Annotated in this window: 55 protein-coding genes and 3 pseudogenes (1 of these 58 cut by a window edge); 27 read left to right on the top strand and 31 right to left on the bottom strand. The window is 72.8% G+C overall.

What is annotated here, in order from left to right; genetic code table 11:
- Positions 1-39 precede the first annotated feature (39 nt).
- The 6 genes and pseudogenes from WA788_RS24300 to WA788_RS24275 all read left to right on the top strand — a co-directional run bounded on the left by WA788_RS24300 (position 40) and on the right by WA788_RS24275 (position 4,224).
- Positions 40-960 carry a type II secretion system F family protein gene (locus WA788_RS24300; RefSeq protein WP_435125554.1) on the top strand — a complete coding sequence of 307 codons (921 nt, stop codon included), beginning with the start codon at positions 40-42 and terminating at the stop codon, positions 958-960.
- A gap of 13 nt (positions 961-973) precedes the next feature.
- Positions 974-1,873, top strand: a complete 900-nt coding sequence (locus WA788_RS24295; RefSeq protein WP_335980766.1) for a DUF5936 domain-containing protein — start codon at positions 974-976, stop codon at positions 1,871-1,873.
- Between the two features lie 186 nt (positions 1,874-2,059).
- The gene (locus WA788_RS24290; protein WP_335980765.1) at positions 2,060-2,317 is read left to right on the top strand and encodes a hypothetical protein; all 258 of its coding nucleotides are present in this window, start codon (positions 2,060-2,062) and stop codon (positions 2,315-2,317) included.
- Positions 2,318-2,349: 32 nt separating this feature from the next.
- Positions 2,350-2,922: pseudogene (locus WA788_RS24285) on the top strand (pilus assembly protein TadG-related protein); the annotation flags it as partial.
- 200 nt (positions 2,923-3,122) lie between these two features.
- Positions 3,123-3,518 (top strand): hypothetical protein, encoded by a 396-nt coding sequence (locus WA788_RS24280; protein ID WP_335980764.1) that lies wholly within the window; start codon positions 3,123-3,125, stop codon positions 3,516-3,518.
- A gap of 7 nt (positions 3,519-3,525) precedes the next feature.
- Entirely contained in the window at positions 3,526-4,224 is a 699-nt protein-coding gene (locus WA788_RS24275) for an OmpA family protein (protein WP_443034089.1), read from the top strand.
- A gap of 132 nt (positions 4,225-4,356) precedes the next feature.
- Here WA788_RS24275 and WA788_RS24270 read toward each other — a convergent pair whose 3' ends face one another.
- Positions 4,357-4,707, bottom strand: coding sequence for a DUF192 domain-containing protein (locus tag WA788_RS24270; RefSeq protein WP_335980763.1), 351 nt, complete (start codon positions 4,705-4,707; stop codon positions 4,357-4,359).
- A gap of 47 nt (positions 4,708-4,754) precedes the next feature.
- Here WA788_RS24270 and WA788_RS24265 point away from each other — a divergent pair, with 47 nt between their 5' ends.
- A complete protein-coding gene (locus WA788_RS24265) occupies positions 4,755-5,477 on the top strand; it encodes a prepilin peptidase (RefSeq protein ID WP_335980762.1) in 723 nt (240 codons plus the stop codon).
- Positions 5,478-5,569: 92 nt separating this feature from the next.
- Here WA788_RS24265 and mgrA read toward each other — a convergent pair whose 3' ends face one another.
- The gene (gene mgrA / locus WA788_RS24260; protein WP_335980761.1) at positions 5,570-6,613 is read right to left on the bottom strand and encodes an L-glyceraldehyde 3-phosphate reductase; all 1,044 of its coding nucleotides are present in this window, start codon (positions 6,611-6,613) and stop codon (positions 5,570-5,572) included.
- Positions 6,614-6,771: 158 nt separating this feature from the next.
- Between mgrA and WA788_RS24255 the strand changes: the two genes are divergently transcribed.
- The 4 genes from WA788_RS24255 to WA788_RS24240 all read left to right on the top strand — a co-directional run bounded on the left by WA788_RS24255 (position 6,772) and on the right by WA788_RS24240 (position 11,852).
- Positions 6,772-7,533 carry an isoprenyl transferase gene (locus tag WA788_RS24255; protein ID WP_335980760.1) on the top strand — a complete coding sequence of 254 codons (762 nt, stop codon included), beginning with the start codon at positions 6,772-6,774 and terminating at the stop codon, positions 7,531-7,533.
- A 172-nt stretch (positions 7,534-7,705) separates the two neighbouring features.
- Positions 7,706-9,025 (top strand): PhoH family protein, encoded by a 1,320-nt coding sequence (locus tag WA788_RS24250; protein WP_335980758.1) that lies wholly within the window; start codon positions 7,706-7,708, stop codon positions 9,023-9,025.
- Positions 9,026-9,446: 421 nt separating this feature from the next.
- Positions 9,447-10,130, top strand: coding sequence for a transglycosylase SLT domain-containing protein (locus WA788_RS24245; RefSeq protein ID WP_435124700.1), 684 nt, complete (start codon positions 9,447-9,449; stop codon positions 10,128-10,130).
- Positions 10,131-10,268: 138 nt separating this feature from the next.
- Positions 10,269-11,852 (top strand): AI-2E family transporter, encoded by a 1,584-nt coding sequence (locus tag WA788_RS24240; RefSeq protein ID WP_335980756.1) that lies wholly within the window; start codon positions 10,269-10,271, stop codon positions 11,850-11,852.
- 89 nt (positions 11,853-11,941) lie between these two features.
- On the opposite strand, the gene WA788_RS24235 is transcribed toward WA788_RS24240, so the two are convergent.
- The 9 genes from WA788_RS24235 to WA788_RS24195 all read right to left on the bottom strand — a co-directional run bounded on the left by WA788_RS24235 (position 11,942) and on the right by WA788_RS24195 (position 24,276).
- Entirely contained in the window at positions 11,942-14,419 is a 2,478-nt protein-coding gene (locus WA788_RS24235) for an ABC transporter permease (RefSeq protein WP_335980755.1), read from the bottom strand.
- Complete coding sequence (locus WA788_RS24230) at positions 14,416-15,084, bottom strand: ABC transporter ATP-binding protein (RefSeq protein WP_335980794.1); 669 nt, start codon at positions 15,082-15,084, stop codon at positions 14,416-14,418. The genes WA788_RS24235 and WA788_RS24230 overlap by 4 nt, the downstream gene beginning before the upstream one ends.
- A gap of 80 nt (positions 15,085-15,164) precedes the next feature.
- The gene (locus WA788_RS24225; RefSeq protein WP_335980754.1) at positions 15,165-15,689 is read right to left on the bottom strand and encodes a PadR family transcriptional regulator; all 525 of its coding nucleotides are present in this window, start codon (positions 15,687-15,689) and stop codon (positions 15,165-15,167) included.
- Between the two features lie 191 nt (positions 15,690-15,880).
- Positions 15,881-17,338 carry a catalase gene (locus WA788_RS24220; RefSeq protein ID WP_335980753.1) on the bottom strand — a complete coding sequence of 486 codons (1,458 nt, stop codon included), beginning with the start codon at positions 17,336-17,338 and terminating at the stop codon, positions 15,881-15,883.
- A 166-nt stretch (positions 17,339-17,504) separates the two neighbouring features.
- A complete protein-coding gene (locus WA788_RS24215) occupies positions 17,505-19,721 on the bottom strand; it encodes an ATP-binding SpoIIE family protein phosphatase (protein ID WP_335980751.1) in 2,217 nt (738 codons plus the stop codon).
- 67 nt (positions 19,722-19,788) lie between these two features.
- Positions 19,789-20,487 (bottom strand): class I SAM-dependent DNA methyltransferase, encoded by a 699-nt coding sequence (locus tag WA788_RS24210; protein WP_435124686.1) that lies wholly within the window; start codon positions 20,485-20,487, stop codon positions 19,789-19,791.
- Between the two features lie 393 nt (positions 20,488-20,880).
- Positions 20,881-21,567, bottom strand: a complete 687-nt coding sequence (gene fomD / locus WA788_RS24205) for a cytidylyl-2-hydroxypropylphosphonate hydrolase (protein WP_335980750.1) — start codon at positions 21,565-21,567, stop codon at positions 20,881-20,883.
- A 66-nt stretch (positions 21,568-21,633) separates the two neighbouring features.
- Positions 21,634-23,019 (bottom strand): class II fumarate hydratase, encoded by a 1,386-nt coding sequence (locus tag WA788_RS24200; RefSeq protein WP_335980790.1) that lies wholly within the window; start codon positions 23,017-23,019, stop codon positions 21,634-21,636.
- A gap of 186 nt (positions 23,020-23,205) precedes the next feature.
- Complete coding sequence (locus WA788_RS24195; protein WP_335980748.1) at positions 23,206-24,276, bottom strand: NAD(P)-dependent alcohol dehydrogenase; 1,071 nt, start codon at positions 24,274-24,276, stop codon at positions 23,206-23,208.
- A 109-nt stretch (positions 24,277-24,385) separates the two neighbouring features.
- Here WA788_RS24195 and WA788_RS24190 point away from each other — a divergent pair, with 109 nt between their 5' ends.
- Positions 24,386-24,982 carry a TetR family transcriptional regulator gene (locus tag WA788_RS24190; protein ID WP_435124677.1) on the top strand — a complete coding sequence of 199 codons (597 nt, stop codon included), beginning with the start codon at positions 24,386-24,388 and terminating at the stop codon, positions 24,980-24,982.
- 12 nt (positions 24,983-24,994) lie between these two features.
- On the opposite strand, the gene WA788_RS24185 is transcribed toward WA788_RS24190, so the two are convergent.
- The 8 genes and pseudogenes from WA788_RS24185 to WA788_RS24150 all read right to left on the bottom strand — a co-directional run bounded on the left by WA788_RS24185 (position 24,995) and on the right by WA788_RS24150 (position 30,061).
- On the bottom strand, positions 24,995-26,062 hold the full coding sequence (locus tag WA788_RS24185) for a protein-L-isoaspartate(D-aspartate) O-methyltransferase (RefSeq protein WP_335980747.1): 1,068 nt from the start codon (positions 26,060-26,062) through the stop codon (positions 24,995-24,997).
- A gap of 206 nt (positions 26,063-26,268) precedes the next feature.
- Positions 26,269-26,742, bottom strand: a pseudogene (locus WA788_RS24180) (DUF5753 domain-containing protein); the annotation flags it as partial.
- A 62-nt stretch (positions 26,743-26,804) separates the two neighbouring features.
- Positions 26,805-26,942, bottom strand: a pseudogene (locus WA788_RS24175) (helix-turn-helix domain-containing protein); the annotation flags it as partial.
- On the bottom strand, positions 26,915-27,439 hold the full coding sequence (locus tag WA788_RS24170) for a DUF6879 family protein (RefSeq protein WP_335980746.1): 525 nt from the start codon (positions 27,437-27,439) through the stop codon (positions 26,915-26,917). The pseudogene WA788_RS24175 and the gene WA788_RS24170, both read right to left, overlap by 28 nt.
- Positions 27,426-27,617: a hypothetical protein gene (locus tag WA788_RS24165; RefSeq protein WP_335980745.1), complete on the bottom strand. Its 192-nt coding sequence runs from the start codon at positions 27,615-27,617 to the stop codon at positions 27,426-27,428. Before WA788_RS24165 ends, WA788_RS24170 begins: the two co-directional genes overlap by 14 nt.
- Before the next feature lie 100 nt (positions 27,618-27,717).
- The gene (locus tag WA788_RS24160; protein ID WP_335980743.1) at positions 27,718-28,086 is read right to left on the bottom strand and encodes a hypothetical protein; all 369 of its coding nucleotides are present in this window, start codon (positions 28,084-28,086) and stop codon (positions 27,718-27,720) included.
- A gap of 26 nt (positions 28,087-28,112) precedes the next feature.
- Complete coding sequence (locus WA788_RS24155; protein WP_335980741.1) at positions 28,113-28,334, bottom strand: DUF397 domain-containing protein; 222 nt, start codon at positions 28,332-28,334, stop codon at positions 28,113-28,115.
- 71 nt (positions 28,335-28,405) lie between these two features.
- Positions 28,406-30,061 (bottom strand): fumarate hydratase, encoded by a 1,656-nt coding sequence (locus WA788_RS24150; protein WP_335980738.1) that lies wholly within the window; start codon positions 30,059-30,061, stop codon positions 28,406-28,408.
- Between the two features lie 156 nt (positions 30,062-30,217).
- On the opposite strand from WA788_RS24150, the gene WA788_RS24145 reads away from it, so the two are divergent.
- Positions 30,218-31,027, top strand: coding sequence for a DUF1707 SHOCT-like domain-containing protein (locus WA788_RS24145; RefSeq protein WP_443034088.1), 810 nt, complete (start codon positions 30,218-30,220; stop codon positions 31,025-31,027).
- A gap of 257 nt (positions 31,028-31,284) precedes the next feature.
- The gene (locus WA788_RS24140; RefSeq protein WP_435124665.1) at positions 31,285-31,638 is read left to right on the top strand and encodes a WhiB family transcriptional regulator; all 354 of its coding nucleotides are present in this window, start codon (positions 31,285-31,287) and stop codon (positions 31,636-31,638) included.
- 83 nt (positions 31,639-31,721) lie between these two features.
- Here WA788_RS24140 and WA788_RS24135 read toward each other — a convergent pair whose 3' ends face one another.
- Together WA788_RS24135 and glpX are read right to left on the bottom strand one after the other, a co-directional pair.
- Positions 31,722-33,107, bottom strand: coding sequence for a hypothetical protein (locus WA788_RS24135; protein WP_335980735.1), 1,386 nt, complete (start codon positions 33,105-33,107; stop codon positions 31,722-31,724).
- 303 nt (positions 33,108-33,410) lie between these two features.
- On the bottom strand, positions 33,411-34,442 hold the full coding sequence (gene glpX, locus WA788_RS24130; protein ID WP_335980733.1) for a class II fructose-bisphosphatase: 1,032 nt from the start codon (positions 34,440-34,442) through the stop codon (positions 33,411-33,413).
- Between the two features lie 160 nt (positions 34,443-34,602).
- On the opposite strand from glpX, the gene WA788_RS24125 reads away from it, so the two are divergent.
- Positions 34,603-35,139: a DUF4245 domain-containing protein gene (locus tag WA788_RS24125; protein ID WP_335980731.1), complete on the top strand. Its 537-nt coding sequence runs from the start codon at positions 34,603-34,605 to the stop codon at positions 35,137-35,139.
- A 35-nt stretch (positions 35,140-35,174) separates the two neighbouring features.
- On the opposite strand, the gene WA788_RS24120 is transcribed toward WA788_RS24125, so the two are convergent.
- Genes WA788_RS24120 through xseA form a run of 3 tightly spaced genes read right to left on the bottom strand, consistent with a single transcriptional unit; the run spans position 35,175 to position 37,039 of the window.
- Positions 35,175-35,414: an exodeoxyribonuclease VII small subunit gene (locus WA788_RS24120; RefSeq protein WP_335980729.1), complete on the bottom strand. Its 240-nt coding sequence runs from the start codon at positions 35,412-35,414 to the stop codon at positions 35,175-35,177.
- Between the two features lie 36 nt (positions 35,415-35,450).
- Positions 35,451-35,792, bottom strand: coding sequence for a cupin domain-containing protein (locus WA788_RS24115; protein WP_335980727.1), 342 nt, complete (start codon positions 35,790-35,792; stop codon positions 35,451-35,453).
- Positions 35,789-37,039 (bottom strand): exodeoxyribonuclease VII large subunit, encoded by a 1,251-nt coding sequence (xseA, locus tag WA788_RS24110; protein ID WP_335980725.1) that lies wholly within the window; start codon positions 37,037-37,039, stop codon positions 35,789-35,791. Before xseA ends, WA788_RS24115 begins: the two co-directional genes overlap by 4 nt.
- A gap of 59 nt (positions 37,040-37,098) precedes the next feature.
- Between xseA and WA788_RS24105 the strand changes: the two genes are divergently transcribed.
- Positions 37,099-38,094, top strand: coding sequence for a 4-hydroxy-3-methylbut-2-enyl diphosphate reductase (locus tag WA788_RS24105; RefSeq protein WP_335980723.1), 996 nt, complete (start codon positions 37,099-37,101; stop codon positions 38,092-38,094).
- A 30-nt stretch (positions 38,095-38,124) separates the two neighbouring features.
- On the top strand, positions 38,125-38,862 hold the full coding sequence (ppgK, locus tag WA788_RS24100; protein WP_335980722.1) for a polyphosphate--glucose phosphotransferase: 738 nt from the start codon (positions 38,125-38,127) through the stop codon (positions 38,860-38,862).
- On the opposite strand, the gene WA788_RS24095 is transcribed toward ppgK, so the two are convergent.
- Positions 38,783-39,442 (bottom strand): DUF6542 domain-containing protein, encoded by a 660-nt coding sequence (locus WA788_RS24095; protein WP_335980720.1) that lies wholly within the window; start codon positions 39,440-39,442, stop codon positions 38,783-38,785. The genes ppgK and WA788_RS24095 overlap by 80 nt on opposite strands.
- Positions 39,443-39,713: 271 nt before the next feature.
- Here WA788_RS24095 and ychF point away from each other — a divergent pair, with 271 nt between their 5' ends.
- On the top strand, positions 39,714-40,802 hold the full coding sequence (gene ychF, locus WA788_RS24090) for a redox-regulated ATPase YchF (protein WP_335980717.1): 1,089 nt from the start codon (positions 39,714-39,716) through the stop codon (positions 40,800-40,802).
- Positions 40,803-40,827: 25 nt separating this feature from the next.
- On the opposite strand, the gene WA788_RS24085 is transcribed toward ychF, so the two are convergent.
- Both WA788_RS24085 and WA788_RS24080 read right to left on the bottom strand, forming a co-directional pair.
- Positions 40,828-41,475 (bottom strand): dienelactone hydrolase family protein, encoded by a 648-nt coding sequence (locus WA788_RS24085; protein ID WP_335980714.1) that lies wholly within the window; start codon positions 41,473-41,475, stop codon positions 40,828-40,830.
- A 55-nt stretch (positions 41,476-41,530) separates the two neighbouring features.
- Positions 41,531-42,892: a cyclopropane-fatty-acyl-phospholipid synthase family protein gene (locus WA788_RS24080; protein WP_335980711.1), complete on the bottom strand. Its 1,362-nt coding sequence runs from the start codon at positions 42,890-42,892 to the stop codon at positions 41,531-41,533.
- A gap of 345 nt (positions 42,893-43,237) precedes the next feature.
- On the opposite strand from WA788_RS24080, the gene WA788_RS24075 reads away from it, so the two are divergent.
- From WA788_RS24075 to WA788_RS24050, 6 genes are all read left to right on the top strand, one after another.
- On the top strand, positions 43,238-44,899 hold the full coding sequence (locus tag WA788_RS24075; protein ID WP_443034087.1) for a molybdopterin-dependent oxidoreductase: 1,662 nt from the start codon (positions 43,238-43,240) through the stop codon (positions 44,897-44,899).
- 127 nt (positions 44,900-45,026) lie between these two features.
- The gene (locus tag WA788_RS24070) at positions 45,027-45,689 is read left to right on the top strand and encodes a fasciclin domain-containing protein (RefSeq protein ID WP_335980709.1); all 663 of its coding nucleotides are present in this window, start codon (positions 45,027-45,029) and stop codon (positions 45,687-45,689) included.
- A gap of 121 nt (positions 45,690-45,810) precedes the next feature.
- Positions 45,811-47,142: an NAD(P)/FAD-dependent oxidoreductase gene (locus WA788_RS24065; protein ID WP_443034086.1), complete on the top strand. Its 1,332-nt coding sequence runs from the start codon at positions 45,811-45,813 to the stop codon at positions 47,140-47,142.
- Positions 47,139-47,870 carry a DUF1365 domain-containing protein gene (locus tag WA788_RS24060; protein WP_335980704.1) on the top strand — a complete coding sequence of 244 codons (732 nt, stop codon included), beginning with the start codon at positions 47,139-47,141 and terminating at the stop codon, positions 47,868-47,870. Before WA788_RS24065 ends, WA788_RS24060 begins: the two co-directional genes overlap by 4 nt.
- Positions 47,867-49,120, top strand: a complete 1,254-nt coding sequence (locus WA788_RS24055; protein ID WP_335980702.1) for a class I SAM-dependent methyltransferase — start codon at positions 47,867-47,869, stop codon at positions 49,118-49,120. The genes WA788_RS24060 and WA788_RS24055 overlap by 4 nt, the downstream gene beginning before the upstream one ends.
- Before the next feature lie 43 nt (positions 49,121-49,163).
- Complete coding sequence (locus WA788_RS24050) at positions 49,164-50,018, top strand: DUF1295 domain-containing protein (protein WP_335980786.1); 855 nt, start codon at positions 49,164-49,166, stop codon at positions 50,016-50,018.
- Positions 50,019-50,112: 94 nt separating this feature from the next.
- Here WA788_RS24050 and WA788_RS24045 read toward each other — a convergent pair whose 3' ends face one another.
- From WA788_RS24045 to WA788_RS24035, 3 genes are all read right to left on the bottom strand, one after another.
- A complete protein-coding gene (locus WA788_RS24045) occupies positions 50,113-50,841 on the bottom strand; it encodes an anti-sigma factor (protein WP_335980785.1) in 729 nt (242 codons plus the stop codon).
- 23 nt (positions 50,842-50,864) lie between these two features.
- A complete protein-coding gene (gene sigK, locus WA788_RS24040; RefSeq protein WP_335980700.1) occupies positions 50,865-51,449 on the bottom strand; it encodes an ECF RNA polymerase sigma factor SigK in 585 nt (194 codons plus the stop codon).
- A gap of 112 nt (positions 51,450-51,561) precedes the next feature.
- Positions 51,562-52,221 carry a nucleotidyltransferase domain-containing protein gene (locus WA788_RS24035; RefSeq protein ID WP_335980698.1) on the bottom strand — a complete coding sequence of 220 codons (660 nt, stop codon included), beginning with the start codon at positions 52,219-52,221 and terminating at the stop codon, positions 51,562-51,564.
- A gap of 51 nt (positions 52,222-52,272) precedes the next feature.
- On the opposite strand from WA788_RS24035, the gene WA788_RS24030 reads away from it, so the two are divergent.
- From WA788_RS24030 to WA788_RS24020, 3 genes are all read left to right on the top strand, one after another.
- Positions 52,273-52,482, top strand: coding sequence for a DUF6892 domain-containing protein (locus tag WA788_RS24030; RefSeq protein ID WP_335980696.1), 210 nt, complete (start codon positions 52,273-52,275; stop codon positions 52,480-52,482).
- Between the two features lie 549 nt (positions 52,483-53,031).
- On the top strand, positions 53,032-54,822 hold the full coding sequence (locus tag WA788_RS24025; RefSeq protein ID WP_335980693.1) for a hypothetical protein: 1,791 nt from the start codon (positions 53,032-53,034) through the stop codon (positions 54,820-54,822).
- Entirely contained in the window at positions 54,819-55,226 is a 408-nt protein-coding gene (locus WA788_RS24020) for a hypothetical protein (protein ID WP_335980691.1), read from the top strand. Before WA788_RS24025 ends, WA788_RS24020 begins: the two co-directional genes overlap by 4 nt.
- 72 nt (positions 55,227-55,298) lie before the next feature.
- On the opposite strand, the gene WA788_RS24015 is transcribed toward WA788_RS24020, so the two are convergent.
- Positions 55,299-56,058, bottom strand: the end of a protein-coding gene (locus WA788_RS24015) for an AAA family ATPase (RefSeq protein WP_335980689.1). The gene runs 806 nt beyond the window's last position; the window shows 760 of its 1,566 coding nt (coding positions 807-1,566); its start codon lies beyond the right edge, outside the window; it ends in the stop codon at positions 55,299-55,301.

Here is a 56,058-nt window from a genome sequence, read left to right as displayed (position 1 = left end):
CTCCTCGCCGGCACCCAGTTCGCCTCCGGGCCCTACCCGCTGGCCGTGCTCGGCGCCGCCACCCTCGCACTCGCGCTCGGCGTGTGGGGCGTGCACGCCTGGTGGGGCGGCCGCGCCGACCGCGCCGCGCTGGTCGAGCGCCTCGCCGGGGAAGAGGGCGACGCCCCCGCCCGGCGGCCCGCGTTCGCCGCGCTCGACCGCCGGGTGCGCCGCTACGCCTGGGGCCGCCGGCTGGCCGGACGGCTCGCCGCCACCGGCACCAACCTCACCCCCGGCCAGTTCACCGCCGCCGTCGCCGGTGTCGTCGTCGCCGCCTGGGTGGTCGCCGCGACGCTCCTCGCACCGTTCTTCGGGCCGATCGCCGCGCTGCTGGCCGGCTGGGCCGGCGTCTCCTTCCTGTCCTGGCGGCGCCGGGTGCGCAACGAGCGCTTCATCGCCCAACTCCCCGAACTCGCCCGGGTCCTGGCCAACGCCACCCAGGCCGGCCTGGCCCTGCGCACCGCGGTCTCCATGGCCGCGGAGGAGCTGGAGGCCCCCGCGGGCGAGGAGTTGAAGCAGGTCGCCGACGCCATGGCGCTCGGCCACTCCGTGGAGGACGCGCTCGGCGAGCTCCAGCAGCGGCTGCCCAGCCGCGAGTTGGTGGTGCTGGTCTCCACGCTGGTGCTCTCCAGCCGGGCTGGCGGCTCCCTGGTGGAGTCCCTGCGCAACCTCACCGTCACCCTGGAGGAGCGCAAGGAGACCCGCCGCGAGATCCGCACCCAGATGTCCCAGGTCACCGTCACCGCCTACGCGGTCCCGGTGATCGGCGTCGGCTCGCTGCTGCTGCTCAACCGGATCATGCCCGGCTCGCTGGCCGCGATGACCGGCTCGGGCATCGGCCGGATCTGCGTACTGGTCGCCCTGGCGCTGTACGTGGTCGGGTTCGCGCTCATCCGCCGGATGTCCCGGATCGACGTGTGAGGAGCCTGCCGCGATGACCCTGACCGGACTCGGCCTCGCCGTCCTCCTCGCCGCCGCCGTCGCCGGTGTCGTCCACGGCATCGGCCTGCTGCGCGCGGACGCCAAGCTCCCCGACGACCTCGCGCTCGCCCTGGAGGTCGGCCGCACCCGGACCACCCGCACCGGCAACGCCATCGACCGGGTCGGCATGCGCTGGGCGCCGATGGTGCTGCGCATGATGGGCCCGGCCCGGATCGCGAAGATGCGCGCCCGGATCGACCACGCCGGCCACCCCTACGGCCTCACCGTGGAGCGCTACGCCGCCCGCCGCGCGGTCTACGGCTTCCTCGGCGGCGTCGCCGCGCTGGCGCTGCTCACCCGCGGCAACTGGTTCCTCGCACTGCTGCTGCTCGCGTACGCCTGGTGGTGGGCGGACCTGGGGATCTGGCTGGCGGTGCGGCGGCGCCGCGACGACATCGAGCGCACCCTGCCGGACTTCCTCGACGTGCTCGCGGTCGTGGTCAGCGCCGGGCTCGGCTTCCGCCAAGCCCTGGAGCGGGTCAACTCCGTGTACCAGGGCCCCTGGTCGGACGAGATCCGGGTGGCGCTGCGGCAGATGGACGTCGGGGTCAGCCGCCGGGACGCCTTCGACCAGCTGCGCAAGCGCAACCGCAGCGACCAGGTGGGGCAGTTCGTCACGGCGCTCCAGCAGGGGGAGGAGCTGGGCGCGCCGATCGCGCGCACGCTGCTCCAGATCGCCACCGACATGCGCCGCACCGAGGCGCAGAACGCCCGCCGCCGCGCGGCGCGGATGGTGCCGCGTGCGACCGGGGTCATCACGATCCTGCTCGTCCCGGCCACCATGATCCTGCTCATCTCGGGCACGATCATCGGTTCGCAGATTCACTTCGGTGACCTCTTCGGGGGTGGGTGAGCCGGTTGTTTTGCGTGAACGGGGTACGACACAGCGTGAGTTCGCGTCATGCTGGCTCTGCGGGCGCGGACGCGCCCGCTTCGAGCGGCAGGAGCAGCGAAGGGCGGTGCGCCGTGCCCGACGAAACCGGCCGGCCGGAACCGGCCGCCGTGACCAGGAGCCAGGTGATCAGGAATGGGGCGAGCAATGAACAGGTGGGTTCTCCAGCACTACACGGACGCCGAGGTATGGCTCCGCACCCGCACGGACCGGCTGACCACCCGCCTGGCCACCCGCACGGCGACCCGCTCGGACCGCGGCCAGACCTCCTTCGAATACCTCGGCATCGCGGTGGTGATCGCCGTGATCATCGGAGTCCTGGCGGGAACGACGGACATCGGCAACACCATCAAGACCGCGATCACCAACACCATCAACAAGATCACCAGCGGCAGCGGCAAGTAAGGCGGCTCGGCGGCGACAGCGGCCAGACGGTCGGCCTCTACATCGTCGCCATCGGCGCGCTCTTCTTCCTGGCCTTCGCCTACTTCGCCGTCGGCCAGGCGGCGGTGACCCGCAACAGCGCCCAGACGGCGGCGGACTCGGCGGCGTTGGCGGCGGCCCGCGAGAACCGCGACGACGTCCAGGCAGCGTTTCTCGCCGCTTTGCAGGGCGACGACGTCGCGGCGCTCGCCCGCCTGCTCGAAAGCGCCAGCCTGGACGACGCGAAAGCCTGCGGCGCCGCCTCGGACTACGCGAACGCCAACGACGCTACGGTGGCCACGTGCGACTCGCTGGCCGACAAGCCCGGCTACACCGTCACCGTCATCACGAAGAGCACCGTGGGCAGTTCGGTGATCGACGGCACCGAGGACACCCATGCGAAGGCGACCGCGACCGCCGTGGTCGAACCCAGGTGCAGCTTCGGCAGCAAGGACGGCAGCGTCCTGCGGTTCACCTGTGACGGTAGTCCGCTCGCGATCGACCCGAAGGCGGGCGACTTCACACTGGACCTGTCGGACTTCTACTCCGTCCACCTGGCCAAGTCGCCACAGGACGATGAGCAGTGAGGGAATGGGGAGCGATGAGGTACGGGCGCAGGGCGACGACCGCGGTGGCATGCGCGGCCCTCGCCGTCGTGTCACTGGCCGGCTGCGGCGGAGGAGGCGGGAGCAAGGACGACGGCAAATCCTCTGCGTCGCCGAGTGCGTCCGTCCAGGCCACGAAGAGCGCAGGCGGCACGGACTCGCCGTCCCCGTCTGCGACTCAGGTGCTGGCCCAGATCAAGGGTGAGAGCGACATGCTCGTCACCATCAACTCCGCTGTGCGCGACTCCGGAGGGTTCGTCACGGTGGAGGGCACCGTGACCAACAACGGGCAGACCGCCTTCAGCGCCGACCTGTGGGTCGGGGAGGAGACCGCGCTCAGCCACTCGGGTGCGTCCGTCGCCGGGGCCGTGTTGGTGGATGAGGCGGGGAAGAAGCGGTACTACGTCCTGCGGGACACCGACGGGCGGTGCCTGTGCACCATGGGCCTGGTGGGCATCCAGCCCCAGGAGACCCGCCCCTTCTTCGCCCAGTTCCCCTCCCCCCCGGAGTCGACCACCTCCGTCGAGTTCGAACTGCCCACCATGCCCCCCGCCAAGATCTCCATCTCCGAGGGGTGACCCCGCCGTGACCCGCACACCCCACCCCCAGCCCCACCCCCACCCCGGGCCGCGGCACCGCCGGGCCGCCGCCGTGATCGGCGCCTCCGCGGCCGCCCTGATCCTCGTGTGCGCCGCCCCCGCCACCCCCGCGGCCGCGGACTCCACCCCGCCGCCCACCGCGGGCGACACCACCGCCACTCCGCCCGTGCAGGTCGACCCGAAGTCACCTGACCTGAAACTCCAGGCGGGCGCAACCCTCGCCCCGCCGAAGGTCCTCGACATCGTCTCGGTCACCGACCAGGGCTCGGTCTCCGCCAGCCAGCCCGAGGAGCGGCAGGAGACGTCGAACACGACGGTGACGTACGCCCTGCAGTCCGAGGTGCTGTTCACCAAGGACAGCGCGAAGCTCTCGGCGACCGCGACGTCCCGCATCCAGGCGATCGCCGGCGACATCAACGCGCAGCACGTCACCTCGGCCATCCGGGTCTTCGGCTTCACCGACAACCTGGGCAGCAGCACGCACGGCGACGTGCTGTCCAAGCAGCGGGCCACCGCCGTGTACAACGTGCTCGCCGCGCAGCTCGCCACGCTCGGCGACCCGAACCACACCTTCCAGGTCCGCGGCTACGGCGAGCAGTACCCGATCGCCGACAACTCGACCGAGGCCGGCCGCCGCGAGAACCGCCGGGTGGAGATCACCTTCACCCCGCCCGCGGCGTCGTAGCCCGGCGTGTCGTACCGCGGCGGACGGCGCCGGCGCGGTACGGTTCGAGTCCCCCCCTCGGGCCGGTTCGCGCTCCCCCCCTGCGAACCGGCCCGTTTTCCGTGCGGCACCGCGGCGCCGCCCGAGCCGGCGTCAGTCCCGTACCTCCAGGGTGACGCCCTTCGCCACACCCCATCGGGCGAACGCGCCCGCCTCCGCCTCCAGCACGTGCCGGGCCCGCAGCCGGGGGCGGCCCAGCCGGCCGGGCGGCATGGTGCGCACCGCGAGCACCCGCAGCCGCCGGTCGAGGTAGGCCACGTCGATGGCGAACCGCATCCGCACGGTGTGGATGCTGGACGCGGGGGTGAGCAGCAGCGCGCCGTCGATCCCGCTGCGGCCCAACAGGCCCCGGGTGCGGGCGCGGTAGGAGGCGGCGACGTGCAGCGGCACCTCGCCGGTGGGTGTGCGCAGCGCCCCCTCGCCGTCCCGCCAGCGTCGGCGCATGACCCGTTCCTCCCTCACGGCGCGGCCGCCCGTGTACGGTCGGCCCGGTGCATGTCTATCTGATCGCGGGCGCCGCCGTCTGGGGAATAGCGAGCGGGCTGCTGCTCCTGCCGCGTGCCGCCTACCGGTTGGCGGTCCCCGCCGGTGAGCCCTGGGCGGCGCTGTGCCCGGTGGACGCGCATCCCGTCGGGGGCTGGCTCGGCCCGGCCCGCTGCCCGCGGTGCCCGCGGGGGCAGCGGCGGTACGGCCCCGGGTACGGCGCCGCGCTCGGCTGCGCGCTGGTGTGCGCGGCGCTCGCCTGGCGGGTGGGCGGGCACCCCGAACTCGCGGTGTGGCTGCTGCTGGTGCCCGTCGGGGGCGTCCTCACGCGGGTCGACCTGGCCGTCCGCCGGCTGCCCGACGTCCTCACGCTGCCCGCGCTCGGCCTCACCGCGCTGCTGCTCGGGGGCGCCGCCCTGCTGCCGTCCGCGCAGGGCTCCTGGACCCGGGCGCTGATCGCCGCCGCCGTCCTGGGCGTGCTGTACGCGGTGCTGTTCTTCATCAACCCGGCCGGCATGGGGTTCGGCGACGTGAAGCTCGCCCCGACCCTCGGGCTGGTCCTGGGCTGGTACGGCTGGGGGGCCGTGGTGACCGGCACCTTCGCCGGTTTCCTGCTCGGCGCCGTGGTGGGGCTCGGCCTCATCGCCGCCCGCCGCGCCACCCGCAAGACCGCGATGCCCTTCGGCCCCTTCATGCTCGCCGGCACCCTGGCAGCGGTCCTGCTGGCCTGACCGCCGCCGGACGGCCGCCCGGATGCCCCGCCCGCCCGGATGCCCCGCCCGCCCGGGTGCCCCCGCACTGGGTGCACCCGGGCGGCCGGTGCTCAGGCGTCGCTGCTGACGCTCCACAGGTTCACGCCGGCCGGCTCCACCGCGTGGCGGTCGATCTCGGCCAGCTCCTCCGCGGTCAGCGGCGCCGCGCCGACGGCGGCGACGTTCGCCTCGAGCTGCGCGACGGACGAGGCGCCGATCAGCGCCGAGGTGACCCGTGGGTCCCGCAGCACCCAGGACAGGGCGAGCTGCGCCAGAGACTGGCCGCGGGCGGCGGCGACGTCGTTGAGGGCGCGCAGCCGGGTGATCGTCTCGTCGTTGACCAGCTCGGGGTCGAGCGACTTGCCCTGGGCGGCCCGCGAGTCGGACGGGATGCCGCCGAGGTACCGGTCGGTGAGCAGGCCCTGCGCCAGCGGCACGAAGCCGATGCAGCCCATGCCCTCCTCGTCGAGGACATCGAGCAGGCCCTCGTCCTCGATCCAGCGGTTGATCATCGAGTAGGACGGCTGGTGGATCAGCGCCGGCACGCCCAGCTCGCGCAGGATGCGGGCGGCCTCGCGGGTCCGCTCCGGGCCGTAGGAGGAGATGCCGACGTACAGCGCCTTGCCCTGCTGGACCGCGGTGGCCAGCGCGCCCATCGTCTCCTCGAGCGGGGTCTCCGGGTCGAAGCGGTGGGAGTAGAAGATGTCGACGTAGTCCAGGCCCATCCGGGACAGCGACTTGTCGAGCGAGGCGAGCAGGTACTTGCGGGAGCCCCACTCGCCGTAGGGCCCTGGCCACATGTCGTAGCCGGCCTTGGTGGAGATGACCAGCTCGTCGCGGTAGGGGCGGAAGTCCTGTGCGAAGAGGGTGCCGAAGTTCGCCTCGGCGGCGCCGTAGGGGGGGCCGTAGTTGTTGGCGAGGTCGAAGTGGGTGACCCCGAGGTCGAACGCGCGGCGCAGGATCGCGCGCTGCGAGTCCAGGGTGCGGTCGTCGCCGAAGTTGTGCCACAGGCCCAGCGAGACCGCCGGGAGCTTCAGGCCGCTGCGGCCGGTGCGGCGGTACTCCATCGTGTCGTAGCGCTCGTCGGCGGCGCGGTAGAGGTTTCTGATGTTCACCGCCTCTGCTTATCACGAGTGGTTGAAGCTTCTCCCGTTCGCGGCCGCCGAACCGGTGCGCAAGCGGGCCCGCGGCCGCTCGACCCGGTTCGTGCGTACGGCTGTTCGCGCAGTAGTGTGGCCGCGCGGGCGACGAGCACATGAGGGGCTGGTACGCGATGAATCTGCGCGACCTGGTGTACGGGCTGTACTCCCGCCGGGTGGAACGCCGGATCGACGTGTCGCAGGCCCCCAAGCACATCGGTGTGATCCTGGACGGCAACCGGCGGTGGGCGAAGGCGTCCGGCGGCAGCCCGGAGCAGGGCCACCGGGCCGGCGCGGACAAGATCGCCGAGATGCTGGGCTGGTGCGAGGAGACCGGTGTCGAGGTGGTCACGCTGTGGCTGCTGTCCACCGACAACCTGGACCGGCCGGCCGACCAGCTGGTGCCGCTGCTGGGCATCATCGAGGACGCCGTCACCGAGCTGGCCGCGGCCGGGCGCTGGCGGGTGCACCACGTGGGCACCATGGACCTGCTGCCGGCGCACACCCAGAGCGTGCTGAAGGAGGCCGAGCAGGCCACCGACGGCCAGGAGGGCATCCTGGTCAACGTCGCGGTCGGCTACGGCGGCCGGCAGGAGATCGCCGACGCGGTCCGCTCGCTGCTGCACGAGCACGCCGGGCGCGGCACCTCCATCGAGGACCTGGCCGGGATCCTCGACGTCGAGCACATCGCCGAGCACCTCTACACCCGCGGCCAGCCCGACCCGGACCTGGTGATCCGCACCTCCGGTGAGCAGCGGTTGTCCGGTTTCATGCTGTGGCAGAGCGCCCACTCGGAGTACTACTTCTGCGAGGTCTTCTGGCCCGCTTTCCGGAAGGTCGACTTCCTCCGGGCGCTGCGCGACTACGCCGCCCGGCACCGCCGCTACGGGGCCTGAGCGACCCGGTAAGGCGCGGTGAGCGCTGCGTGGCGGAGCGATGACCGTCGGGTGACTGTCGTATGCATCCGCATGCGCGCGGCTGTTCCAGGGCATATCACTGGCAGACCGGCATCCGGGTCCTGGTTGCCGGACCGCAAGACTCACCTCTCCCGAGGGGGTTCGTCCACACGTGGTGACCAGCAAGAACCGCCGTGATCACGACCGGCGCACATACGTACTCGACACCAGCGTGCTGCTCGCCGACCCAGGCGCCTTCACCCGCTTCGAGGAGCACGAGGTCGTGCTGCCGCTCGTGGTGGTGACGGAACTGGAGGCCAAGCGCCACCACCCGGAACTCGGCTACTTCGCCCGCCAGGCGTTGCGCACGCTCGACGAGTTCCGGATCAGGTACGGCCGGCTGGACGCGCCGATCCCGATCGGCGACTTCGGCGGCACGCTCCGGGTCGAGCTCAACCACTCGGACCCCGGGGTGCTGCCCGCGGGCTTCCGGCTCGGTGACAACGACTCGCGCATCCTCGCCGTCGCCCGCAACCTCCAGGCCGAGGGGTACGACGTGACCGTCGTCTCCAAGGACCTGCCGTTGCGGGTCAAGGCGTCCTCGGTCGGGCTGCTCGCCGAGGAGTACCGCGCGGAACTCGCCATCACCTCCGGCTGGACCGGGATGGAGGAGCTCCAGGTCGGCGCCGAGGACGTGGACACCCTCTTCGCGCAGGAGGTCGTCGACCTGCCCGAGGCGGCGGAACTGCCGGTGCACACCGGCCTGGTGCTCCAGTCCGAGCGCGGCAAGGCGCTGGGCCGGGTCACCGCGGACGGCCGGGTGCGGCTGGTGCGCGGCGACCGCGACGCGTTCGGCATCCACGGGCGCAGCGCCGAGCAGCGGATCGCGCTGGACCTGCTGCTGGACCCGGAGGTGGGCATCGTGTCGATGGGCGGGCGGGCCGGCACCGGCAAGTCCGCGCTGGCGCTGTGCGCGGGTCTGGAGGCGGTCCTGGAGCGCCGCCAGCACCGCAAGGTGATGGTCTTCCGCCCGCTGTACGCGGTCGGCGGGCAGGAGTTGGGCTACCTGCCGGGCAGCGAGGCGGAGAAGATGAGCCCGTGGGCCCAGGCGGTCTTCGACACCCTCGCGGCGGTGACGTCGAAGGAGGTCATCGAGGAGGTGGTGGCGCGCGGCATGCTGGAGGTGCTGCCGCTGACCCACATCCGGGGCCGTTCGCTGCACGACGCGTTCGTGATCGTGGACGAGGCCCAGTCCCTGGAGCGGAACGTCCTGTTGACGGTGCTGTCCCGGATCGGGGCCGGCTCGCGGGTGGTGCTCACCCATGACGTGGCCCAGCGCGACAACCTCCGCGTGGGGCGGTACGACGGCGTGGTCGCGGTGGTGGAGAAGCTGAAGGGCCATCCGCTCTTCGCGCATGTGACGCTCAGCCGGTCCGAGCGGTCGCCGATCGCGGCGCTCGTCACCGAGATGCTGGAGGACGCCGGCAGCTGAGCAATCGCCGTATCTGTCCGATAATCAGGTGAGTTGATGCTGCTGCGTCCGGGTAAACCGGGCGCAGCAGCTTAGCGTTCGGGCGGTGCGGACGCAGGGAATTACCTCCTTCCGCAGCATGTGAAGTTTGCCACTCAACCGGAAATTGCCGCACGGCGTCGGAGTACGGCAGGGTGTGAGGCTGTCAGGCCCCGCTCATGGCACTCCCGTCACCCCTCGGGGATCGGGAACGCGTCACTCACAAGTCCACATCGACGCCATGAGCCGCCCGAGCACCACGCGGACCCCGCAAGGGACTTCGCACCGGGCCAGTACCCCCGTGACCGCCCGGCCCGTACGGCGGACCGGCCCAGGGGGACCGCGCCAGGGGCACGATTCCGTCCGTGCGGTCACCAAGCGGGCGATTCCGGAAGGAAACCGTGTGAGCCGGATCTCGGTCCGGGGACTCGCGGTGGCATCTGCCACTGCGGTCACCACTGTGGGCGCCGTGGTCGGCGTCGCGTCGGGTGCAGACCAGGGCCACGGCACTGCCGAACAGCCGGTCGAAGCCGCGGGCACGACGACCCTCCTCGCGGACATCCCCGCCGGCCAGCAGGTGCAGCAGGCGTCGTTGACGGAGCAGGTACAGGCTCAGTCCGACGCGGCAGACGCCTCGGCCAGGCAGTCCGCGGAGCAGGCGGCCCGCGTCCAGGCCGCGAAGGACGCCGCCAAGAAGAAGAAGGCGGACGACGCCGCGGCGGCCAAGGCGGCCCAGCTCAAGGCGGAGGCCGGCAAGGGCGATCCGAGCGCGAGCTTCTCGGTCCAGGCTTCGTACAGCACCGCGCAGGTGCAGGCGATGGCGAAGCAGATCGTCGGCAGCGGCCAGTACATGTGCTTCTCCAACATCGTGACGCGCGAGAGCGGTTGGGACTACACCGCGACCAACGCGTCCAGCGGCGCCTACGGCCTCGTGCAGGCGCTGCCCGGTTCCAAGATGGCCTCGGCCGGCGCGGACTGGCGGACGAACCCGGCCACGCAGATAAAGTGGGGCCTGAACTACATGAACAGCCGCTACGGCAGTCCGTGTGACGCCTGGCAGTTCTGGCAGGTCAACCACTACTACTAGGATGCGGCGCCGGACCGGGGTCCGGCGCGCACCCCGCCCGATCCGGCCACTCGCGCGGCCGGATCAACCTTGTCCCGGGTAACGTCGTCTCCCACAGCAGTGCCACAGACGGCCGACGGGCCGAGGGGGAGAGCAGCGATGCCGGACAAACGCCACTGGAGCGCGACGCTCGCGTCCGGTTTGGCGAATCTCGCCGGGCGGCTGGATCAGAGACACGCCACTGTTTCCGCGCGCGACGCGGAGCACCAGGGGGCCGTGACCACCACGGCCCCCTCTGGCGTGCCCGCGCAACCCGCGCCGGACCGTCCCGAATCCGCCGCGGTACAGGCGGCGCCGCCCGTGGCGGCCCCGGCTCCTGTGGCGCCCGCGGCGCCCGAGCCGGCCGTCCCGGCACAGGCCGCCGCGCCGCAGCCGGTGCCGGACCCGGTCGCGGTGGTGCCGTGGAGCATGCGGGTCGCCGCCGAGATCGGCTGGCGGCTGCTGGTGCTGGCCGGCACCGTGTGGGTGCTGATGCGGGTGATCGGCGCGGTCCGGCTGGTGGTGCTCGCGTTCGTGGCGGCGCTGCTGATCACCGCGCTGCTCCAGCCGTTCGTGGCCCGGCTGAAACGCTCCGGGGTGCCGCGGGGGCTGGCCACCGCGATGGTCTTCATCGGCGGCTTCGTCGTCATGGGGCTGGTCGGCTGGTTCGTGGTGTGGCAGGTGATGGACAACGTCGACAACCTGTCCTCCAGCCTCCAGGACGGTATCGACCAGGGGAAGAAGTGGCTGCTCAACAGCCCCTTCCACGTCACCGACGACCAGATCAACCAGGTCGCCAACAACCTCAGCAACGCCATCGGGCACAACAGCAAGCAGCTCACGGACGCGGGGCTGCAGGGCGTCACGGTCATCGTGGAGTTCCTGACCGGCGTGCTGCTGGCGATGTTCAGCACCCTGTTCCTGCTCTACGACGGGCCGAACATCTGGAACTGGGTGCTGCGGCTCTTCCCGACCGACGCCCGGGCCGGGCTCGCCGAGGCCGGCCCGCGCGCCTGGCGGACCCTGACGCTGTACGTGCGCGGCACCGTGATCGTGGCGCTGATCGACGCGATCTGCATCGGCATCGGGATCTTCTTCCTCGGGGTCCCGATGGCGGTGCCGTTGGCGGTGGTCATCTTCCTGTCGTCGTTCGTGCCGCTGGTCGGCGCGGTCGCCTCGGGTGCGGTGGCGGTGGTCGTCGCGCTGGTCACGCAGGGGCCGTTCACCGCGCTGATGGTGCTGGCGGTGGTGCTGGCGGTGCAGCAGATCGAGGGGCACGTGCTCCAGCCGTTCATCCTCGGCCGCGCGGTGCGGGTCCACCCGCTCGCGGTGGTGCTGTCGGTGGCGGCCGGTTCGCTGATCGCCGGGATCGGCGGCGCGGTCAGCGCGGTGCCGCTGGTCGCGGTGAGCAACACGGTCGTCGGTGTGCTGCGGGCGCGGGCCAAGTCCGGTGCCACGGCGGCCGGTCCGGTAACCGGTCCGGTGGCCGAGGCGGTGGCCGCGCCCGCCGGGCAGGCTCCACCGGCTCCGGCTCCGGCTCCGGCGGCGGCCACCGGCCCGGCCCCCGCCCCCGCCGCGGACGGCGGCGCGGGAGCGGCGGGCGAGGCCGCTGCGGCTGCTGCGGCTCCAGCGGCTCCCGCCGGGCCCCAGGCCGAGGACGCGGCGGCCGAGCCGCGCGAACCGGTCGAGGACGGCGTGGAGTAGCCGCGCCGCACCGCCCTCGCCGTATCGGAACGCCCGCGGGGACCCACACCCTTTCAGGAGTGCGGGTCCCCGCGGGCGTTGCCGGGCTCCTACTCCGTGCGCAGTCCGTCCGCCCGCATCAGCCGCCACAGCGGCGGCATGCTCAGCAGGGTCACCGCGAGGATGACCGCCGCCCCGACCCCGGCCATCGTGCCGACCCCGGCCCAGTCCATCTGGAAGGGCCGCTGCACCATGGCGAGCAGCGCCGCCCCGAGCCCGATGCCGCCCGCGACGGCCAGCAGCAGCCCGAGCACCACCGGTACCGCGGTCTGCCACAGCACCGACCAGCCCAGCACCGAGCGCCTGGTGCCGAAGGCGACCAGCACCGCCAGCAGCTTCTTGCGCTCGCGCAGTTGCTCCAGCATCGTCACCAGCAGCCCGGCGCCGATGAGCGCCATCGTGAAGGCCGCACCCGCGAACAGCCCGCGGCGGATCTGGAGGAAGCTCTCCTTCGTCCGGGTGTCGTAGAGGGTGTAGATGTCCATGTCGATGCCGAGTCGGGCCACGGCGTTGCGTGCGTGCTCGATCGCGTCGGGCTGGTGCGGGTCGAGCACCACCGACAGCCGCGCGTCCAGCTCGCCGAGCGGCGCGCCGCTGACCGCCTCCGGGGTGGCCAGTACGCCCCAGGCGTGCGAGCCCGTCGCGTCCGCCCGGCTGCCGGCGCGGACGGCGGTGGCCGGGATCTGCCACAGCCGGGGGGTGCCGGTGTAGGTGTCGCCGACCGGCGCGTTGAGGTCGACCTTCGCGCCGGGCCGCAGATAGCGCTGGTAGCCGTCGTCCGCATAGCTGTCGGAGTCCGCCGGCACCAGGAAGACGCTGCCGGGCCGGCAGGCGGTGATCCGCGCCATCTGCCGCAGCGCGGCGCAGTCGCCGACGTCGACCGGCAGTTCGGTGTACTGCGTGCCCGCGCGCCCGGGCAGGCTGCTCGCGTCCGGGCGGGTCGCCTGGACCTCCCCGTAGCCGTAGACCTGCGCGACGCCCTGGGCCGCCGCGACGGACTTCGCGTCGGCGTTCAGCCGGGCGATGTTCTCCACCCGGCCGTCCACGACCGCCTGGGCGCGCTGGGTGTCGGCGCCGGTGTTGCTGACGTAGTCGTCGCTGACGCCGTTGAAGAGCATCTGCAGAGCTATCGCGCCGGCCACCGCGATGGTCACCCCGCTCACCATCCGGGCGGAGGCGCTGCTGCTCAGCTGGAGCCTGCGGGTGGCCAGTTGCCAGGACAGCGGGCCGCCGCTCAGCCGCCCCACGGTGGCCTCCACCGCCCACGGCAGCACCGCGGTCACCCCGAAGAGCAGCAGGACGGCGCCGGCGGCGACCTGGTACTCGTTGATCCCCGAGCCGTTGTGGATCTTGCCGAAGAGCGGGGCCAGCAGCGCCAGTCCGGCCGCGGGCAGCAGCAGCCGCCACCACAGCCGGCGCCGCCGGCCCAGCGCCTGGCGTACGACGCCCAGCGGCTCGATCGCGGTGCCGCGCAGACTGGCCAGGGTCACCGCTATCGACGCGAACGGCACGGCGAGCACGATCAGCACCGTCAGCGCCGGGTTCGGCGTCAGGTCCGAGGGGAAGGCCGAGACCGACACCACGCTGATGTGCGCCGCGAGTTGCCGCCCGCCCAGGAAGAGCGCGGCGCCGACGGCCAGCCCGAGCAGCGCGCCGAGCAGGGCCTCGCCGGCCGCGATCCGCCGGGTCATGCGGATGTCGGCGCCCACCAGCCGCAGCGCGGCCAGCCGCCGGTCCCGGCGCTCGCCGCCGAGCCGGACCGCGGTGCCGATGAACACCGCGACCGGCAGCAGCAGCACCACCAGCACGATGACCAGGAGCAGTTCGAGCGGCGCGCCCAGGTCCTCGGAGGTGTCGCGGGCACCGAAGCCCGTGATCCGGTCGGCGTTGCCGTGCACGTACTGGGCGTCGTGGGCCACCAACTGGTCGCTGCCGACGTAGTAGTACAGGTCGGCCGGGCCGACGAGTCCGGCCTTCCCGATGGTGCCGGTGACCTGGTGGTCCAGGCGCTCGCGCAGCAGCGGCGCGGAGGCCAGCAGCTTCTTCAGCGCCGGGGAGACCACCATCTCGCCGGGGGCGGGCCAGGCGTCCAGGCCCGGCGGGAGCTGCGCCTTCGCCCCCTCGCGCTGGAGCCGGTAGCCGGTGATGTCGTGTTCGTGGTAGGTCGTGTCGGCGTTCGCCCACAGCAGGGTGTGGTCGCTGGGGTGGGCGACGTAACTGTTGCTCGCGCTCTCCCGGGCGTACTCCTTCTGGCTGTGGGTGTGGACCATCGCCGGGACCGCCGCGGTCAGCAGCAGCAGGGTGACGCCGAGCCCCACGCCCACCGCGGTGAGCAGGGTGCGGGTCCAGCCCTCCCGCCCGCCGCCGAGGGCGAAGCGCGCGCCGAGCGCGAGGTCGCGCAGCCAGGTCCGCACGTCGGCCGAGCGCTCGGCCGGTCCGCCGCCGGACGCCGGGCGGCGGGGCCCGCCGCCGGTCGCGTCGAACCCGGCGAACGGCTCGACTTGCGCGGCCGTCTCCCGCGTACTCATGACGCCCGTTCCATGTCGCGCGACTTCCCGTCCCGCACGACGACTTCCCGGTCGGAGTAGGCGGCCACCCGCGGTTCGTGGGTGACCAGGACGACGGCCGCGCCCGTGTCGTGGGCCGCGTCGGTGAGCAGCCGCATCACGCGCTCGCCGTTGAGCGAGTCCAGCGCGCCGGTCGGCTCGTCGGCGAAGACGACCCGGGGGTCGTCGACCAGGGCGCGTGCCACCGCGACCCGCTGGCCCTGCCCGCCGGAGACCTCGCCGGGCCGCTTGGCGGCGACGTCGGCGACCTCCAGCCGCTCCAGCCACTCGGCGGCCTTCCGCTCGGCGATGCGGCGCTTGACGCCGCTCAGCCGCATCGGCATCGCCACGTTCTCCAGGCAGGTCAGCTCGGGGACGAGCTGGCCGAACTGGAAGACGAAGCCGAAGTCGGTGCGGCGCAGGGCGCTGCGCTCGCCGTCGGTCATCGCCGACAGCTCCTGCCCGCGGTAGCGGACCTGCCCGGAGTCGGGCCGCACGATGCCGGCCAGGCAGTGCAGCAGCGTGGACTTGCCGGACCCGGACGGGCCCATCACCGCGACGACCTCGCCGGCGCGGATGGTCAGGTCCGCCCCTTCGAGTGCCGCGGTCGGTCCGTACGCCTTGCGCACCTCGACCGCCTGGAGCAGCGGTTCGGGGCGTGGCGCCGCCCGGCCGCCCTGGTGCGTGCCGAACGTGTCGGCGTCGTGCGCGCCGCTTCCCCCCGTGGTCACTTGGCCACCTCCGCCGCGAGCTGGTCCAGCCGGGCCGCCGTCAGTTCCAGCCAGCGCAGGTCCGCTTCCAGGTGGAACAGGGCGTGGTCGCAGATGAGCTGGTCGGCGAGGTCGCCGTCCCGCTTGCGGCGGGTCAGCTCGCGCATCAGCCGCAGGTGTTCGGCGCGCTGGGTGTCGAGCAGGTCCACCGCGGAGCGGCCGGTCAGCAGGGCCAGGACGACCTTGGTGTACAGGGTCGTCTGGAGGTAGGGCTCGGGCTTCTCGGGCTGGGCGAGCCACGCCGCCACGTCCGTGATGCCCGCGTCGGTGATGGCGTACCGCTTGCGCTCGGGGCCGCCGCCGGGCTCTATGCCGTCCACCTCGACCAGGCCGTTCTTCAGCAGCCTGGCCATGGTCGAGTAGACCTGGCCGTAGGCGAGGGGCCGGTCGTGTCCGAAGCGTTCGTCGAAGGCGCGCTTGAGGTCGTAACCGTGGCGCGGCCCGGACTCCAGGAGCCCGAGCAAGGTCTGGCCGATTGACATGCGAGCAGACTACACCATGCGTATACATCGCGTGTATACCCACTGTGCATAACTCCTCGCATGGACGTTTTTGCAGGTCAGGCGCCTGCTGGGTGGTGCGGTCGGAACACGAAGCAGCCCCGGGGCACGGGGGCGAACACGTGTCCCGGGGCTGCGCCCGTGCGGCGGGCCGGCGCGCGGCCCACCCGGGGTCAGGGCGCCGTGACCGCCTGCGCGATCCGGTCGCCCACCGCCTGGTCGATGCTGCGCCAGTACGCGAAGGCCCGCTCCAGCACCGGCGCGCTCACCCCGTCGGACAGGTGCCCGGCGACGTTGCCGACCAGCCGGTCCCGCGCTGCGTCGTCCAGCACCTCGCGCACCAGGGTTCCCGGCTGCCCGAAGTCGTCGTCCTCCCGGTGCGCCGTGTACGCCTCCCGCACCATCTCGCCGGTCGCCTGCCACCCAGCGATGTCCCCGTACGCCTCGGGGGACGCGGCCGGGCCGCCGTAGGAGTTCGGCGCGTACGGCGCCCCGGTGCGGGCCGGATCGAAGCGCATCGGGCCGTCCTTGGCGTAGGAGTGCACCGGCACGTGCGGGCGGTTCGGCGGCAGCTGCTGGTAGTTCGGGCCGATCCGGTACCGGTGGGTGTCCGGGTAGGAGAACAGCCGGCCCAGCAGCATCTTGTCGGGGGAGGGGCCGATGCCCGGCACCATGCTCGACGGCTCGAACGCGGCCTGCTCGATGTGGACGAAGTAGTCGTCGGGGTTGGTGTCCAGCGTCATCCGCCCCACTTCGATCAGCGGGTAGTCGCCGTGCGGCCACACCTTCGTCAGGTCGAACGGGTTGAACCGGTAGTCCGCCGCGTCGTCGAACGGCATCACCTGCACCCACAGCGTCCATGACGGGTGCTCACCGCGGTCGATCGCCTCCCACAGGTCCTGCCGGTGGTAGTCGGCGTTGTGGCCGGCCATCGCGTCGGCGTCGGCCTGGGTGAGGAAGTCGATGCCCTGGTCGGTCTTGAAGTGGTACTTCACCCAGTACTTCCGGCCGGCGCTGTTGATCCACATGTAGGTGTGGGAGCCGTAGCCGTTCATGTGCCGGTAGGTCTTCGGGATGCCGCGGTCGCCCATCAGCCAGGTCACCTGGTGCGCGGACTCCGGGGAGAGGGTCCAGAAGTCCCACTGCATGTCGTTGTCGCGCAGGCCGTTGTCCGGGCGGCGCTTCTGGCTGCGGATGAAGTCCTGGAACTTGATGGTGTCCCGGACGAAGAACACCGGGGTGTTGTTGCCGACCAGGTCGTAGTTGCCGTGCTCGGTGTAGAACTTCAGGGCGAAGCCGCGCGGGTCGCGCCAGGTGTCCGGGCTGCCCATCTCACCGGCGACGGTCGAGAAGCGGGCCAGCATCCGGGTGCTGCGGCCGGGCTGGAACAGGTCGGCTTTGGTGAACTCCCGCACGTCGCCGGTCACCTCGAACCGGCCGTACGCGCCGCTGCCCTTCGCGTGCACCACCCGCTCCGGGACCCGCTCCCGGTTGAACTGGGCCATCTTCTCGATCAGGTAGTGGTCCTGGAGCAGGATCGGCCCGTCCGGTCCGACGGTCAGCGAGTGCTCGTCACTCTCCACCGCGATGCCTGCGTTGTCGGTCGTGGCCGGAACCTTCGACGTGCTCATCGCGCGCCCCTCCATGGGATTCCCGTCGGGCATGACGGTTCCCACCTTGGCCCGCACCCGGCCGCACGGCACCTGGAAGCGGGCGGCCGTACGAGGGAGCGGCACCCGTGTGAAGGGCCGTGCGGAGGAGCCCGACGAGGGTGCCCTCCTGGCAGGAGGGCACCGGTCAGAACGGCAGCTCGAACCAGACGACCTTGCCCGCGCCCAGACGGGTGGCGCCCCAGCGCTGGGCCATGCGGTTGACGAGGTAGAGCCCGCGGCCGCCTTCCTCCTCCGGGGCGGCGTGGCGCATCCGGGGCAGCAGCGGGGCGTCGTCGCCGACCTCGCAGCGCAGGACGTCGGTGCGCAGCAGCCGCAGCGTCACCGGGCGCTCGGCGTACCGCACCGCGTTGGTGACGATCTCGCTGACCAGCAGCTCGGCCGCGTCGACCTGGTCGTCCAGCCCCCAGCGGGTGAGCGCCTGCCGGACCAGCCGCCGGGCCCGCCCGGCGGTCTGCGCCTGCGGTTCGAGGAACCAGTACGCCACGTCGCTCGGCGCGATCCCGGCGAACCGTGCGGCGAGCAGCGCGATGTCGTCGTCGCGGTCACCCGGCCCGAGAATCTCCAGCACCTCGTCGCACAGCGGCTCCAGCGGCGGCGGGGAGACCACGCTCGCCGCGTCGTGCAGCCGCTCGCGCAGCATCTCGATGCCGCCCCACACGTCACGGCTGCGCGACTCCACCAGCCCGTCGGTGTACAGCAGCAGCGTCGCCCCGGCGGGCGCGGGCAGCTCCACCGCCTCGAACGGCACCCCGCCCACGCCGATCGGGGCGCCCGGCGGCACCCGCAGCACCTCGGCGAGGCCGTCGGCGTGCAGCAGCACCGGCGGCGGGTGGCCGGCGTTCGCCACCACCAGGCGGTGCGCGATCGGGTCGTACACCGCGTAGACGCAGGTCGCCATCCGGTCCTGGCCGAGCCGCTGGGCCTGCTCGTCGAGGTGGTAGAGCACCTCCTGCGGGGCCAGGTCGAGCCCGGCCAGGGTCTGCACCGTGGTCCGCAGCTGGCCCATGATCGCCGCCGACGTCATGGAGTGGCCCATCACGTCGCCGACGACCAGCGCCACCCGGCTGCCGGGCAGCGGAATCGCGTCGTACCAGTCGCCGCCGACCCGGGCGGACTCCGCGGCCGGCAGGTAGCGGCTGGCGAGCTGCACACCGGTCGGCTGCGGCAGCGAGTCCGGCAGCATCTCGCGCTGGAGCGCGTCGGCGATGTACGCCTCGCGGCCGTAGAGCACCGCCTTGTCCACGCCGAGCGCGGTGTGCGTGGCGAGTTGGGCGGCCACCAGCAGGTCGTCGGCCTCGAACGGCGGCCGGTCCGCGCGCCGCAGCAGCACCGCGGCGCCGATCACCCGGCGCCGGCCGCGCAGCGGCGCCAGCAGGGCGCGCCGACCGGTGGGCAGCGGGCCGGGCGGGTTGCCGAGCAACTCGGCCATCGCGTCGGCGGCCCGCTGCGACTCCGCGAAGACCGGGCGCACCCCGCGCAGCACCTCCGCGAGCGGTCCGTCCAGCAGCACCCCGATGGTCTCGGGGGCGCCGCCGTACGGCGTCTCCAGCGCGGGCAGGGTGCCGACCGGCACGTCCGGTGTGTCTCCCGGGCCCTCCAGCCCGCCGTCCGCCCGGCGCAGCCGCAGCCGCAGCGGGCCCGAGGGGCGCTCGTCGCCGACCGGCAGCGGCTCGCGCAGGTAGACCAGGATGGCGTCGGCGAACGCGGGCACCGCCGAGCGGCACAGCCCGAGCAGGATCTCGTCCAGGTCGAGGCCGCGGGCGATCCGGCGGGTGGCCGCGCCGACGTACCGCAGCCGGTCCGCCTCGGGGCCGGTCTGCACCGGCATCGGGATGCGCATGCCCACCGAGTCCTCGTCCGCGGTGTGCCCGGGCGCGTTCAGCGCCGTGCCCCGCGGCGGTGTGCTCACAAACGAGCTCAACGCCTCGCTCCCCTCCGTCACTGCCGGCACCCATCCCGTGTCGTGTGCCGCGGCCGGCCCCTCGGGCCGGGTCCCGCCGTGCGCCTCGCCCGGCGCCCTTTCCGCGTGGTGCTGCCCCGCCGCCGGGGCACTGTCGCTCCGCGGTGCACTGTACGCCCCGGGCCGGGCCGGTGCGGCGGGCTCGGGGGTCTGCTCGTCGTGCGCGCGGGCGATGGCCGCCGCTCCGCCGTGGTCGTGGCGGTGCGCCTCGGCCTCGGAAGTGCCCGGCGCCGCGGGGCCGGGCGGTGCCGCGGGCTCGTCCTCGGCCGGCGGCACCGGCGCGCGCAGCCCGAACCGGCCGCGCGGGTCCTGCGGGTCCTGGGCGTCCTGCGGGGGCGGCGCGGCGTGCGGCCGGGGCGGGTGTGGCGGGTCCGTGGTCACGCGAGTAGGTCCATCCGTCGGTGCTCCGCCTCGGACAGCGCGCGGCGGGGCTTCGGCCTGGGCTGGGTCAGGCGCGTCGGCAGTAGAGGAAGATCTGCTCCTCCGGCGGCACGTCGGTGCTCGCCGGGGCGTACGTGTACGACGTCTCCTTGACCACCTCGAAGCCCGCGTCCGCCACGATGCCGAGCAGTTCGTCCTTCAGATACCCCGAAACCCGGATGCTGTGCCCGAGGAAGGGGATCGAGACGTCGTCGACGTCCGCCTCCACCATGCCGAGCGCCAGCAGGCCGTCGGGCACCAGCAGGTCGCGGATGGCCGTCAGCGCGCCGGGGATCTCCGCTCTGGGCAGCATCAGCAGCGTGAAGAACGCCGCGACCGCGGCGAAGCTGCCGAGCGCCAGCGGCCCGCCCTCGACCAGGTCGGCGATGTCGGCCTGGAGGAACTCCGCCTCGGGGACGTTGGCCCTGGCCCGGGCCAGCATGCCGGCGGACAGGTCCACCCCGGTCACCCGCATGCCCGCGTCGGTGAACTGCCGGGCGGACGGCAGGCCCGTCCCGCAGCCGAGGTCCAGCACCCGGGAGCCGGCCGGCAGTTCGGCGATCAGCCACCCGCCCGCAGTGAGCTGTCCGTCCTTGTGGGGGAACGCCTCGTCGTACCGGTCGCCGATGGCGTCGAACGCCTCGGCCTGGCCGGTACGGTCCCGCCCCGCTGCCGCCGCGGGGTTGGTGGAGGGCGTGCCAACGGGCTCGTAACCGTCGGAATCCACTGCTCAGGACCTCCCTGACTGCTGTGACGCGCTGTGACGTGCTGTGACGAACGGAGCTGGTGCGGGGGTGGGGCGGGGCTGCTACGGGACGGGCGGGCGGACCGGGGTGGAACAGTGCCGGGCCGGGTGGGTCGGGTGGTGCGGTGTACGGCATATGCACAGGAGCGGCACTCGTTTGTACCCCCGTGACGTGGCGTCAAACTCTAGGCCGTGCCAGCCGATTGCGCAGGCTTCCCGGGAACGATCCTACGGTCGGCAGCCGGGGGCGTGCCAAGGGGATCGCGCCCGGCGCCCGCACCTTTGCCGCGCGCCCCGGCGGCCGGATCGCGGCGCGCCGCCGCGCGCCCGCCGCCGTACCGACGGTTACCCAAGGTCATGCCGGGGGCGGCATATTCACACCGCGGGGCGGTCCCAGTCGTCCGGCAGCGCGGGCACCGGCCACGCCGGATCGGGGCGCCAGTCCGGCCAGCCGTCGCGGAACGGCGGCGCCCAGGCCCGGATCGCGCGCACCGCGTCCTCGCCGGCCTGCCGCACCCGGGCGGCCTGCTCGGCCGGCATCAGCCCGTCGGCCTGCGCCTGCGCGAACTCGTCCTCGTCCCGCCAGTACCACGTGCGGTCCGGGTGGACGGAGATGTCGAGGAAGTGGTCCTGCGAGTCCACCCCGCCCGACCAGCGGCGCAGCGGCTCCTCCAGATTCACGTACCAGCTCTTGAAGTGCCAGCCCTGCTCCCAGAACAGCCAGACCGACCACGGCTGCCCCGGCCGGGCCAGCTTCAGCACCCCGGCGCCGAACCACTGCTCCACCGCCCGGGTGCGCGGCCTGGTGTACCGGGTGGCCAGCGGCTCCTGGTGCACCGGCGTGCCGTCGGCGAGCACCGGCTTGATGCAGCGCGTGCCGGGCGCCAGCCACACCGCGAGCAGGTCCGGGGCGTCGCGCACCACCGTCACCGGACGGCAGATGTGCACCTCGTCCGAGCCGTTGCCGCGGTAGCGCCACAGCACCTGGTCGCCGGCGGCCCAGCGGGGCGGCTGCGGTGCGTTCGGTCCGTCCGGTTGCGTGGTGTCGAGGTCGGCTGTCATGAACGGAGTTTACGGAACCCACTGTTACGGATGGGTCACCTCCCACTACGCAGCGATGATCACCGGCTACGGACGGGTCATCCGCAGCACGTCCAGGGCCGCGTCGAGCTGGGCCTCGGTCAGGGCGCCGCGCGCGACGTACCCCTCCTCGATCACGACCTGGCGGATCGTCTTCCGCTCCGCCAGCGACTTCTTGGCGACCTTCGCCGCCTCCTCGTAGCCGATGTAGCGGTTGAGCGGGGTGACCACGGACGGCGAGGACTCCGCGTACTCGCGGGCGCGCTCGGGGTGGGGGGTGATGCCGTCGACGGTGCGGTCCGCGAGCAGCCGGGAGACGTTCGCCAGCAGCCGCACCGACTCCAGGATGTTGCGGGCGATCACCGGGAGCATCACGTTCAGCTCGAAGTTGCCCGCGGCGCCCGCGACGGTGATCGCCGTGTCGTTGCCGACCACCTGGGCGGCCACCATCAGCACCGCCTCGGGGACCACCGGGTTGACCTTGCCGGGCATGATCGACGAGCCCGGCTGGAGGTCGGGCAGGCTGATCTCGAAGAGGCCGGTGCGCGGCCCGGAGGCCATCCACCGCAGGTCGTTGGCGATCTTCGTCAGCCCCACGGCGATCGTCCGCAGCTGGCCGGACGCCTCCACGATGCCGTCCCGCGCGCCCTGCGCCTCGAAGTGGTCGCGGGCCTCGGTGAGCGGCAGCCCGGTCGCCCGCGCCACCTCGGCGATCACCGCGGCGGGGAACCCGGGCGGGGTGTTGATGCCGGTGCCCACCGCGGTGCCGCCCAGCGGCAGTTCGGCCAGCCGCGGCAGCACCGCGGTGAGCCGCTCCACGCCGTACCGCACCTGGGCCGCGTATCCGCCGAACTCCTGGCCCAGCGTCACCGGGGTGGCGTCCATCAGATGGGTGCGGCCGGCCTTGACCACGCCCGCGAACTCCGCCGACTTGCGCTCCAGCGCCTCCGCGAGGTGCTCCAGCGCCGGGACGAGGTCGCCGGTGACGGCCGCGGTCGCGGCGATGTGGATCGAGGAGGGGAAGACGTCGTTGGACGACTGGGAGGCGTTGACATGGTCGTTCGGGTGCACGGGGCGGCCCAGCCGCTCGGTGGCCAGTGCGGCGATCACCTCGTTGGTGTTCATGTTGGACGAGGTGCCCGAGCCGGTCTGGAAGACGTCGATCGGGAAGTGCTCGTCCCAGCGGCCCTCGGCGACCTCCGCCGCGGCGGACACGATGGCCGCCGCCATGTCGGCCTCGATCACGCCCAGTTCCGCGTTGGCCTTCGCGGCCGCGGCCTTGATCCGCGCCAGCGCCTCGATGTGCGCGCGGCTGATCCGCTGCCCGGAGATCGGGAAGTTCTCCACGGCGCGCTGGGTCTGCGCGCCCCACTTGGCCGCCGCGGGGACCCGCATCTCGCCCATCGAGTCGTGCTCGATCCGGAAGTCGTCCATGCCCTTGCCGATGCCCTCGTCCATACCTTTTACAGTGCCGCGCTCGCCCCCTTTGTTCCCTTGCCCGTTCACTCGTTCGTGTAATGGATCACGCTCGGCCGGTGGCGTGCATATGCAGTCGCGCACCCGTTCCCGGCGGTCGAACGGCAGGTCACCGGCCCTGTTTCCGGGGCGCCTTGACCGCCCTCAGCCCTGGTCCGCCGGCGCGTCCAGATCGGACATGTCGAGCACGAACCGGTAGCGGACGTCATTGCGGGCCAGGCGGTCGAGCGCGGTGTTCACCCGGGCCGAGGGCACCAGCTCGATGTCGGCGGTGACCTGGTGCTCGGCGCAGAAGCGCAGCAGGGCCGCGGTGGCGGGGCGGCCGCCGCTCCCGGCGGAGCTGAGCTTCTTGCGGCCGATCAGCAGGTCGATGGTGTCCAAGGTGACCGGGCCGATGTGGCCGAGGAGGCTGAGCGTGCCGTCCATGGCGACGACGCGCAGGTAAGGGGACAGGTCGTGGGGCGCGGAGATGGTGTCCAGGACCACGTCGAACCGGTCCCGGACGGCCGCCATCTGCGCGGGGTCGGTGGAGACGACCAGCCGGTCCGCGCCCAGGCCGCGCGCCTCCTCGGCCTTGTCCGGGGTGCGGCTGATCACGGACGTGGTGGCGCCGAGCGCGACGGCCAGCTTGACCGCGAGGTGCCCCAGCCCACCGAGTCCGGCGACGGCGACCTTGCTGCCGGGGCCCACGCCCAGGGCCCGCAGCGGCTCCCAGACGGTGATGCCCGCGCACAGCAGGGGGGCCGCCGCGGCCGGGTCGAGGCCGGCAGGTAGGTGGTACGCGAACTCCTCGCGCACGAGGTACTCGCGGGCGTAGCCGCCCAGGGTCGTGGTTCTGTCCCGCCGGTCGCTGCCGCCGTAGGTCAGGGTCGGGAAGTCGCGGCAGAAGTTCTCCTGGCCGGCCCGGCACATCGGGCAGGTCCCGCACGAGTCGACGATGTTGCCGACCGCCACCAGGTCGCCGGGGGCGAAGCCGGTGACGGCGCTGCCGACCTCGCGGACCGTGCCGGTGAACTCGTGGCCCGGCACCAAGGCGGCACCCTCGTCGCCTTGGTGGGCGCGCGGGGCGTGCAGGGCGTGGAGGTCGCTGTGGCAGACGCCGCAGTAGTCCACGCGTATCGCGAGGTCGTCCGGGCGCAGGTCGCGGCGCCGGATCGTGGTGCGGTGGAGGGTGGGCGCCGTGGCGTCCGCCTGCCAGGCGGTGGTGGTGCGCATGGGGCTCCTTCGCGGTCTCGGATCGCAAACAAACTGTTCGGTCTGTTTCAGCGTAGGGCGCGTGGGGCGCTCCGGCAAACCGACCGTTTTGTCTGTTAACGTGGGCCCCATGCCCGGCCCCCTGTCCGACCAGCCGTCCAGCGCGCGCGGCGCCGCCACCTACCGCCGGATCGTCGACGCCGCCACGCAGGAGTTCGCCCGGTACGGCATCGCCGGGGCCCGCGTGGAGCGGATCGTCGCCGCGGCCCACACCAACAAGGCGCAGCTCTACGGCTACTTCGGCAACAAGGAACAGCTCTTCGACGCGATCTTCTTCGGCTCGCTGGAGCGCATCACCAACGTGGTGCCCATCGACGTGGAGGACCTGGCCGACTGGGCCGTGCGGCTCTACGACGAGTACCTGGCCCGCCCCGACCTCATCCGCCTCGCCACCTGGGCCCGCCTGGAGCGCCGCCCCACCGGCCACCTGACCGACGACCCCCGGCGCTACGACGACCACAAGCTCCGCGCGATCGCCGTGGCGCAGGCCGCCGGGCGGATCAGACCGGGCGACCCCTTCGACATCATGGCCCTGGTCATCGCGATGTCCATGGCCTGGTCGCCGGTGAGCAACGTGTACGCGGCCGCGGCCGACGAACCCGCCGAACTGCACGAGCAGCGCCGCGAGCTCCTGCGGGACTGCGTACGGCGGGCGGTCACCCCGTAAGCGCGCTTCCGCTCAACGCGGCGGCCCGTCCGACGAGATGACGTTTCCGGGTGTGTCCAACCAGGTGGACGTGCCCCCTGCCGTGGCGGTCAGCCCGAAGCGGTCGAGCCCCGGACGGCCCTGCGCCTGCCACCACCGCACCGCGGCCTCGACCTCCGCCCACAGCCGGCGCGGGCCGGACTGCCACACGCGGGCGGGCCGTTGGCTCCCGTGAAAGACGACGACCGCCCAGGAGGGGTCCGTGCGGCCGTAGAACCAGACCGGGCGGGTGGCACCGCGCCGGTCCGCGACCGCCTGGACACAGCCATGCAGCCGCAGGCCGAGGAGAAACGGTAGGTCCTCGATGCCGGTGCCGAGCAGGTCCGCCTCGGTCAGTTCGGTGGTGGACGGCTCGGCCACGGCGATGCCCTCGGGCGGAACGCGGTCGGTGTGCTGTACCGCGGTACGTTGCGCGCGCAGCTTCATGAACTCCACCCGCCGGGTGAACCACCCCACCGCCACCCCGTCCGCGACCTCAAGCCGGACCACGGCGTCTCCGTTGCCGAAGTGCGTCCCCCACGGTGCCACGATCAGCCCGCCCGGCGCGGTCTGCGCCATCCACGCGCGGGGGATAGCGCGGACCCCGCAGGTCGCGATCACCCGCTCGTACGGCGCCCGGGCCGCGTGTCCGGTCCGGCCGTCGCCGGTGATCACCGTCGGGTGGTGGCCGGTCCGCTTCAGTGCGGCGCGGGCCGCAGCCGCCACCGCCGGGTCCACCTCGACCGTCGTCACGTTCGCGGCGCCCAGGCGGTCGGCGAGCATCGCCGCCACCACCGACGGCATCGACGAGGACGACGTTGCCACGCGGCCCGGGCTCGTGCCCTCATGGGCGCCGTCGTCCCACTGCGTCACGATCGGTACGTCCCCTGCGGCGAACTCCCGCCACGCCGAAAGGTCGCGCGACCTCGCCACCATCACGGACCGCCGTTCCCGCATGTCGTACGGCCATATCACCTCCGGCAAGAACGCCTCCCGCGCCACCGCCCTGAACGCTTCCTCCCATCCCTCGCCCACCCCGTCGCAGTCCCACGCCTGGCTCACTTCCGGTGTGTCCCGTCCCCGGGTGGCGTCGACCCGTCCGGGCTCGGCGGTTCCTCCGGCGGTGTCCAGGGTGTCCCCGGATGCCCATCGCCGTCCCCGTCCCCGCCGGCACTGACGATCGTCCTCATCGCGTCCACGGTCCCCAACTCCTCGGCCGCTTGATGGTGTTCGGTCCATCTCACGTTAGTCGCCGCTGGAAGGCGCACCTAGCTGGTTTCCTGTTCGCGCACGTATTCGTCTCTGACTGCTTCCAATTCCGCCCGCATTTCGCTGCCGGAAAGAGCCGATGAGAAGAAGCCGTCGAACTTGTCGACGTACTCCTTGATGTCCCGAGGATCGGTCACCACCAGTTCCGCGTGGACCGTCTCGACTGTGACCAGCCGCTCGTCCCTGATGGCGAAGGAGTGCGAGGGGAAGTCGTGCTGGGGAGCCGATTGGGAGACGACACGCAGGTCGACGCTGGGAAGTCGGGACGCGTCGATCAGCCGGTCCAGTTGGCCGGTCATGACGTCGAGTGGGGCGATGCGCCAGCGGAGCACCGACTCGGTGATGACGAACCGCAACTGCTTGCCGCGGTCGTGGAGAACCTGCTGTCGCTCCATGCGAGCGGCCAGTGTGCGGGCGTGTGCGTCGGCGGTGAGTTCGTGCCGTGCCAGCACCGCGCCGATGTATGCGGGGGTTTGCCGATGGCCAGGAGGATGCTCTGGACGTCGATGACGCTCGGAGTGAGCTTGCCGGTCTCGATCTTGCTGAGCTTACTGGCGGACATGGCGGAGCCTCGGGCAACCGCCTTGGCCTCCTTGCCGGATGCTGTCCGCAACTCACGTAGAGCCGATCCGAGTTCGGTCTTCGTCACGCTTCTCCGTGCTGCTCCCACCATGTCGCGAACGGCTGCGCATGAGCGAGCGCGACGTCCCGGTACGCGACGAACTCCGCTGCCCTGTCCGGTGGCAGAACCTCGGAGCCGAGAAACGCCCCGGTCACGTCGTATCTCATCGTCGCGGCCTCCTCGCCGTCGAACAGCCAGAAGTCCCCTACGCCGTCGAGGGGGTTGAGCGCCTCGGTTGTGTCGAGGATGGAGAACTCTTCGCCCGCTGCCGCGTTCTTCCGGTAGCCCCAGCCCAGTTCGAACTTGAGGTAGGGGGTCAGTGGACGGCTGAGTACGTGGACCCGGTAGATTCGCTTGCCCGACTCGGTTGCACCCCTGACTTCCTCCACCCAGTCCGCGTTGTAGTCATCCGGCTGAGACCCGCCCGACAGATACGACCGAAATGCCTCGACGTTACCCGACCTGCTGTAATCATCCAGCGTCTCAAGTCGGAAGGCCTCACGTTCGAATGAATCGAAGAGGTCGCCCAGGGATTTAGAGGACACCATCGGCAATGGCCTTCTTCAGCAGTTCCACCGGGATCTCCACGACCCCTTCGCCCTGCGGCATGGCGAGTCCGTGATCGTCTCCCGTGTAGCCCTGGACCAGGAGAGTGCCTCGGTCGGTCCGGTAGAGCGTCGGGCATTCCTTTTTGTCACAGATCCGGGTGAGGACGGTGACCTGCATCGGTATCCCCCTTCGCGCTGGTGTTCTTTCGATCCTCAGGGCGGGGCGAGCGGCGGTCAAGGATGGGTGTGTGCGGGAACGGGAAACCGGCTGCCTTGGGTCAGTCCTGCCAGTCGAGTTGGGGGGTGGGGATGCCCAGGGTGCGGGCGTGGGTGACCGCTGCGGCGCGGGCTTCGGGGTTGCCGCGGGGGTAGTGGAAGACGCGGTCGGGGAAGACGACGTATGCCTCGGTGGGGGTATTGAAGTTGGCGTACCAGCCGCCGGTCGGCGCCAGGCAGCGCGACAGGGCGGCTGCCAGGCGCTCGGCGTCGGCCTCTTCGGCCTGGAAGTCGAGGAGGGTCCAGTGGCGGGGCTGGGCGGGTGCGGCGCCGGGTACCTCGATGCGGCGTATCCGGGTGAGGTGTAGGGGCACCTCGTCCAGGACGCTGCCGACCCGCAGGCTTTCCGCGATCAGTACGCCGTCGAGCATGCGGGTCTCCCTGCGGGGGATGGCGGTCAGGCAGTGGGGAGTTCGTCGGTGCGGACCGCGGTGACGAAGGCGGTCCAGGCGGTCGGGGTGAAGGTGAGGGTGGGGCCGTGGGGGTCCTTGGAGTCGCGAACGGGCACGGTGCCGTGGGGGGCGAGGGCGGGGGCCCATTCGAGGCAGTTGCCGCCCTCGCCGCCGCTGTAGCTGCTCTTGACCCACGCGGTGCTGCTGGGGCCGGGGATGGTGATCATCTGGCGTACTCCTCCGCGATGCCCGGCCCCCGGGCCCGTCCCGCCCCCGGGACCCCGGGTCCAGATCCGGGTCAGGCGCCCGGGCGGACCGGGATGGAGGTGAAGGTGGGGGAGGGGGCCGGGTCCTGGAAGAAGTCGTTGCCCTTGTCGTCCACGACGACGAACGCCGGGAAGTCCTCAACCTCGATCTTCCAGACCGCTTCCATGCCCAGCTCGGCGTACTCCAGGACGTCGACCTTCTTGATGCAGTCCTGCGCCAGCCGCGCCGCGGGCCCGCCGATGGAGCCGAGGTAGAAACCGCCGTGCGCGGCGCACGCGTTGGTGACCTGCTGCGAGCGGTTGCCCTTCGCGAGCATGACGAACGAGCCGCCCGCTGCCTGGAACTGCTCGACATAGGCGTCCATCCGGCCCGCCGTGGTGGGCCCGAAGGACCCGGAGGCGTACCCCTCGGGCGTCTTGGCCGGACCGGCGTAGTACACCGCGTGGTCGCGCAGGTACTGCGGCATCTCCTCGCCCGCGTCCAGCCGCTCCTTGATCTTGGCGTGCGCGATGTCGCGCGCGACGACCAGCGGCCCGGACAGCGACAGCCGGGTCTTGACCGGGTACTTGGTCAGCTCGGCGCGGATCTCGTCCATCGGCCGGTTGAGGTCGATGCGCACCACGTCGTCGTCGAGGTGCTCGTCGGTGGTCTCCGGCAGGAAGCACGCCGGGTCGGTCTCCAGCTGCTCCAGGAAGACGCCCTCCGCGGTGATCTTCGCCAGCGCCTGCCGGTCGGCCGAGCAGGACACCGCGATCGCCACCGGGCAGGACGCGCCGTGCCGCGGCAGCCGCACCACGCGCACGTCGTGGCAGAAGTACTTCCCGCCGAACTGCGCCCCGATCCCGATCTTCTGGGTCAGCTCGAAGACCTGCTGCTCCAGCTCCTTGTCGCGGAAGCCGTGCCCGGCCGGCGACCCGGACTCCGGCAGCTCGTCCAGGTAGTGCGCCGAGGCGTACTTCGCGGTCTTGAGCGCGAACTCCGCGCTGGTGCCGCCGACCACGATCGCCAGGTGGTAGGGCGGGCAGGCGGCGGTGCCGAGCGAGCGGATCTTCTCCTCCAGGAAGCGCATCATCGACGCCTCGTTGAGGACCGCCTTCGTCTCCTGGTAGAGGAAGGACTTGTTGGCGCTGCCGCCGCCCTTCGCCATGAAGAGGAACTTGTACGCGCCGCCGTCGGTGGCGTACAGCTCGATCTGGGCCGGCAGGTTGGAGCCGGTGTTCTTCTCGTCCCACATGGTCAGCGGCGCCATCTGGGAGTAGCGCAGGTTGAGCTTGGTGTACGCGTCGTAGATGCCGCGGGAGAGGGCTTCCTCGTCGCCGCCCTCGGTCAGCACCTGCTGGCCGCGCTTGCCCATCACGATCGCGGTGCCGGTGTCCTGGCACATCGGGAGGACCCCGGCCGCGGCGATGTTCGCGTTCTTCAGCAGGTCCAGGGCCACGAAGCGGTCGTTCGGGCTGGCCTGGGGGTCGTCCAGGATGCGGCGCAGCTGGGCGAGGTGGGTCGGGCGCAGGTAGTGCGAGATGTCGTGCATGGCCTCGGCCGCGAGCCGGCGCAGCGCCTCCGGTTCGACCTTCAGGAAGGTGCGGCCGTCCGCCTCGAAGGTGCTGACTCCCTCGGCGGTGACCAGGCGGTACGACGTGGGGTCCGCACCGAGCGGAAGCAGATCCGTGTACGTGAACTCGGGCATTGCGGCATCCTCACAGGCTGCGTCGACGCTGAAGCGTATTCAGAGTAGATCCCCCCGCCGCGGCCCTTCCCGGGGGGCGCCGGGGCCGCCCCCTAGGGGAGCGTTCAGGGGTCTTCGGGGTAGTCGCGATCTATCGCGTCTGTGTACCGTGGCGGAGTGGACGAATCGCCGCTCCAGAAGCCCCCACCGCCCGCGGCAGAACCCGCGGCGGCGCCCGTGACCGAGCCCGCGGCGGACCTCGCGCAACCGTCCGCCCAGCCGCCCGCGCAACCGTCCGCCCAGCCCCCCGCAGAGGCGCCCGCCCAGCCCCCCGCGCCCGCACCCGCGCCCGCGCAACCCTCCCCCCAGCCGCCCGCCGCCGGCACCCTGCGCGCCTCCGACGCCGACCGCGACCGTTTCGCCGACATCCTGCGCGAGGCCCTCGCCGAGGGCCGGCTCGACGCGTCCGAGCACTCCGAGCGGCTGGACCGGGTCTACGCCGCGAAGACGATGGGCGAACTGGAGCCGCTGGTACGGGATCTGCCCGCCGGGAACACGTCCGCCCCCGCCCCCGCGGCCCGTCCGTACGCGGTCGGCCGGACCGGCGAGAACCCCAACCTCGTGGCCGTGCTGAGCGGCGCGGAACGCAAGGGGCGCTGGCGGGTCGGCAGCCGGATCACCGCGGTCGCGGTCATGGGAGGCGTGGAGATCGACCTGACCGAGGCCACCTTCACCGCGCCCGAACTGGTCATCCACTGCACCGCGGTGATGGGCGGCATCAGCATCAGGGTGCCGGAGAACGTCACGTTGCACGGCAGCGGTGTGATCGGCGTCATGGGCGGCGCCGACGTACGCGCCTTCGAGTCGCCCGACCCGCAGGCGCCGTCGGTACGGGTCACCGGCGTCGCGTTCTGGGGCGGGGTCGAGGCCAAGGCCAAGCGCGGCAAGACCGTCGTCGACTGGACGAAGAAGCGGCTCAGCGCCTGACGTGAGCGGGGCGCGCCGGGGCCCGACGGCCGCCCGCGGCGCGCCGGCCGGGCGTCCGATACGGCGTACGCCGGAGCGACGGTCGTACGCGGGAACGAACACGGTGCGCATGAAGTCGCGCACAGCGGGTAGGGGAACGGCACGCCGCCGCACGGCTGCTCGCCCAGCACCGCCCGGGCGCCGGGTGGTGACGGGCAAGCGTGGCAATCCCCCCAGTTCCGCGCCTTGGGGCCCCAAGCCGTCGTCAGGAGTTTCCCGTGCTTCAACCGATCGAGCCCGCCACGGACCCCACGCTCCCGCTCGGACATCCGCGGGATCTCGGTGGTCCCTGGCACTCGGAGGCCGCCTGCCGGAGCGACGAGGCGGGGCTGTTCTTCGCCCCGTCGAAGGAGCCGACGGCGGCCCGGCTGTCGCGTGAGGAGGCCGCCAAGCGGGTCTGCGCGCGCTGCCCGGTGATGCTGGAGTGCCGCGAGCACGCCATCCTCCAGCCGGAGCCGTACGGGGTGTGGGGCGGCATGACCGCGGCCGAGCGCCGGGTGGTACTCGCCCGGCGGCGGCGCCGCGAGGTGGAGCTTCAGCACGCGGCCCCGCCGATCGCCGCCGCGGGCTGAGCCGCGCGGCGGCGATCGGAGGCCGTCAGGAGGCCGTCAGGACGCCGCCCGGACGCCGTCGGCCGTCGGGACGTCGGGCGCCGTCAGGACGTCAGCGAGGACCGCAGGTCGCCCATCGGGACGGCGAACACGATCCGCTGCCGCAGTACCGTGCCGCTGGTCGGGTACTCGCCGTTGGGCCCTGCGGCCCATTCGGTCTGCGCCCACGCCTGGTCGAGGTCGGCCATGAAGGTCATCCCCTCCGAGTGCTGGGCCCAGGTGTGCTGGGCGCCGGTGCTGCCGCCGGTGGAGGTGGTGGCGTTCGCCGCGGTCTGCGTGCCGCTGCCGGGCAGCGGGACCCGCCACGGGATGCCGTGCACCCCGGGGCTGCCCAGGGAGTCGGCGGTGTACACGACGCGCTCCCCGTCCTCGGTGCGGTTCAGCGTGCCCTGCATGCCGACGATGTCCGTGTCGTACACGTCGATCGGGTCGGCATGGCCGGCGCTGTTCACCGCGATCGGCATGAGGCGGCTGGTCGGCGCGAGCTTGTACCGCCAGATGCGGGACGTCACCCCGGTCAGGCCCGAGCTCACCCACTCGTTGGCGACCAGTGTGTACGGGTTCTGCGACCGGTCCATGGACAGGCCGTCGAAACAGGGCAGCCGGTCGGCGCTGTGGTCGTCGTAGGTGCAGGACGACGTGACGCTGTACGACCCGATGGCCGGCCAGAAGTACTGGTAGCCGTGGGCCGACACCTCGCTGCCGCGGTGCCCGATCCAGGAGGCGTTCGTGGTGGCCCGGTAGATGTGCTTGGTCGAGAACACGTAGATCGCGTTGTGGTGGGCGTCGCCGTCGAGCGATGCGGTGACCAGGAGTTTGTCGCCCCACCACACCATGCCGCCCATGTGTGAGCCGAAGCGCGCGAAGTCGGTGCCGCCGGACGTCGGGATCACCGGCAGCACCCACCGGTAGCCGAACCTGTTCGCCGAGCCCTCGGTGTCGTTGATGACGGCGATGCGGCCCATCGCGGTGGTGTGGGGCGCGCTGGCCCAGCCGGAGAGCAGCACGCGGTCGGTGCCCCACATGCCGTCGGCGTCGGCGTCACCGGACGAGGTCATGCCCTGCGGCGACCAGTTCTGCGTGCCGGCGTCGCCCGCGTCCCAGCAGTAGGCGCTGCCCGTCGCCGGGTCCAGCGGCACGGTGGCCCGCTCGTCGGCGGTGCACGAGGAGCCGCTGACGGCGTGCAGGTGGTGGTTCACCGAGTTCGCGATGGCATCGATGCTGCTGTTGGCGAAGGTGTCGTCCATCGCCTGCTGGCTGGCGTCCGACACGCGGTGCACCGTCAGTTCGAGTTTCGCCGCTGCCGTGGACGAGGCGCGCACCGCCTTGCCCGGCGTCCCCGGCGACGCGCTCGCCGGGCCCGCGCCGGCCAGCGACACGGCGCCCAGCGCGAGGATCGCGGCGCCTGCCGCTGTGACGCGCCCGGCCAACCGCCACCTGCCGCTCCGCTGCCGGCCCGTCCCCGCTGCTCTTCCGTCCCCGCTCGCACGTTTCATCGTCACGCCCCTCCGTCGCGGTCGGTCCGGCGGGCGGATGCACCGCGTCGCGCGTCACAGCGGACTCGCCACGCGAGCGCCCCCCGGCGAGGACGCAACCTACCGCGCCGCGCACCGGCGGTGAAGGGTACGCAGAACGCGCCCCGCCGCCCAGGGGGGCGCCCGCCCAGCCCGGCGGGAGCGGGGCGGGCGGGCGCCTACCAGCCCGTCAAGGGGGCCGACCGGTGCGCGGGGGCCTCAGTTCGCGCGGTCGAAGTCGATCGCGCTGTACGCCCGCAGCTTCGACAGCCGGTGCACCGAGTCGATCTGCCGGATCGTGCCGGACTTCGACCGCATCACCAGCGACGAGGTGGTGGCCGTCTCCGCGCGGTAGCGCACGCCGTTCAGCAGTTCGCCGTCGGTGATGCCGGTCGCCACGAAGAACACGTTGTCGCCGCTGACCAGGTCCGCGGTGTGCAGGACGCGGTCGAGGTCGTGGCCCGCGTCCAGTGCCTTGCGCCGCTCGGCGTCGTCCTTGGGCCACAGCCTGCCCTGGATGGTGCCGCCCATGCAGGCCATCGCGCACGCGGTGATGATGCCCTCCGGGGTGCCGCCGATGCCCAGCAGCAGGTCCACGCCGGTGCCCTCGCGGGCGGCCATGATCGCGCCCGCCACGTCGCCGTCCGCGATGAACTTGATCCGCGCGCCGGTCTCCCGGATCTGCCGGGCCAGTTCGTCGTGGCGCGGCCGGTCGAGCACCACGACCGTCACGTTCTCCACGGCGATGCCCTTCGCCTTCGCCACCCGGCGGATGTTGACCGCCGGCGGCGCCGTGATGTCCACGAACTCGGCCGCCTCCGGGCCCGCCACCAGCTTGTCCATGTAGAAGACCGCCGAGGGGTCGTACATGGTGCCGCGGTCCGCCGCGGCGAGCACCGACACGGCGTTCGGCATGCCCTTGGCGGTCAGCGTGGTGCCGTCCACCGGGTCCACGGCGACGTCGCACTCCGCACCGGTGCCGTCGCCGATCCGCTCGCCGTTGTAGAGCATCGGCGCCTCGTCCTTCTCGCCCTCCCCGATGACGACCACGCCGTTCATCGACACGGTGTGCACGAGGGTGCGCATGGCGCGCACGGCGGCGCCGTCCGCGCCGTTCTTGTCGCCCCGGCCCACCCAGCGGGCCGAGGCCAGCGCGGCGGCCTCCGTGACCCGGACGAGTTCGAGGGCAAGGTTGCGGTCGGGCGCCTCCGGGCTCACTTCGAGTTGCGGAGGCAAGTGCTGTTCGGTCATCACGCGCACCTTTCTGTACGAGGACGGCCGGAAAATGAGGGTAGTGCGACCCTATCGGGTGAACTGCGAATCTGAGCAGGGGGCATGTCACATGAGCGGGCACTGCTTTGCGGGTACCCGGCGGACGGAGCGCAAACGTGGATGAGGGACGATAGGGCGCGTGGCAGCGGACAAGCGTGGTGGCAACAAGACGGTGCGGGACCTGATCCTGTCGATGCTGGTGCTCGGCGTGGCGGTCTACCTGATCTACCTGTTCATTCCGCACGACTCGAAGGCCACCCCGGTGAAGACCGAGAGCGTCGGGTACACCGTGGAGTTGCAGCAGGCCCGCCGGGACGCGCCCTTCCCGGTCGCCGGCCCCACCGGGCTCGGCGCGAAGTGGAACGCGACGTCGGTGACGTACTCCGGCAGCGACCCGAAGAACGTCACCTGGCACGTCGGCTTCGTCGACCCCGACCAGCAGTACGTCGCCCTGGAGCAGACCAACGGCGACCCGGCGGACTTCATCACCCAGGTCACGATCAACGGCCACCGCGACACCGGGCGCACGCTGCCCGTCAACGGCGTGGCCTGGCAGCGCTGGACCGGCGGCCGCTACGACGCGCTCGTCCGCGAGCAGGGCGGGGTCACCACGGTGGTGCTCGGCACCGCCCCGACCAGCAGGCTCCAGAGCTTCGCCGCGTCCCTCAAGCCGTAGCCGTAGCCGTACGGCTCTGCCCCCGGCTCGTCCGGCTACTCGGCGCCGGGGCCGTCCGCCTCCTCGGCCTCCTCCGCCGCCAGCGCCGCGTCAAGGCGGGCCCGGGCGCCCTCCAGCCAGCGCCGGCAGACCTTGGCCAGCTCCTCGCCCCGCTCCCACAGCGCGAGAGACTCCTCCAAGGTGGCACCGCCCGCCTCCAGGCGGCGCACCACGTCGATGAGTTCGTCGCGCGCCTGCTCGTAGCCGAGGACGGCGCCGGAATCCTGGTCAGCCATACCCGCAAGCCTAGGGCGTACCTCGGACACTCCCGGTCACGCCGGGGTGCGGATCTCCAGCATCACGCACCCGGTCCGGGTGCGGTACGGGCCGTGCGGCATCCCCGGCGGCCGGGAGGCGTAGGACCCGGCGGTGAAGACCCGGCCGAGCGTGAGGTCCTCCAACTCGCCCTCCAGCAGGTACACCTCCTCGTAGTACGCGTGCCGGATCACGCCGGCGGCCGAGGTGTCCAGCCCCGGCTCCCACCGCGCCAGCCGCGTCTGCTCGACCGCCGGGTCCGCCCCGGCCGACAGCCGCCGCTCGGCCACCCCGGCCGCCCCGGGATCGGCCCGCCACTCCACCCCCGCCACCTCGTAGAACTCCCGCTCGTCCTTCATCCCGTGCCCTCCTCCCCGGCTTCCCGGGCTGCTTCTCCCGCCGCTTCGACCCGTACGGTGAAGTCGCCCTCCGCGACGCGGGCGCGCAGGGGGTCACCCGGGGTGACCTCGGCGGGGGCGCGGACCGCGGTGCCGTCCGGGCGCTGGAGGACCGCGTAGCCGCGGCGCAGGGTGGCGGCGGGGGAGAGGGCGACGACGCGGGCCAGGGTGTGGGTCAGGTCGGCGTCGGCGCGGTCCAGGAGGTGCCCGAGGGTGCGCCGGGCGCGGTCGGTGCGGTCGCCGACCTCCGCCTCGCGCTGCTCGACCATGCGGTAGGGCTGCGCGAGGGCGGGGCGGCTGAGCGCCGCGGCCAGGCCGCGCTCCTCCCGGTCGAGGATGCCGCGCACCACCCGCAGCGCCCGGTCCCGTACCAGCTGGACGCGGGCCAGTTCCTCGCGCACGTCCGGCACGATGCGCTTGGCGGCGTCGGTCGGGGTGGAGGCGCGCAGGTCGGCGACGAGGTCGAGCAGCGGGGTGTCCGGTTCGTGGCCGATCGCGGAGACCACCGGGGTGCCGCAGGAGGCGACCGCCCGGACCAGCCGCTCGTCGGAGAAGGGCAGCAGATCCTCCACGCTGCCGCCGCCGCGGGCCACCACGATGACATCCACCTCAGGGTGGTCGTCCAACTGCTGCACGGCCTCGATCACCCGGGGCACCGCGGTGGCGCCCTGCACCGGCACGTTGCGCACCTCGAAGCGGACGGCGGGCCAGCGCAGCCGCGCGTTCTCCCGTACGTCCCGCTCGGCGGCCGACGCCCGCCCGGTGACCAGGCCGATCAGCCCGGGCAGGAAGGGCAGCGGGCGCTTGCGGTCGGCCGCGAACAGCCCCTCGGCGGCCAGCGCCTTCTTCAACTGCTCCAGCCGCGCCAGCAGTTCGCCCATCCCGACCGGCCGGATCTCGGCCGCCCGCAGCGACAGGGTGCCCCGCGGCCCGTACCACTCCGGCCGGGCGTGCACCACGACCCGCGCGCCCTCGCCGACCACGTCGGCCACCTGCTCGTACACCGCGCGGTAGCAGGTCACGGAGATCGACGTGTCGTGCGAGGGGTCGCGCAGCGTCAGGAACACCACCCCGGCGCCCGGGCGGCGGGAGAGCTGCGTGATCTGGCCCTCCACCCACACCGCCCCGAGCCGGTCGATCCAGCCGCCGATCAGCCGCGACACCTCGCCGACCGGAATCGGCGCTTCCGCCGAGGTGTTCAGAGCCATGACGGCACCCTAATGCGCCCCGCCGACACCCCGCCCCGCGCCGGGCGCCGCCCCGTACGATGGACGGCATGACCTCTGACTCCGCCCGCCGTGTCCTTCTTGCCGCCCCCCGCGGGTACTGCGCGGGTGTGGACCGCGCCGTCGTCACCGTCGAGAAGGCGCTGGAGCAGTACGGCGCCCCGATCTACGTCCGCAAGCAGATCGTGCACAACAAACACGTGGTCCAGACCCTGGAGAAGAAGGGCGCCGTCTTCGTCGACGAGACGGAGGAGGTGCCGGAGAACGCGATCGTGATCTTCTCCGCCCACGGCGTGGCCCCGGTCGTGCACGAGGAGGCCGCCGAGCGCAGCCTCGCCTCCATCGACGCCACCTGCCCGCTGGTCACCAAGGTGCACAAGGAAGCGGTCCGGTACGCCGGCGAGGACTACGACATCCTGCTCATCGGCCACGAGGGCCACGAAGAGGTCGTCGGCACCATGGGCGAGGCCCCCGAGCGCATGCACCTGGTCGACGGCCCCGCCGACGCGGCGAAGGTCAAGGTGCGCGACGAGTCCAAGGTGGTCTGGCTCTCCCAGACCACGCTGTCGGTCGACGAGACCATGGAGACCGTCGACGCCCTCCAGGAGCGCTTCCCGAAGCTGGTCTCGCCGCCGAGCGACGACATCTGCTACGCCACGCAGAACCGCCAGGTCGCGGTGAAGCAGATCGCCGCCGAGGCCGACCTGGTGATCGTGGTCGGCTCGCGCAACTCCTCCAACTCCATCCGGCTGGTGGAGGTCGCCCTCCAGGCCGGGGCCGGCGCGTCCTACCTGGTGGACTTCGCCGAGGAGTGCGAGGACGCCTGGCTGGAGGGCGTGCGCACCGTCGGCGTCACCTCGGGCGCGTCCGTGCCGGAGGTCCTGGTCGACGGGGTACTGGAGTGGCTGGCCGCGCGCGGCTTCGACGACGTGTCGGTGGTGACCTCCGCGAAGGAGTCCATCCAGTTCTCCCTGCCCAAGGAACTGCGCCGGGATCTGCGTGCGGAGGCCGCCGAGCGGGCATCGGCCAAGAGGTGAGCGATTCCACCCACCTTTAACCTGGGGGCCATGAACATGTTCGGTGTGGACATCGGCGGTACGGGTATCAAGGGCGCTCCGGTCGATCTCGACCGGGGCGAGCTCGCGGAAGAGCGGTTCAAGGTGCTGACCCCGCACCCGGCGACGCCGGAGAGCGTCATCGACGGGGTGGCCGAGGTGGTCGGCCACTTCGGCCACTCCGGGCCGCTCGGCGTCACCTTCCCCGGTGTCGTGGTCGACGGGGTGACCCGCACCGCCGCCAACGTGGACAGCGGCTGGGTGGGCGTGGACGCGCGCAAGCTGCTCAGCGAGCGGCTCGGCCGGCCCGTGGTCATCCTCAACGACGCGGACGCCGCCGGGGTCGCGGAGATGACCTTCGGGGCCGGGCGGGGCCGCGGCGGCACCGTCATGCTGCTCACCTTGGGCACCGGGATCGGCAGCGCCCTGTTCGTCGACGGCCACCTGGTGCCCAACACGGAGCTGGGCCACCTCGAACTGCACGGCCACGACGCGGAGAAGCGCGCGTCGGTCAAGGCCCGCGAGGACGAGGACCTGAGCTGGGAGCACTGGGCGCGGCGGCTGAAGAAGTACCTCGCGCACGTGGAGATGCTCTTCTCACCCGACCTGTTCGTGATCGGCGGCGGGGTCAGCCGCAAACCGGAGAAGTTCCTGCCGCTGATCCACGGGATCAGCGCGGAGATCGTCCCCGCGGAGCTCCAGAACAACGCCGGGATCGTCGGCGCGGCGATGGCTGCCGCAAAGCTCTGACCGCCACGATCGCGGCGGCCAGCACCGTACCGGTGTAGAGCCAGCCCGTCATCGTGGCCAGGCCGGTGAAGACCCCCACCAGGTGCCCGACCAGGCTCCCGTCGCCCCCGTCGGCCGTCAGGGTGACGGCGGCGGCGAACGCGATGGGCGCCGCCACCGGCGCCGCCACCAGGTCGTACGGCCGTACGTACAGTGCGGCGGCGATGCACACGGCGACGAACACCAGCCCGAAGAAGGTGCCGGGGCCGTCGAAGAGGAAGGCGTCGGCGGCCCCGGCCAGCACGGTCACCACGGTGGTCAGGGCGCCGGTGCCCAGGCCCGTGAGGCGGGGACGGGGGCGGGGCAGGGCGCGCAGGCGTTGGGTGGCCGCGGTGAGGAGGGTGGCGCTGGAGGTGCCGGCCGGGGGCTTGCCGGGGGGTCTGGCGGGGGCCTTGCCGGGGCGCTGGTTCGGGCGCTGGTTCGGGTTCGGGGTCGGGCGGTTCGCGGTGCGGGGGGCCGCGGTGCGGGTGTTCGCGGGGGCCGCCGGCGCGGTGGGGACGGTGCGGGCGGTCATGCTCGTACGCGCTGTGTGTTGCTCCACCTACTCAACGTAGGCGCGTGGCGAGGGCGGCGCGCGCCCGGGACACGCGGATTCGCTCGCCTGGGCCCTCTGTTCGAAGTGGCCCGTTCGAGTGAGGGGTGGGGGTGGCGGGCCCTGCGGGGTGGACGGCCGGCTCGCGGAGCGGGGGGTGGGGGTGTGCTGCGATGCGGGCGGCGGGAGCGTGCTGCGATGCGGGCGGGGCCGGGGGCGGGGCGGCGGCCCGTAGACTGGTCGGCGCCAGCTCCCACCTCCTGCCACGGGAAGACGTCACGTGTCGCTCTCCATCGGAATCGTCGGCCTGCCCAACGTCGGCAAGTCGACGCTCTTCAACGCCCTGACCAAGAACGACGTGCTGGCGGCCAACTACCCGTTCGCCACCATCGAGCCGAACGTGGGTGTGGTCGGGGTGCCCGACCCGCGGCTGGACAAGCTCGCCGAGATCTTCAGCTCGGCCCGTACGCTGCCCGCGACCGTGGACTTCGTCGACATCGCCGGCATCGTCCGCGGCGCCTCCGAGGGCGAGGGCCTGGGCAACAAGTTCCTCGCGAACATCCGGGAGTCCGACGCGATCTGCCAGGTCATCCGCGCCTTCAAGGACGAGAACGTGGTCCACGTGGACGGCAAGGTCTCGCCCCGGGACGACATCGAGACGATCAACACCGAGCTGATCCTCGCCGACCTGCAGTCCGTGGAGAAGGCGATCCCGCGCCTGGCCAAGGAGTCGCGGATGCAGAAGGACAAGGCGAAGGTGCTGGCCGCGGCAGAGGCCGCGCAGACGATCCTCGCCGCCGGGGACACCCTCTTCTCGCACGGCATCACCAAGGGCACCGAGCAGGGCGCCCTGCTGCACGAACTGCACCTGCTCACCACGAAGCCGTTCCTCTACGTCTTCAACGTCGACGAGGACGAGCTGACCGACGAGGCGTTCAAGGACGAGCAGCGCGCGCTCATCGCCCCGGCCGAGGCGATCTTCCTCAACGCGAAGCTCGAAGCGGACCTCGCCGAGCTCGACGACGCCGAGGCCCTCGAACTCCTCCAGTCCGTCGGCCAGGACGAGCCCGGGCTCGCCACCCTCGCGCGCGTCGGCTTCAACACCCTCGGGCTCCAGACCTACCTCACGGCCGGCCCCAAGGAGTCCCGCGCCTGGACCATCAAGCGCGGCGCCACCGCCCCCGAGGCCGCCGGTGTCATCCACACCGACTTCCAGAAGGGCTTCATCAAGGCCGAGGTCATCTCCTTCGACGACCTCGTCGCCACCGGCTCCGTCGCCGAGGCCCGTGCGAAGGGCAAGGCCCGCATGGAGGGCAAGGACTACATCATGCAGGACGGCGACGTCGTGGAGTTCCGCTTCAACGTCTGACCGCTGCCGCGCTGCTCCTTGCTGGTCAGGCCGGCGGGGGCAGGGTGGTCAGGAGGGTGGCGATGGTGGGGGGTACGGTGCGGTGCCAGTAGGTGGTGGGGCGGAGCATCGCGTGGTCGCCGCCGGGGACGAGGGTGATGTCGGCGTGTGCGCCGGCTGAACGCGCCCGGTGGGTGAACGAGGCGGACGCGCGGGGGTCGGTGACCCGGTCGCGGTCGCCGTGGAGCACGACGACGCGCTTGCCCCGCAGGTGGGCGACCGGTTCTCCGTCGGGGCACCAGGGCGCCAGCGCCAGGACGGCCCGGACCTGGGGTGCCTCCGCGGCGCGCAGGGCGGCGCGGCCCCCCATCGAGTGGCCGACGAGGATCGTGGGGATCGCCGCGGGGCGGAGCGGGAGTTCCGCCAGTGCCTGGCGGGCGTCCCGCAGCGGGTCGGCGTCCGGGCCGTTCCAACCCCGCATGCGGTAGCGGACGCTGCCGACGAGGACGTCGTCCGGTGCCGCGGCGGCCACCGCCCGGACGAAGGGGTGCATCCGCAGGGCCGCCAGGTGCCAGGGACGTGACGGCGCCCGGCTGTCGGCCCGCCCGCCGTGCAGGAACAGGACGGCGGCCACGGGGCGATCGGGCGCCCGGCGCGCCAGCAGCGCGCGGGAGTGGGTGGTGTGCGGTGCCATGCCGGCGCCCCTTTCCTACGGCCGCCCTGAGGGTACGGCCCCGTCGTCCTGCTCCTCAGCCGGAGTCGCGCGCCTGCCAACCCCCGGGCGCCGCGGGCATGCCCGCTCGCCCGTCGGCGGTGGGACGCACGGCCAGGACCTGGTCGACTCCCATCCGGCGCTCCTCGAAGGCCAGGGCCGCCCCCACCAGGTAGAGGCGCCACACACGGGCCGTCTCCTCGCCGACGAGCGCGACGAAGCCGCCCCAGCGCTCCTCGAGGGTGCGGTGCCAGGCGGCGACCGTCAGGACGTAGTGCTCGCGGAGCGATTCGGCCGAGCGGACCTCGAGCCCCGCTTCTTCCAGCAGGGCGACCGTTTCGCCGAGCGGGCGCATGTGCATGTCCGGGGCGATGTACGCCTCGATGAAGGCGCCGCCGCCGGGCGCCGTCGCCCCCCGCGACATCTGCTGCACCAGCACGCGTCCTCGGGGGCGGACCAGCCGGTGCAGGGCGGCGGCGAACGCCGGGTACCCGGCGGGTCCGACGTGCTCGCCCATCTCGACCGCGGACACGGCGTCGTAGCCGCCGCCCGTGATGTCCCGGTAGTCCTGGCACACCACCTCGACCAGGTCCCGCAGTCCGCGTTCGGCGACCTGCTCCCGTACGTGGGCCGCCTGCTCTCCCGCCAGGGTGACGGCGGTGACCTTCGCCCGGTGCCGCTCGGCCGCGTACAGCGTGAGGGAACCCCAGCCGCAGCCGATGTCCAGCAGCCGCGCGCCCGGCCGCAGGTCGAGCTTGCGGCAGATCAGTTCCAGCTTGGCGCGCTGGGCGTCGGCCGCGGTGAAGTCCGGGTCCTGGCGCGTCCAGTAGCCGCAGGAGTACGCCATGGTCTCGTCGAGGAGCAGCCGGTAGAAGTCGTTGGACAGGTCGTAGTGGTGGCTGATGGCGGCCCGGTCGCGGGCCTTGGTGTGCAGGCCGCCGCGCAGCCGCGCCTGCGAGGCCGGTACGGGCGGCCGCGGGCCGGCGGCACCCAGCAGGAGCGCCGTACCGGCGGCCCGGGACAGGTCGCCGGGCCCGAGGCGGGGCGCGTGCAGACGGCGTTCCCGCGCGGCGGCCCACATCGCGCGCAGGCCGTCGGCGAGATCGCCCTCGACGTCGATCTCGCCGGTGATGTACGCCTGGGCCAGGCCCAGTTCACCCGGTTGCCAGAGCAGACGGCGCAGCGCCCGCCGGGAGCGGATCACGACGACGGGGCCGCCGGCCGGGCCGGCTTCGCTGCCGTCCCAGGCGCGCAGGGCCAGGGGGAGCGGGCCGCCGAGCGCTGCTTCGGCGAGTGCGGCGAGCCGGTGGGCGGCGCCGGGCCGCGGGGTCCGGGACAACCGGGTGGTGCGCGGGGTCCGCGTGGTGGGGGTGGTCCGGGGCGTGCGGGGTGTCTTCATCGGGTGGGGGTCTCCTACCTGTAGGGGCGTTGCGCGAGCAACTCGTGGCGATGCGCCGGATGCCCGCCGCCCCGGCCACCGGGAGCGCTCCGGACGCCCGCCTCGTACGGCGTCAGGCGGCGGTCGCGGCTTGACGCCGTACGCGGGTGATCCGAGGCCGTCAGGGGCAGCGGATTGGCCCGGGGCGCCGGTCTTTCCGCCGGCGGACGAGGGGTCCGGGGCGCCGCGGGCCTCCGGTCCGGACCACCGCCTCCTGATCGGGCCGCGCACACGCCGCGTTCGCCGAATTCCCCGGTATTCGTTGCCGTGGCCGCCGCGGATGGGTCCGGCGGAAATGTTCACTCGATGGGGGAGTTGACCAATCCACCGGACGCACGGAGCCGGATTCCGGCCGTGACCGACGACGAGAAGAGAACGCGGCAACGCCCCGGCTGGGCCCGGCGCGGCCTGGCCGCCGGCAGCGGCGTGCTGGCCGGCGTCGCATCGCTCGGCGTCGCCGAACTGGCGTCGGCGGCGGTGCGCCCGGAGGCGAGTCCGGTCGTGGCCGTCGGCGGGGCGGCCATCGACCGTACGCCCGCTGCCGTGAAGGACTGGGCCATCCGGCATTTCGGCACCGAGGACAAGACGGTTCTCCAACTCGGCATCCTCGCCGTGCTGATGCTCTTCGCCCTGGCGCTGGGAGCCGCGGCGCTGCGCTTCCGCCGTACCGGAGCCGCCGGCGTCATGGTGTTCGGCGTGGTGGGGGCCGCCGCGGCCCTGAACAGGCCGGACTCGACCGGTCCCACCGACGCGCTGCCCTCCCTGGCGGGTGCGCTCGCCGGAGCCGCGGTGCTCTTCCTCCTGGTCGGCCGTCTCACCCGCCCCGGGCGCGCGGGCGAAGCCGCCGACGTACCGGAGGTGCCCTCGTCGGGCGAGGGATGGGACCGCCGCGGCTTCGTGGTCGCGGCGGCAGCGGCCGCCGCAGCGTCGGTCGGAGCCGGCGTCCTCGGCAGGAGCCTGAACGGTGTGCGCGGCCACGCCGCCGTCGCCTCACGCGCGAGCATCACGCTGCCGCGCCCAGCCTCGCCGGCGGCGGCCGTTCCCCGGGGCGCCGGGCTCGCGATCGCGGGGATCAGCCCCTTCGTGACGTCCAACAGCGACTTCTACCGGGTGGACACCGCTCTGGTGGTGCCGAAGGTGGACGCGAGCACCTGGCGGCTGCGCCTCCACGGCAAGGGTGTTGCCCGGCCGCGCACGCTCTCCTTCGACGACCTGCTGCGGCGGGATCTGGTGGAGCGCGACATCACGCTCACCTGCGTCTCCAACGAGGTTGGCGGTCCCTACGTCGGCAACGCCCGCTGGATCGGCGTGCGGCTGGCCGACCTGCTGGCCGAGTGCGGGGTGGAGCCGCCCTCCCGCGGCGGCCCGGCCGACCAGCTGGTGGCCCGCTCGGTGGACGGCATGACGATCGGCAGCCCGGTCGAGGACGTCATGGACGGCCGCGACGCCCTTCTCGCGCTCGGCATGAACGGCACACCGCTGCCCTTCGCGCACGGCTTCCCGGTCCGCATGGTCGTACCCGGGCTCTACGGCTTCGTGTCCGCCTGCAAGTGGATCAAGGAGATCGAGCTGACCACGTTCGACTCCTACGACCCCTATTGGGTCAAGCGGGGCTGGGCCCGCCGAGCGCCGATCAAGACCGGGTCACGCATCGACACGCCGAAGCCCTTCGCCCGGCCGAAGGCCGGCGCCGTCATGGTCGCCGGTACCGCGTGGGCCCAGCACCGCGGCATCGACAAGGTCGAGATACGCGTCGACGACGGCCCCTGGCAGCCGGCCCGGCTCGCCGCCGAGGACACCGCCGACACCTGGCGCCAGTGGTCCTTCCCGTGGCAGGCGACCCAGGGCGGACACACCCTCACGGTGCGGGCCACTGACCGTACGGGTGCGCGGCAGACCGACAAACGCACCCGCACCATCCCCGACGGGGCCAGCGGATGGCACTCCGTGGTCGTCACCGTCGACTGAGCCGCGCCGAGACCTGCCGAGACCCGCCGAGTCCCCCCAAAACCCCCAAGACCGTTTCCCCGCACCGAGAAGGCAGCACCTGCTGCCGTGACATCCACTCATCCACCGATCCACCAGGAGAACCCCCGTGAACACCCGTATCCGCCGTATCGCCGTCACCCTGGCCGCTGCGGCCGCCCTGCCGCTGGCCCTCAGCGCCTGCTCCGACAACAGCGGCGACTCCGCCAAGTCCGACTCCTCCGCCAAGGCGTCGGCATCCGCCGCCCCTTCCGACGACGCCATGAAGGGCTCCGCCGGCAGCACCGCCTCGGCCGACCAGCCGTTCGGTCCGGCCTGTTCGGCCGTGCCCGAGAACGGTGCCGGCTCCTTCGACGGCATGGCCCAGGACCCGGTCGCCACGGCCGCCTCCAACAACCCGGCGCTGTCCACGCTGGTGGCCGCGGTCAAGAAGGCCGGGCTGGTCGACACCCTCAACAACGCCCAGAACATCACCGTGTTCGCGCCCACCAACGACGCCTTCGCGAAGATCCCGAAGGCCACCCTGGACAAGGTCCTCAATGACAAGGCTGAGCTGACGAAGATCCTCACTTACCACGTCGTCGGCAAGCAGCTCGCGCCGAAGGACCTGGCGCACGGCTCCTTCCCGACGCTGGAGAAGGCGACGCTCACCACCTCCGGCTCGGGCGAGTCCTACACCGTGGGCGGCTCCGCCAAGGTCGTCTGCGGCAACGTCAAGACGGCCAACGCCACGGTGTACATCATCGACAGCGTCCTGATGCCCGCCAGCTGACACCGCGGGGGCCCGGCCGCGGCGTACCGCGTGCGCAACGAACGGCGCCCAGGCCAATCCGCCGCCCGGGCCGCTCCGGATTACGAGCGAACAGTGATCACCGAGGGCGGGAGCGAAGACGATGGCGCGGACGCGGGCCGGGGCCGGGCACGATGCGGAGGGAGTGAAGGAACCGGGGAAAGGGGACGGCCGGCGGCGCCGTACGGCCGTGGTGGGCTCCGGCGTGGCCGGGCTGACCGCCGCGTACGTCCTCAGCCGCAGCCGGCACGTCACCTTGTACGAGGCCGACGGCCGGCTCGGCGGGCACGCGCACACGCACGACGTGACATCGCCCTCCGACGGGCGGGTGCACCGCGTCGACTCCGGGTTCATCGTGCACAACCGCCGCACCTACCCGCACCTGCTGCGGCTGTTCGACGAACTCGGCGTGGCCACGCAGGAGTCGGAGATGAGCATGTCGGTGCGGTGCGAGGGGTGCGGCCTTCAGTACGCCGGTGCGCGCGGCCCGGCCGGGCTGCTCGCCCGGCCCCGGAGCCTGCTGCGCGGCCGCTACCTGCGGCTGCTGTCCGAGGTGCCCGCCTTCCACCGGGCGGCGCGGCGGCTGCTGGCCCGCGGCGGCGAAGAGGGGCTCACCCTGGGCGGGTTCCTCGACCGCGAGGGCTTCTCCGCCTACTTCCGCACCCACTTCATGACCCCGGTGGTCTCGGCGGTGTGGTCCTGCGACGCCGCCGGCGCCCGGGGCTACCCCGCCGCCTACCTGTTCCGCTTCCTCGCGCAGCACGGCATGCTGTCGGTGGCCGGCTCCCCGAAGTGGCGTACGGTCAGCGGCGGTTCGCGGGAGTACGTCGACCGCGTCGCCAAGCACGTCGCCGAGGTCCGCACCGGCACACCGGTGCGCGCGGTCCGGCGCCACGCCGACGGGGCCGAGGTCACGGACGGGGACGGCGCCACCGAGTCGTACGACGCCGTGGTGATCGCCGTCCACCCCGACCAGGCGCTGCGGCTGCTCGCCGACCCGACCGGGCCGGAGCGCGAACTCCTGGGCGCATTCCGCTACTCCCGCAACGCCACGCTGCTGCACACCGACACCCGGCTGCTGCCGCGTGCCGCGCGGGCGCGCGCCTCCTGGAACTACCTGATGCCCTCGTGCACCGCCGACGCGGACCGGGTACGGGTCAGCTACGACATGAACCGGCTGCAACGCCTCGACGCCGCCGAGACGTTCGTGGTCACCCTGGGCGGTGAGGACCGCGTCGACCCGGGCCGGGTGCTGGCCCGCATGGTCTACGAACACCCCGTCTACACCCCCGAGTCGGTGGCCGCGCAACGGCGGCTGCCCGAACTGAACAGCCCGGTCTGCGCGTTCGCGGGCGCCTACCACGGCTGGGGGTTCCACGAGGACGGCTGCCGCTCCGGCGCCGAGGCGGCCGCAGCGCTGGGGGCGCACTGGTGAGCGCCGTACCCGCCCTGTATCCGTGCACCGTCGCGCATGTGCGCACCGGCCCCAGGCGGTACGCGCTGCGCCACCGTACGTACCTGTGGCTGGTCGACCCCGACCACATGCCCCGACTTCCCCTTCCGCTAAGGCCGTTGGCGCGCTTCGACCCGCGTGACCACTTCACCGGCGAACAACCCTCGATCCGCGCCGGGTTGGACGGCTTCCTCGCCACGCACGGTGTGTCCCTGGACGGCGGGCACGTCCTGATGCTCACCCACGCCCGGGTGTTCGGGTACGTCTTCAACCCCCTGACCCTCTACTGGTGCCACGGCCCGGCGGGCGACCTGCGCTGTGTGGTCGCCGAGGTGCACAACACGTACGGCGGCCGCCACTGCTACCTGCTGACGCCGGACGCGACCGGGAAGGCGGACACCCCGAAGGAGTTCCACGTCTCGCCGTTCTTCCCCGTCGACGGCCACTACCGCATGCGCCTTCCGGCCCCCGGCGAACGACTCGACCTCGCTGTGCACCTGGTCCGCGAGGGCGGACGGGCCCTCACCGCGACCGTACGCGGCGAGCGGCGGGAGGCCACCGCCCGCGGACTGCTGCGGCAGGCGCTGCGCCACCCCTGGTCCACCCTCGCCGTGTCGGCCGCGATCCGCGCCCACGGCATACGCCTCTACCTGCGGGGACTGCCGCTCCAGCCGCGCCCCGCCAGCACCCGCCCGGAGAAGACGACATGAAAACAGCGCAAGCACGCAGCGGCGCCGTGGACCCCGCCCGGTGGCCGGACGTCGCCGCGGTGCCGCCGGCGTCGCGGGCGCGCCGGACCCTGACCGAGGCGGTCGTCCGCCGAGCCCTGCGGGGGCTGCCGCTGCGGGCCCGGTTCGCCGGCGGGCAGACCCGGGGGCAGGGCGGGCCGCTGCTGGAGGTGCGCGACCCGGCCGCCTTCCACGCCCGGATCGGGACCGGCGGGCTGGTCGGCTTCGGCGAGTCCTACCTGGCCGGCGAGTGGGACGCACCCGACGTGGTCGCCGTCCTGACCGTACTGGCCGAGCACGTCGCCGACCTGGTGCCCGCCCCGTTGCAGCGGCTGCGCCGGCTGTGGGCGCCGCGCCACCCGCACGACGAGCGCAACACACCCGACGGGTCCCGGGCCAACATCAGCCGCCACTACGACCTGTCCAACGACCTGTTCGCGCTCTTCCTCGACCCCACCCTCACCTACTCCGCGGCCGTCTTCCGGGGATTCCCGGCGCGTTGGGAGCGGCTCGCCGAGGCGCAGCACCGCAAGATCGACCGGCTGCTCGACCTGGCCGCCGCCGGCGCGGGCACCCGGCTGCTGGAGATCGGCACCGGCTGGGGCGAACTGGCCCTGCGAGCTGCCGCCCGCGGCGCCCGCGTCACCTCCCTCACCCTCTCCCGCGAGCAGCGCGACCTGGCCCTGGAACGGGTCCGCGCGGCGGGACTCGAGGACCGGGTCCGCGTCGAGCTGTGCGACTACCGCGAGGCCCGCGGCACGTACGACGCCGTGGTCAGCGTGGAGATGATCGAGGCGGTCGGCGCGGAGTTCTGGCCGGCGTACTTCCGCACGCTCGACGAGCGGCTGGCGCCGGGCGGCCGGGTCGCGCTGCAAGCGATCACCATGCCGCACGAGCGGATGCTCGCCTCCCGCGGCACCTTCACCTGGATTCACAAGTACGTCTTTCCCGGCGGCCTCATCCCCTCCACGCGGGCGATCGAGGAGACTGTCCGCGACCACACCCGACTGCGCCTCACCCGCCGCGACGCTTTCGGCGCCCACTACGCCGAGACGCTGCGCCTGTGGCGGGAGCGCTTCACCGAACGCGCCGAGGAGACGGCGGCGTTGGGCTTCGACGAGACCTTCCGCCGGCTGTGGACCTTCTACCTCGCCTACTCCGAGGCCGGTTTCCGGGCCGGCTACCTCGATGTCCAGCAGTACCTCTTCACGAAGGAGGGGCCCGCGCGATGAGCAGCGTCCACCAGAAGGGGGCGGCGAAGCCGTGAGCGGGTTCATGCCGGGCGGTTTCGGGTGGGGCGGGTTCGCGTGGGGCGGTTTCGGGTGGGGCGGGTTCGCGTGGAGCGGTTTCGCGCCGAACCTCGCCTGGGCCGCCGCCGCGGCCCTCGCGGTCATGCTGGCCACCTTCGCGGTCGCGGTGCGCACGGGCCGCCACCGGATCGTGGATGTCGCCTGGGGCATCGGCTTCACCGCCGTGGCCGCGGTCACCTTCGCCGCCTCCGCCGGGCAGGGCGACCTCCTACGACGGCTGCTGGTGACGGTGCTGACGGCGGTGTGGGGGCTGCGGCTCGCGGCGCACATCGCCCGCCGGGGGCGCGGCCACGGCGAGGACCCGCGCTACGAGGCGATGCTCGCGAAGGCGCCGGGCCACCGGAACGCGTACGCCCTGCGGAAGGTCTACCTGCTCCAGGGCGCGCTGGTGTGGCTGGTGTCCCTGCCGGTGCAGGCGGCGCAGTACGTGCAGGGCCCGCCGTCGGTGCTCGGTCGGGCCGGGGTCGCCCTGTGGGCGGTCGGCCTGGCCTTCGAGGCGGTGGGCGACGCCCAACTCGCCCGCTTCAAGGCCGATCCCGCGGGCAGGGGAAAGATCATGGACCGCGGCCTGTGGTCCTGGACCCGGCACCCCAACTACTTCGGCGACTTCTGCGTCTGGTGGGGCCTTTTCCTGCTGGCCTGCGACGCCCCGGCGGCGGCCGGCGTGTCCGTGGTGTCCCCGGTGGTGATGAGCCTGCTGCTGACGAAAGGCAGCGGAAAGCGGCTGCTGGAACGGCACATGGCCGAACGGCCGGGTTATGCCGCGTATAGGGCGCGTACCAGCGGGTTCTTTCCCCGCCCGCCCAGGCGGAGGCCCTGACCGGGGCCGGTGGTGCCCTGACGGGACCGGCGGCGCCCAGCCCGGCCCCCCGGCCCCCCGGCCCCCCGGCCCCCCGGCCCAGGCCCCGCGGCACTCAGGCGGGGAAGCCCAGGAGGGCGAGGGGCGCGGAGGTCGGCGCCTTCGAGCCGCCCGCCGGTTCCACGGTGACCCCGACGCCCGAGGCCCCGTCGACGGCCCCGTGCAGAAGAACGGCCTGGTCGGTGCGGTCGGGGTCCATCAGGCCGGCCGCACGCATGGTGCCGCCGTCGTCGAACCACAGCTGGTAGACCTTGCCCGCGGCCGGACGCGCCATCCCCGAGACGAGGAACACCGCCTGGTCCCGTTTCCGCGAGACCACGACCGTACCGCTGGCACCGCCCCGCAGCGCGGCGGTGCGCGTCCTGGCGTCCGGCGAGGTCAGGACGGCCGTGATCGCCTCGGTGCCGCGCTGCGCCCGGTGCGCCTGGCGCAGGGCGTCCTCCGCCCGCTGGTGCTGCCAGAACGTCGTGCCCCCGAGTGCGGCCGCGACCGCGAGGCAGGCGGCCAGCGCCCACCGCGACAGCAGCCGGGCCCGTACCGCCGCATGGCGCGTGCGGCCGGTGCTCGCCCCGCCCGGCGGCTCCTGCCGGACCGACCCGACGCGCCGCAGAACCTGCTCGCGCATGCCCGCCGGAGGCGTCACGGTGACGGCGAGACCGAGCCGGGCCGCGGTGGCCGACAACTCGGCGGCCTCCTGCGCACAGGGTTCGCAGCTCGCCAGGTGGTGCTCGAACGCGGTGAGTTCGGCGTCGGGCAGGGCGTGCAGGGCGTAGGCCCCGGTCATCCGGTGCAGATCGCCGGCGGCGGTCACGCGGTCACCCCCAGGCAGTCGCGCAGGCGGATCAGCCCGTCCCGCAACCGGGTCTTGGCCGTCCCCAGCGGAAGGGCGAGCGCCTCGGCCACCTGGCTGTAGGTCAGTCCGCGGTAGTAGGCGAGCGTGACGGCCTGGTGCTGGATCGCGGTCAGCGTGCGCAGGCACCGCCGTACCTGTTCCCGCTCCAGCCTGGCCTCGACCTGCTCGGTCACCTCGTCGAACTCGGCCGTCCGCGCCAGCAGCGCGGCCTTGTGGTCCCGGGCGGCCGCGGCCTCCACGGAGCGGACCCGGTCCACGGCACGGCGGTGCGCCAGGGTGAGAATCCAGTTGATCGCCGTCCCGCGGTCGCGCCGGTAGCGGGGGGCCTTGCGCCACACCTCCACCAGCACCTCCTGCGCCACCTCCTCCGACTGCGCCTGATCACGCAGCACGGCACGCGCGACCCCCAGCACGGAGCCGGCCACGGCGTCGTAGACGGCCGCGAACGCGTCCTCGTCACCCAGGGCCACGCGGCCCACCAACTCCTCAAGATCCGGTTCCGACGAGGGGTTCCTGCCGATATGAACGGCTTCTCTCACCTGGGCCTCCGCTGTTGGTGCATCTCCGGAGGTGATCCGGTGCCGGCGTCGCGGCGGATTGGTCCTGACGGTGAGGAAACCGTACGGGGTCCGGCGGGGCTTGGCGGGTGCGTCACACCCCGCGGGCCCGGTGGAGATCCGCGAGCCACGGATGCTCCGGGTGCACGCGGGTGAGTAGCCCGGCCAGGATCTCGTGCTGAGCCCCGGTCAGGTGCGGGACGGCCGCGTCGAAGTCTTGCTGGTCCTTTCCGCGGGGGTGCCCGGCCTTGAACAGAAGCACCAGCTCGGGCGCCAGGTACGGGATGCCGGCTCGGGCGTGGTGGATGACGGCGCTGTAGGGAAACCGGATCTCCTCGTCACGTCGGTAGATCCAGGTGCCGCCGTCGTGCGGCTCGCGGAACACGTCGAGCAGATAGTTCCCGGTGGCCGGATCGCGCAGCCACGTCTGATGTACGGCAGCCAGCACCTCTGGTGTGGGGTCCTCCCAGATCCGGCCGCCGCCTGCCGCGTCGAAGACGTATCCGGGGAAGCGCTGACGGACCTCGGGGAAGCCTGCCTCCGGAACCGCGATCTCGATGTCGCCGTGAACGCGCGTCCGCCTGCCCAGGAACAGGTCCAGAGCCCAGCCGCCAGCCACGTACCAGGGCGTGCGGACCCCGGCCAACCGCTGCGCGACCTCGCCCGGTGTCCAAGAGGACGACCACCTGGCGTGGAGGCCGTCGATCTCGTCGGGTGACAGCTCGGTGCCGCCGGCGGGCAGTCGCTCGCTCACCTCAGGGAACCTACCAGCGGTCTCCGGCGCCTGGACGGGTCGTGGCCATCTGTGACGAGCCTGTATGTCGACGGCGGCTGCCAGGTGTACTTCGAGTGCTGCCCCGCTTGGGACGGCGCGGGCGACCAGTTCGACATCGCCTCGCTGGCCGACCTCGCGCTGCTGCCGTGCCTCACGCGTATCGCGGGTGTCCGCAACTGCGGGATCTTCCCGCCCCACCTCGCTGATGCCCTCGCGGCCCGGGGCATCGCCACGGGCTGAGCGGGCCGACGCTATTGGGCAGGGCGTATGGCGCCGGCCGCTCAGGCGCGTGACCATGCGATCTTCACACCATCCGGCGCTCTCCTTCGTGGCCGAGGTCTGTCGGCGTGCGTGCGGTGCGCCGTAGGCTCGTCGGCCTCGACGGGGGACAGAAGTGGTGGGTGAGGAACCATGGGCCACTGGCCTACCGGGGGCGCGGAGCCCGGCGACGCGAACCCTTCGGCGCGGCAGGGGAGTTCGGGCGCGGGGGCGGTTCCGCGGAAGCCGTCTTCCTCGTCGTCCCCGTCGTCCCCGTCCTCCCCGGAGGACCGGCCCGCGGCGCCCGGCGCGCACCCCGCAGGTCCGCCTCCGACGGTTCCGCCCCAGCCTCCCACTCGGCTTCCCCCGCCTCCGACCCTGTACCCGGCGGCGCCTCCCCGGCCGACCGGACCGCCTCGCACCGCGTCGTTCTCGCCGCCCCCGCACCCGCCCCCGCCCGCCCGTCCGCCGTCGAACGGCCGGTTCCGGCCCTGGTTACCCGCGCGACGCGGCCGCCTGATCCTGGCCGCCGTGCTGGCACTGTGCCTGGGCGCCGGCCTGGCCGTCTGGCTCACGGTGCCGACGCACACAAAGGCGCCCGAGTTACGGAAGGCGCCGTTCTACCTCGCGCTGGACAACCTCGCCGCGCAACCGGTGGTGCACTACTCCGGCTCCGCCGCCGGGGTCGGCGAGTGGGACCTCAAGGTCACCAGCGGCGGCGAGGAACTCGGCACGGTCTCCTTCGCCGGGCAGCAGATCGACATCCTGACCGTGGGCGGCCGGACATACGTCAAGCCCCCGCAGGAACTGCTGGCGGGTCTGCCCGGAGACGCACCGTCATCGGCGCTGAAGGGGCAGTGGATCACCGGGGACGACACGCTGAGTGCCGCCCTCCCGAAAGGTCTTGGGACGCCCGCGGCACTCGCCGACTCCTTGTGGGCCGGGCTGGAGAAGGCCACCGACTTCCCGCAGGTCGGTGACGCACCGGTCGTCATCGGCTCCGACCGGGCCTGGCGGGTCACGACGCCCGACGGTGTGCTGTACGTGTCCGCCGCGAAGCCCTACCGCGTGCTCCGGGTGGGTCCGGATTCGTCGCGGGCGGGGGGTACGCCGTCGTCGGCAGCCGCGGCCGGTCAGCGGACGCCGGCAGGGCAGCGCCTGCCGGCAGCGCAGCCCCCGTCGGCAGCTCCGCTCACGGCCGGCCGGGTCGCCCCTGCCGCGGCGGGCGGCCTGAACGGGCTCGGCCGGACGAACTTCGCGCAGATGTCGCCGTCGGACGTGGACCAGACGCTCGGTGACCTCAAGAACCAGACCGAGAAGCTCAAGAGCGCGGTCGACCTCGGCATCCAGTTCGACGTCGAGGGCCAGGAGTCGCTGGACTGCTCCGACAGCAGCTGCACGGTCACCGCGCACGTGACGAGCACGACCACCGCCGGCAGCGCCTCCCGCGTGTCCGGGACGGTCACCGCCCGTCTGACCGCCACCGTCACGGTCAACGGCAAGGACGGCGGCGGCTGCACCGGGCAGGCGACGCTTCCGGTCAACGGGAGCGGGACGATCAGCTGCCCCGACCCCGAGGTCGCCCCGATCGTCGCGGAGATCAAGGAGCAGGCCCAGGAGGAGGCGAACGAGGAGGCGGAGGAGTCCGGCCATGACGCCGAGGTGCCGTACACGCTGGACTACGGCGGCACCGCAGAGGTGTGGGCCGAGGCGGTCGTGCAGGCAGCGGTCGACACGTACGTCAGCGGCGAGCAGGACGAACAGAGCGCGGCCGACCAGTGGGCCAAGGACAACTCCGACTGCGAGGAGGCCGCGTTCACCGGCCCGGCGAGCGCGGACATGGAACCGGTCGGCCTGGTCGCGCGGCCGGTGCGCCATGGCGCGGCCGCGGTCGACGACACGTCCGGTGACGGCGGGGCCGCGGACGACCCCGACGGGGCGGAGGCGTGCGCCGGAAGCGCCGACGGGCTCACCGACGACGACTGGAACGCGATCGACGACAAGTACGGTCCGCAGGTCGCCGACGGTGTCGACTACAACGAGCAGGTGATGCACGGGCCGGACCGGGCCAGGGCGGCCAGCCACACGATCCCGGGCATCGGCCACGATCCGCAGGCGCTCGCCAGGTACTTCGCGAAGTACCGGAACGTGCCCTTCACCCATGTGGACTCCCGGATCGAGGAAGGGGCGTCGAAGGCGTACGCCGTCTACGACGAGGACAGGGGGGTGGCTATCATCAAGAACTCCCGCATGATCCACGGCTACCTCATGAGCCCCGAGAGCTTCGCCAAGCGCTTCGATCCGATCAAGGAGGGCGGATGAGGACCCGGGTACTCGTCGAGCGGGCGGGCCGCGGCTTCCGTCTGCGGTTGACCGCATCGCAGCACTGGCTGCTCGTCAACGCGCTCGCCGCCTTCCTGGAGGGCACAGTCTCCGCCACGGAGGTGGAACTCGTACTCGGCCCGGCCGGAGGGGAACTCGACGCACTGCTCGCCGGTGCCGAGCCGGCGGAGAGCGGCAGCAGGCTCGTCCTGGACGCGGACATCCGGCAGGCACACGCCCTGCACGCCCTGCTGATGAACACCCCGGCCCGGTTCGCGACGGAGGAAGCGTTCCACCACCGGGTCGGGGCCTTTCGGGAGAACCTGCTGAACCTGGCCGCCGGTCTGTGCCAGGCGGTCGGTGGCCTCACCACGGCTCCGCCGACTGACGAGGGGCCGGGGTAGAGGTAGGGGTAGTACGGCCCTCGTCGCTGACGGCCGCCGACGCATGGGCGCGGGCGGATGGGCGCGGGCGGGCTATTCGTCCATGAAGAGGATGCGGCGGGTGGGGGTGGCGGTGCCGGGGGTGGTGAGGGGGGAGACACGGCCGGCGGGGACGGCGCGTTCGCGGCCCCAGGCGCGGATCTCCTCGATCTGCTCGGGGTTGACGCGGCTGAGGGGGACGGTGTTGGCGAAGGCGTCTAGCAGGTAGGAGGGTTTGAGGAGGTGGATGCCGCCGCACAGGTGGGCCTCCTCGCCGACGTCGTGCAGGGTGGACTCGATGTCGGAGCCGGCGAAGCCCTCGGAGAGGTCGACGAGGCGGTCGATCTGCTCGGGGTCGGGCTCGGCCCGCAGATAGCGGCGGTAGTAGACCTCGATGATCTCCCGGCGGTCCTGGCCGTCGGGCAGGTCCACGAAGAACAGCTCGTCGAAGCGGCCCTTGCGCAGCAGTTCGGGCGGCAGGCTGCGGACGTCGTTGGCGGTGGCCACGATGAAGGCGCGCGAACGCGACTCCTGGAGCCAGAACAGGAACTGCCCGACGATGCGCTGCGGTACGCCGGACAGGTCGTCGCGGCCGGCGAGGCCCTTCTCGATCTCGTCGATCCACAGGATGCAGGGCGCCACCCGGTCCGCCATCGCCAGCGCCTCCCGGAACCGGCTCTCGGACTCGCCGAGGTACTTGCCGTGGATGCTGGCCATGTCGAGCCGGTAGAGGGGGAGTTGCCACTCGTGGGCGATGGCCTTCGCTGACAGGGATTTGCCGCAGCCCGGAACTCCCACCAGGAGTACGCCTCTT

The organism is Streptomyces sp. CA2R106 (assembly GCF_037034245.1).
Classification (GTDB): domain Bacteria; phylum Actinomycetota; class Actinomycetes; order Streptomycetales; family Streptomycetaceae; genus Actinacidiphila.
This window is presented reverse-complemented; position numbering and strand designations above follow the sequence as displayed.

Excerpts from the sequence above, each read along its gene's own strand:
- WA788_RS24295 (WP_335980766.1), top strand. The coding sequence starts at position 974 with ATGACCCTGACCGGACTCGGCCTCGCCGTCCTCCTCGCCGCCGCCGTC.
- WA788_RS24290 (WP_335980765.1), top strand. The coding sequence starts at position 2,060 with ATGAACAGGTGGGTTCTCCAGCACTACACGGACGCCGAGGTATGGCTC.
- WA788_RS24270 (WP_335980763.1), bottom strand. The coding sequence starts at position 4,707 with ATGCGCCGACGCTGGCGGGACGGCGAGGGGGCGCTGCGCACACCCACC.
- WA788_RS24255 (WP_335980760.1), top strand. The coding sequence starts at position 6,772 with ATGAATCTGCGCGACCTGGTGTACGGGCTGTACTCCCGCCGGGTGGAA.
- WA788_RS24240 (WP_335980756.1), top strand. The coding sequence starts at position 10,269 with ATGCCGGACAAACGCCACTGGAGCGCGACGCTCGCGTCCGGTTTGGCG.
- WA788_RS24235 (WP_335980755.1), bottom strand. The coding sequence starts at position 14,419 with ATGAGTACGCGGGAGACGGCCGCGCAAGTCGAGCCGTTCGCCGGGTTC.
- WA788_RS24225 (WP_335980754.1), bottom strand. The coding sequence starts at position 15,689 with ATGTCAATCGGCCAGACCTTGCTCGGGCTCCTGGAGTCCGGGCCGCGC.
- WA788_RS24220 (WP_335980753.1), bottom strand. The coding sequence starts at position 17,338 with ATGAGCACGTCGAAGGTTCCGGCCACGACCGACAACGCAGGCATCGCG.
- fomD (WP_335980750.1), bottom strand. The coding sequence starts at position 21,567 with ATGACAGCCGACCTCGACACCACGCAACCGGACGGACCGAACGCACCG.
- WA788_RS24200 (WP_335980790.1), bottom strand. The coding sequence starts at position 23,019 with ATGGACGACTTCCGGATCGAGCACGACTCGATGGGCGAGATGCGGGTC.
- WA788_RS24195 (WP_335980748.1), bottom strand. The coding sequence starts at position 24,276 with ATGCGCACCACCACCGCCTGGCAGGCGGACGCCACGGCGCCCACCCTC.
- WA788_RS24190 (WP_435124677.1), top strand. The coding sequence starts at position 24,386 with ATGCCCGGCCCCCTGTCCGACCAGCCGTCCAGCGCGCGCGGCGCCGCC.
- WA788_RS24170 (WP_335980746.1), bottom strand. The coding sequence starts at position 27,439 with ATGGTGTCCTCTAAATCCCTGGGCGACCTCTTCGATTCATTCGAACGT.
- WA788_RS24165 (WP_335980745.1), bottom strand. The coding sequence starts at position 27,617 with ATGCAGGTCACCGTCCTCACCCGGATCTGTGACAAAAAGGAATGCCCG.
- WA788_RS24160 (WP_335980743.1), bottom strand. The coding sequence starts at position 28,086 with ATGCTCGACGGCGTACTGATCGCGGAAAGCCTGCGGGTCGGCAGCGTC.
- WA788_RS24155 (WP_335980741.1), bottom strand. The coding sequence starts at position 28,334 with ATGATCACCATCCCCGGCCCCAGCAGCACCGCGTGGGTCAAGAGCAGC.
- WA788_RS24150 (WP_335980738.1), bottom strand. The coding sequence starts at position 30,061 with ATGCCCGAGTTCACGTACACGGATCTGCTTCCGCTCGGTGCGGACCCC.
- glpX (WP_335980733.1), bottom strand. The coding sequence starts at position 34,442 with ATGACCGAACAGCACTTGCCTCCGCAACTCGAAGTGAGCCCGGAGGCG.
- WA788_RS24120 (WP_335980729.1), bottom strand. The coding sequence starts at position 35,414 with ATGGCTGACCAGGATTCCGGCGCCGTCCTCGGCTACGAGCAGGCGCGC.
- WA788_RS24115 (WP_335980727.1), bottom strand. The coding sequence starts at position 35,792 with ATGAAGGACGAGCGGGAGTTCTACGAGGTGGCGGGGGTGGAGTGGCGG.
- xseA (WP_335980725.1), bottom strand. The coding sequence starts at position 37,039 with ATGGCTCTGAACACCTCGGCGGAAGCGCCGATTCCGGTCGGCGAGGTG.
- WA788_RS24105 (WP_335980723.1), top strand. The coding sequence starts at position 37,099 with ATGGACGGCATGACCTCTGACTCCGCCCGCCGTGTCCTTCTTGCCGCC.
- ppgK (WP_335980722.1), top strand. The coding sequence starts at position 38,125 with ATGAACATGTTCGGTGTGGACATCGGCGGTACGGGTATCAAGGGCGCT.
- WA788_RS24085 (WP_335980714.1), bottom strand. The coding sequence starts at position 41,475 with ATGGCACCGCACACCACCCACTCCCGCGCGCTGCTGGCGCGCCGGGCG.
- WA788_RS24080 (WP_335980711.1), bottom strand. The coding sequence starts at position 42,892 with ATGAAGACACCCCGCACGCCCCGGACCACCCCCACCACGCGGACCCCG.
- WA788_RS24075 (WP_443034087.1), top strand. The coding sequence starts at position 43,238 with ATGGGGGAGTTGACCAATCCACCGGACGCACGGAGCCGGATTCCGGCC.
- WA788_RS24065 (WP_443034086.1), top strand. The coding sequence starts at position 45,811 with ATGGCGCGGACGCGGGCCGGGGCCGGGCACGATGCGGAGGGAGTGAAG.
- WA788_RS24055 (WP_335980702.1), top strand. The coding sequence starts at position 47,867 with ATGAAAACAGCGCAAGCACGCAGCGGCGCCGTGGACCCCGCCCGGTGG.
- WA788_RS24050 (WP_335980786.1), top strand. The coding sequence starts at position 49,164 with ATGCCGGGCGGTTTCGGGTGGGGCGGGTTCGCGTGGGGCGGTTTCGGG.
- WA788_RS24045 (WP_335980785.1), bottom strand. The coding sequence starts at position 50,841 with ATGACCGGGGCCTACGCCCTGCACGCCCTGCCCGACGCCGAACTCACC.
- WA788_RS24020 (WP_335980691.1), top strand. The coding sequence starts at position 54,819 with ATGAGGACCCGGGTACTCGTCGAGCGGGCGGGCCGCGGCTTCCGTCTG.